The sequence below is a fragment of the Allobosea sp. P1_A7 genome, from assembly GCF_056406775.1.
On sequence record NZ_JBFTZN010000048.1, the window covers coordinates 1 to 50,934 of the forward strand.

General features: G+C 66.0%; 42 protein-coding genes and 2 pseudogenes. 25 read left to right on the plus strand and 19 right to left on the minus strand.

What is annotated here, in order from left to right:
- Window positions 1-56 precede the first annotated feature (56 nt).
- The gene (locus AC1D34_RS10650) at window positions 57-965 is read right to left on the minus strand and encodes a universal stress protein (protein ID WP_476824219.1); all 909 of its coding nucleotides are present in this window, start codon (window positions 963-965) and stop codon (window positions 57-59) included.
- A gap of 294 nt (window positions 966-1,259) precedes the next feature.
- On the opposite strand from AC1D34_RS10650, the gene AC1D34_RS10655 reads away from it, so the two are divergent.
- The gene (locus AC1D34_RS10655; protein ID WP_441507349.1) at window positions 1,260-1,730 is read left to right on the plus strand and encodes an NUDIX hydrolase; all 471 of its coding nucleotides are present in this window, start codon (window positions 1,260-1,262) and stop codon (window positions 1,728-1,730) included.
- 523 nt (window positions 1,731-2,253) lie between these two features.
- Here the strand turns inward: AC1D34_RS10655 and ltaE are convergent.
- The 6 genes and pseudogenes from ltaE to AC1D34_RS10685 form a co-directional block, all read right to left on the minus strand.
- Window positions 2,254-3,300, minus strand: coding sequence for a low-specificity L-threonine aldolase (ltaE, locus tag AC1D34_RS10660; RefSeq protein WP_476824220.1), 1,047 nt, complete (start codon window positions 3,298-3,300; stop codon window positions 2,254-2,256).
- A 159-nt stretch (window positions 3,301-3,459) separates the two neighbouring features.
- Window positions 3,460-3,610: pseudogene (locus AC1D34_RS10665) on the minus strand (L-serine ammonia-lyase); the annotation flags it as partial.
- A 177-nt stretch (window positions 3,611-3,787) separates the two neighbouring features.
- Window positions 3,788-5,440, minus strand: coding sequence for an arylsulfatase (locus AC1D34_RS10670; protein ID WP_476824221.1), 1,653 nt, complete (start codon window positions 5,438-5,440; stop codon window positions 3,788-3,790).
- Window positions 5,441-5,957: 517 nt separating this feature from the next.
- On the minus strand, window positions 5,958-7,190 hold the full coding sequence (locus tag AC1D34_RS10675) for an HlyD family secretion protein (protein WP_441507352.1): 1,233 nt from the start codon (window positions 7,188-7,190) through the stop codon (window positions 5,958-5,960).
- Window positions 7,191-7,671: 481 nt separating this feature from the next.
- Entirely contained in the window at window positions 7,672-8,364 is a 693-nt protein-coding gene (locus AC1D34_RS10680) for an alpha/beta hydrolase (protein ID WP_441507353.1), read from the minus strand.
- Window positions 8,365-8,430: 66 nt separating this feature from the next.
- Window positions 8,431-9,105 carry an NAD(P)H-binding protein gene (locus AC1D34_RS10685; RefSeq protein WP_441507354.1) on the minus strand — a complete coding sequence of 225 codons (675 nt, stop codon included), beginning with the start codon at window positions 9,103-9,105 and terminating at the stop codon, window positions 8,431-8,433.
- Window positions 9,106-9,550: 445 nt separating this feature from the next.
- Here AC1D34_RS10685 and AC1D34_RS10690 point away from each other — a divergent pair, with 445 nt between their 5' ends.
- Window positions 9,551-10,099 carry a GNAT family N-acetyltransferase gene (locus AC1D34_RS10690; RefSeq protein ID WP_476824222.1) on the plus strand — a complete coding sequence of 183 codons (549 nt, stop codon included), beginning with the start codon at window positions 9,551-9,553 and terminating at the stop codon, window positions 10,097-10,099.
- Window positions 10,100-10,714: 615 nt separating this feature from the next.
- On the opposite strand, the gene AC1D34_RS10695 is transcribed toward AC1D34_RS10690, so the two are convergent.
- Genes AC1D34_RS10695 through AC1D34_RS10710 form a run of 4 tightly spaced genes read right to left on the minus strand, consistent with a single transcriptional unit; the run spans window position 10,715 to window position 14,447 of the window.
- Entirely contained in the window at window positions 10,715-11,521 is an 807-nt protein-coding gene (locus AC1D34_RS10695) for a substrate-binding domain-containing protein (protein WP_441507356.1), read from the minus strand.
- The gene (locus AC1D34_RS10700) at window positions 11,511-12,362 is read right to left on the minus strand and encodes an ABC transporter ATP-binding protein (RefSeq protein WP_476824223.1); all 852 of its coding nucleotides are present in this window, start codon (window positions 12,360-12,362) and stop codon (window positions 11,511-11,513) included. The genes AC1D34_RS10695 and AC1D34_RS10700 overlap by 11 nt, the downstream gene beginning before the upstream one ends.
- Window positions 12,355-13,374: a FecCD family ABC transporter permease gene (locus tag AC1D34_RS10705; protein ID WP_441507358.1), complete on the minus strand. Its 1,020-nt coding sequence runs from the start codon at window positions 13,372-13,374 to the stop codon at window positions 12,355-12,357. The genes AC1D34_RS10700 and AC1D34_RS10705 overlap by 8 nt, the downstream gene beginning before the upstream one ends.
- Window positions 13,375-13,394: 20 nt before the next feature.
- Window positions 13,395-14,447, minus strand: a complete 1,053-nt coding sequence (locus AC1D34_RS10710; RefSeq protein WP_441507359.1) for an ABC transporter substrate-binding protein — start codon at window positions 14,445-14,447, stop codon at window positions 13,395-13,397.
- Window positions 14,448-14,688: 241 nt separating this feature from the next.
- Between AC1D34_RS10710 and AC1D34_RS10715 the strand changes: the two genes are divergently transcribed.
- Complete coding sequence (locus tag AC1D34_RS10715) at window positions 14,689-15,390, plus strand: L,D-transpeptidase (RefSeq protein ID WP_441507360.1); 702 nt, start codon at window positions 14,689-14,691, stop codon at window positions 15,388-15,390.
- 72 nt (window positions 15,391-15,462) lie between these two features.
- Here AC1D34_RS10715 and AC1D34_RS10720 read toward each other — a convergent pair whose 3' ends face one another.
- Both AC1D34_RS10720 and AC1D34_RS10725 read right to left on the minus strand, forming a co-directional pair.
- The gene (locus AC1D34_RS10720) at window positions 15,463-15,879 is read right to left on the minus strand and encodes a nuclear transport factor 2 family protein (protein ID WP_441507361.1); all 417 of its coding nucleotides are present in this window, start codon (window positions 15,877-15,879) and stop codon (window positions 15,463-15,465) included.
- A 24-nt stretch (window positions 15,880-15,903) separates the two neighbouring features.
- Window positions 15,904-16,617 carry a GntR family transcriptional regulator gene (locus tag AC1D34_RS10725; RefSeq protein ID WP_476824224.1) on the minus strand — a complete coding sequence of 238 codons (714 nt, stop codon included), beginning with the start codon at window positions 16,615-16,617 and terminating at the stop codon, window positions 15,904-15,906.
- 210 nt (window positions 16,618-16,827) lie between these two features.
- Between AC1D34_RS10725 and AC1D34_RS10730 the strand changes: the two genes are divergently transcribed.
- The 6 genes from AC1D34_RS10730 to AC1D34_RS10755 are packed head-to-tail and all read left to right on the plus strand — an operon-like array spanning window position 16,828 to window position 24,247.
- Window positions 16,828-18,660 (plus strand): gamma-glutamyltransferase family protein, encoded by a 1,833-nt coding sequence (locus AC1D34_RS10730; RefSeq protein ID WP_476824225.1) that lies wholly within the window; start codon window positions 16,828-16,830, stop codon window positions 18,658-18,660.
- A 57-nt stretch (window positions 18,661-18,717) separates the two neighbouring features.
- A complete protein-coding gene (locus AC1D34_RS10735) occupies window positions 18,718-20,238 on the plus strand; it encodes an ABC transporter substrate-binding protein (protein WP_441507364.1) in 1,521 nt (506 codons plus the stop codon).
- Window positions 20,239-20,282: 44 nt separating this feature from the next.
- Window positions 20,283-21,299: an ABC transporter ATP-binding protein gene (locus AC1D34_RS10740; RefSeq protein ID WP_476824226.1), complete on the plus strand. Its 1,017-nt coding sequence runs from the start codon at window positions 20,283-20,285 to the stop codon at window positions 21,297-21,299.
- Window positions 21,296-22,417 carry an ABC transporter ATP-binding protein gene (locus tag AC1D34_RS10745; protein ID WP_476824227.1) on the plus strand — a complete coding sequence of 374 codons (1,122 nt, stop codon included), beginning with the start codon at window positions 21,296-21,298 and terminating at the stop codon, window positions 22,415-22,417. Before AC1D34_RS10740 ends, AC1D34_RS10745 begins: the two co-directional genes overlap by 4 nt.
- 3 nt (window positions 22,418-22,420) lie before the next feature.
- Entirely contained in the window at window positions 22,421-23,362 is a 942-nt protein-coding gene (locus tag AC1D34_RS10750) for an ABC transporter permease (protein ID WP_441479972.1), read from the plus strand.
- A 3-nt stretch (window positions 23,363-23,365) separates the two neighbouring features.
- The gene (locus AC1D34_RS10755; protein ID WP_113511875.1) at window positions 23,366-24,247 is read left to right on the plus strand and encodes an ABC transporter permease; all 882 of its coding nucleotides are present in this window, start codon (window positions 23,366-23,368) and stop codon (window positions 24,245-24,247) included.
- A gap of 111 nt (window positions 24,248-24,358) precedes the next feature.
- On the opposite strand, the gene AC1D34_RS10760 is transcribed toward AC1D34_RS10755, so the two are convergent.
- Complete coding sequence (locus AC1D34_RS10760; protein ID WP_441507367.1) at window positions 24,359-24,772, minus strand: GNAT family N-acetyltransferase; 414 nt, start codon at window positions 24,770-24,772, stop codon at window positions 24,359-24,361.
- A gap of 59 nt (window positions 24,773-24,831) precedes the next feature.
- On the opposite strand from AC1D34_RS10760, the gene AC1D34_RS10765 reads away from it, so the two are divergent.
- From AC1D34_RS10765 to AC1D34_RS10785, 5 genes and pseudogenes are all read left to right on the plus strand, one after another.
- Entirely contained in the window at window positions 24,832-26,355 is a 1,524-nt protein-coding gene (locus tag AC1D34_RS10765) for an ABC transporter substrate-binding protein (protein ID WP_476824228.1), read from the plus strand.
- Window positions 26,356-26,388: 33 nt separating this feature from the next.
- Window positions 26,389-27,231: pseudogene (locus AC1D34_RS10770) on the plus strand (ABC transporter permease); the annotation flags it as partial.
- Window positions 27,231-28,103, plus strand: a complete 873-nt coding sequence (locus AC1D34_RS10775) for an ABC transporter permease (protein ID WP_441507369.1) — start codon at window positions 27,231-27,233, stop codon at window positions 28,101-28,103. The pseudogene AC1D34_RS10770 and the gene AC1D34_RS10775, both read left to right, overlap by 1 nt.
- 1 nt (window position 28,104) lies before the next feature.
- Entirely contained in the window at window positions 28,105-29,310 is a 1,206-nt protein-coding gene (locus tag AC1D34_RS10780; protein WP_441507370.1) for an amidohydrolase/deacetylase family metallohydrolase, read from the plus strand.
- A 100-nt stretch (window positions 29,311-29,410) separates the two neighbouring features.
- The gene (locus tag AC1D34_RS10785; protein ID WP_441507371.1) at window positions 29,411-30,253 is read left to right on the plus strand and encodes an IclR family transcriptional regulator; all 843 of its coding nucleotides are present in this window, start codon (window positions 29,411-29,413) and stop codon (window positions 30,251-30,253) included.
- A 191-nt stretch (window positions 30,254-30,444) separates the two neighbouring features.
- Here the strand turns inward: AC1D34_RS10785 and AC1D34_RS10790 are convergent, their stop codons facing one another.
- The 3 genes from AC1D34_RS10790 to AC1D34_RS10800 are packed head-to-tail and all read right to left on the minus strand — an operon-like array spanning window position 30,445 to window position 35,623.
- A complete protein-coding gene (locus AC1D34_RS10790) occupies window positions 30,445-31,203 on the minus strand; it encodes a 4'-phosphopantetheinyl transferase family protein (protein WP_476824229.1) in 759 nt (252 codons plus the stop codon).
- On the minus strand, window positions 31,188-34,361 hold the full coding sequence (locus AC1D34_RS10795) for an amino acid adenylation domain-containing protein (protein ID WP_476824230.1): 3,174 nt from the start codon (window positions 34,359-34,361) through the stop codon (window positions 31,188-31,190). The genes AC1D34_RS10790 and AC1D34_RS10795 overlap by 16 nt, the downstream gene beginning before the upstream one ends.
- Window positions 34,362-34,372: 11 nt before the next feature.
- Window positions 34,373-35,623, minus strand: a complete 1,251-nt coding sequence (locus tag AC1D34_RS10800) for an MFS transporter (protein ID WP_441507374.1) — start codon at window positions 35,621-35,623, stop codon at window positions 34,373-34,375.
- Between the two features lie 448 nt (window positions 35,624-36,071).
- On the opposite strand from AC1D34_RS10800, the gene AC1D34_RS10805 reads away from it, so the two are divergent.
- The 11 genes from AC1D34_RS10805 (at window position 36,072) to AC1D34_RS10855 (ending at window position 49,333) form a co-directional block, all read left to right on the plus strand.
- Complete coding sequence (locus AC1D34_RS10805; protein WP_476824231.1) at window positions 36,072-37,640, plus strand: ABC transporter substrate-binding protein; 1,569 nt, start codon at window positions 36,072-36,074, stop codon at window positions 37,638-37,640.
- An 11-nt stretch (window positions 37,641-37,651) separates the two neighbouring features.
- Window positions 37,652-38,587, plus strand: coding sequence for an ABC transporter permease (locus AC1D34_RS10810; RefSeq protein ID WP_441507376.1), 936 nt, complete (start codon window positions 37,652-37,654; stop codon window positions 38,585-38,587).
- Window positions 38,580-39,545 carry an ABC transporter permease gene (locus AC1D34_RS10815; protein WP_441507377.1) on the plus strand — a complete coding sequence of 322 codons (966 nt, stop codon included), beginning with the start codon at window positions 38,580-38,582 and terminating at the stop codon, window positions 39,543-39,545. Before AC1D34_RS10810 ends, AC1D34_RS10815 begins: the two co-directional genes overlap by 8 nt.
- An 8-nt stretch (window positions 39,546-39,553) precedes the next feature.
- Window positions 39,554-40,492 carry an ABC transporter ATP-binding protein gene (locus AC1D34_RS10820; RefSeq protein WP_476770520.1) on the plus strand — a complete coding sequence of 313 codons (939 nt, stop codon included), beginning with the start codon at window positions 39,554-39,556 and terminating at the stop codon, window positions 40,490-40,492.
- A 1-nt stretch (window position 40,493) separates the two neighbouring features.
- Complete coding sequence (locus AC1D34_RS10825; protein ID WP_441507379.1) at window positions 40,494-41,486, plus strand: ABC transporter ATP-binding protein; 993 nt, start codon at window positions 40,494-40,496, stop codon at window positions 41,484-41,486.
- Window positions 41,483-43,591: a hydantoinase/oxoprolinase family protein gene (locus AC1D34_RS10830; protein ID WP_441491333.1), complete on the plus strand. Its 2,109-nt coding sequence runs from the start codon at window positions 41,483-41,485 to the stop codon at window positions 43,589-43,591. The genes AC1D34_RS10825 and AC1D34_RS10830 overlap by 4 nt, the downstream gene beginning before the upstream one ends.
- 4 nt (window positions 43,592-43,595) lie before the next feature.
- A complete protein-coding gene (locus AC1D34_RS10835) occupies window positions 43,596-45,455 on the plus strand; it encodes a hydantoinase B/oxoprolinase family protein (protein ID WP_476824232.1) in 1,860 nt (619 codons plus the stop codon).
- Window positions 45,452-46,663 (plus strand): alanine racemase, encoded by a 1,212-nt coding sequence (gene alr, locus AC1D34_RS10840; protein ID WP_441491335.1) that lies wholly within the window; start codon window positions 45,452-45,454, stop codon window positions 46,661-46,663. Before AC1D34_RS10835 ends, alr begins: the two co-directional genes overlap by 4 nt.
- 1 nt (window position 46,664) lies before the next feature.
- The gene (locus tag AC1D34_RS10845) at window positions 46,665-47,714 is read left to right on the plus strand and encodes a LacI family DNA-binding transcriptional regulator (protein WP_441507403.1); all 1,050 of its coding nucleotides are present in this window, start codon (window positions 46,665-46,667) and stop codon (window positions 47,712-47,714) included.
- 69 nt (window positions 47,715-47,783) lie between these two features.
- Window positions 47,784-48,716 carry a pyridoxal-phosphate dependent enzyme gene (locus tag AC1D34_RS10850; RefSeq protein WP_476824236.1) on the plus strand — a complete coding sequence of 311 codons (933 nt, stop codon included), beginning with the start codon at window positions 47,784-47,786 and terminating at the stop codon, window positions 48,714-48,716.
- Between the two features lie 65 nt (window positions 48,717-48,781).
- Window positions 48,782-49,333: a cysteine hydrolase family protein gene (locus AC1D34_RS10855; RefSeq protein ID WP_476824233.1), complete on the plus strand. Its 552-nt coding sequence runs from the start codon at window positions 48,782-48,784 to the stop codon at window positions 49,331-49,333.
- Between the two features lie 209 nt (window positions 49,334-49,542).
- Here AC1D34_RS10855 and AC1D34_RS10860 read toward each other — a convergent pair whose 3' ends face one another.
- The gene (locus AC1D34_RS10860; protein WP_476824234.1) at window positions 49,543-50,079 is read right to left on the minus strand and encodes a hypothetical protein; all 537 of its coding nucleotides are present in this window, start codon (window positions 50,077-50,079) and stop codon (window positions 49,543-49,545) included.
- 114 nt (window positions 50,080-50,193) lie between these two features.
- The coding region (locus tag AC1D34_RS10865) for a LysR substrate-binding domain-containing protein (protein WP_476824235.1) at window positions 50,194-50,934 on the minus strand (741 nt) is incomplete at its 5' end.

Here is a 50,934-nt window from a genome sequence, read left to right on the forward strand (position 1 = left end):
CCGATCGCCGGTTCGGCCCGCCCGTCGGGTCGGCGGCGTCCCGGGCAACTTCCGGGCTAATGCGCGAGAAGCAGCGGCACGGGGGAGGCGGCGAGCAGGTCCTGTGTGACGCCGCCCAGAATCCACTCCCTGAAGCGCGAGTGGCCATAGGCGCCGGCAACGATGAGGTCGGCCGAAATCCTGCCCGCCTCGGCCAGTAGGCTTTCGGCTGGCGATATGTCATTGCGCAGGACGCTTGCCGTGGCACCGACGCCGTGTCGGGCGAGATGGGCGGTGACATCGGCAAGCGCCTCCGCCCCGCCCATCCGCCCGTGGGCTTCTTCGCTGACCGTGACGATATGGACCTGCGTCGCCTCGCCGAGCAAAGGCATGGCTTCGGCGATGGCGCGGGCGCTCTGCCGGCTGTCAACCCAACCGATCAGGATCGTGTGGATCGCCTGTCTCGGCATCGTTCCAGGGGGCAGCAGGTAGAGACCGCGCCCGCCATCGAACATCACGCTTTCGATCAGCGCGTTCCAGCGCGTCAGCCCGTCTTCGCGGGGGCAGGTGGCGACGAAGAGGTCGTTCCATCGCGCCTCCGTCGCGACGGCCWGTGCCAGCATCCCGGGGAAGGCGTCGATGCGCCTCAGCTCATGCGTCGGCCCGAGACGAGCCAGGCGCTCCCTGAGGCGCCGCTCGACGCTGTTGCCGTCCTCGATCATCGCCTCGGTCAATTGTCCGATCGCCGTGATCCCGAACTCACCGGCATAGAGTGCCGGGTCGGGGAGAAGGTTGGTGTAGAGGCCGGTCAGTCGCGCGTCACAGCGCGTCGCGAGCGCTTCGGCATGGGCCAGGCGCAGCTCGTCTTCCGGCATGCCGTCGAGATGAACGGCGATATCCCTGAAGACGTTGCCCGGGGCGGGCCGCAACGCTGCAGCGGGCTGGAAGGAGGCAGCGGGCTTGGAAGATAAGGCGCTGTCGCTCATCTCGACCTCCTGATGCGTCGCGTTGGCCGCGCAGCGATGATGAAGCGGCAGTTGCGGTATTCGCGCATTGATTCTGGTCAAGTCCGGCGGCGCTGCGCACGTCCGATCCGGTTTCGGCGACACAAGCGCAGGGGTGAGGCCCGGGGCTGTCCTTGACCGGGCCAAGGATGGCTGGCGCCGCCCCGGCCTCTGCGCCGGCGCCTTCTGTGGATCGGAATGTCGACGGGGTGCGTCGCCCGTCCTTGACAGAACACGAATGTGGCCGCCGACTGACCTTCTTTGGTGTCGCGGCTCATGTCCTCCCAAAGCGCCGGCATTCTGATGTATCGCCTCACGGGCGCGGAGGTCGAAGTCCTTCTCGTCCATCCCGGCGGGCCGTTCTGGCGGCACAAGGATAATGGGGCGTGGTCGATACCGAAAGGCGAGCTGGGGCAGGGCGAGAGCCCGGCCGAAACGGCGCAGCGCGAATTCGAGGAGGAACTCGGAATCCCGCCGACAGGCGCCCTCGTGCCGCTTGGGCGCATTCGGCAAAGGGCGGGGAAGGTGGTCGAGGCCTTCGCGCTGCGGGGCGACCTGACACCGGGGGATGTTCGTTGCAGCAGCCTTGTCGAGATCGAGTGGCCGCGCGGCAGTGGCCTGATCCAGCGCTTCCCCGAAATCGACCGGGCGGCCTGGTTTCCCCTTCCCGAGGCGCGGTTGCGCATCCTGGCCGCTCAGGGCGAGTTGCTCGACCGCCTMGAGGACAGGCTGGCCAACAAGAGCTAGGCCGGCTGTCCCTTTCGCACCGGCCTTGCCTGGATCGCGAGCATGCACCCACTATCTCGCCGGGGTCTCGTCCGCGGTGGCTCTGACCTTGGCCGTCGCTTCCAATCCAGCTTGAAGTCCGTTCTCGCAGGGCCAGAACGTAAAGCGCAGCCGCTTCGCGAAAGTACACGCAAGAGCAGATCAGAGCCCCAACCCAAACACCCAGCGGCGCGTCATAAGGGATGATGCGCAGCATCTGCTTCACCGGCATGGCAAGGAAGTGCAACCCGTCCGCATCAGCATCGAGCAGGTCAAGCAACCCGGCAATCGCCGGCTCTGTGACTTCGGTCACAGACGGACCGGCAGGCGCTCACGGTAAGGTCGCACACCCTCCCAATCTGGACCCGCCGCCATGGCGGGTCTCTTTTTGGGCGAATGGTCCTGGAATGCGGCTCGTCTCGTTCGCTGACGACAGCGTCGATCGCGACCCTGCGTGGCAGGTCAGCTTGACGCCGCCCGCAATCCTGCGACCGGCGCCTGACCCTCAGGCCTGAGCTCTCAAGCCGGCAGGCGCGCTTTGCCTGTCGAAGAAGACCTCGCAGGCCTCGGYAACCCGCGCGACGGACGCGTCATCCACATCGAGATGGGTCACCCAACGCAGCGTTCCGTAGCGCCCGCCGACGGCGATGCCGCGACCGCGCAGAAAGGCGACGAAAGCGCTGGTGTCGAGTCCCTTGGGGGTCATGAACACCATGTTCGTGCGTGACGGTCCCGCGCCAAGCTCGGGAAAACGCGCCAGCACGGTCGCAAGAGCTGCGGCGCGCCGATGATCGTCAGTAAGCCGCGTGACATTGTGCTCCAGGGCGTAGATCGCGGCCGCGGCGAGCACGCCGGTCTGACGCATGCCGCCGCCCAGCATTTTCCTGATCCGGCGGGACTTTTCGATGAAGTCTCTGGGGCCGACGAGGACGGAGCCGACCGGCGCGCCCAGCCCTTTGGAGAGACACAGGGACAGGGTGTCGAACTGCGCTGCGATCCAGGCCGCGTCCCGACCGCTCGCCGCCGCGGCATTCATCAGTCGGGCGCCGTCCAGATGCGTCGCAAGCCCGCGCGAGCGGGCGAGGTGCGTTGCGGCCTGCAGGTAGGCGTCGGGCAGGACCAGGCCGTTGAAGGTGTTTTCCAGCGCCAGCAGCCGCGTGACCGCGAAGTGAAAGTCGTCCGGCTTGATCGCGTTCGCAATGGCGTCCAGCGCGATCGTCCCATCAGCCTCGTTGGGCAAGGGCTGCGGCTGGATCGAGCCGAGGACTGCGGCGCCGCCGCCCTCGAGCCGATAGGTGTGAGCCATCTGGCCAACGAGATATTCATCGCCGCGGCCGCAATGGGCCATCAGCCCGGCGAGGTTCGCTTGCGTGCCGGTGGGGAAGAAAAGGGCGGCTTCCTTTCCCAATCGCTCGGCGACCATCGCTTCCAGGCGACTGGTGGTCGGGCAGTCGTCATAGACGGCGTCGCCAACCTCGGCCGTAGCCATGGCAGCCCGCATCCGCTCATCGGGGCGTGTGACCGTATCCGAACGGAAGTCATCCACTAGCATCGATCAGATCCTGGTTGAGCGTGAACGTGCCCCGCGAGGGCGCACCGGCTACTGCATGGAAAATGACGCAAGCCCTTCGTTGGAGCCAGCCCTGCCTTGGACCTCCGGCACCTCACGATAAGCACTTGACGCGGCATCAGGCTCGGCCCTTCGGCCGGTTCACTCCAGGCCGCCGAGGCTGGTCTGCTTGAAGCGCGATCATGGCTTCGCCCGTCTGCCGCATGGCTTCGATGCAAATCTCCAGGCCGAGATGATGTTCGAGGGCAATCTCCACGGCATCCCCGATCTGCGCGGGCGATCCGCCCAGCACCGGTGGCTACCGGCCGCGACCGCAAAAAAGACGGGCGGCTCGCTCGGAGCTGCCCGCCACTTGCTTCGCGTTTCCTTGGATCATCGGACCGGATATCGTATCGGGTCCGATGATCTAACCCTTTGTCTTTGCGTCGGCTTTGCCCCGAAAACCGCAATCCACTTTCGGGCCGATGCTTTAGTTCCMGGGCTTGTTCTTGATCGCCTGATCGATTTGCCGTTTTACGGCTTCCAGATTGAACGAGGCCGGGTCCTGCATCGGTGGGTAGTCAATCGCAGTACGAGCCAGTTTGGCGACTTCGTCCTGAACGGAGACGAACCGCCAGAACTCCCGGGCGTAGAAGTCGTTCATATAGCCGCCACCCAGGTCATTGAGGCTCTGCCCGCCGATCGACGGGGTTCGTTCGAACGGGTCCTGGCGGATATTGACCATGGTCGGCATGTCGGTGGTGACCTTCGCGCCGGGCCAACCCTGCGGCTGCTGGAAGAACTGGTACTTGAAGTTGTCGATCCGAACGGCGCCGAGTTGCGGACCGCCGAAATAGAAGAACTCATGCCGTGCGGACGGACCGTTGCCTTGGAGCAGATCGATCTGGTTGTAGCCGTCGAGATGGTTCTTGTAGGTCCTCTCGCCCAACGCCACGCCCTTCAGGAGCTGGCCGGTGATGTCGCTATTGCCGGCCGCAGCCAGGAGCGTCGGGAACCAGTCCAGCGCCGAAAAGATCCCGTTTTCGACCGTGCCAGACTTGACCTTGCCCGGCCAGCGAATGATCGCGGGCGCCCGGAAGCCGCCTTCCATGACCGTTCCCTTGGTCCCCTTGAACGGGGTCATCCCGCCATCGGGCCAAGTGAAGACTTCGGCACCGTTGTCGGTGGTGAAGATGACGATCGTGTTGTCCGCCTGGCCTGAATCCTCCACGCATTTCAAAAGGGCGCCGACGCCGTCATCGAGCTGCGCCATGCCCGCCTCTTCAAGGCCGTAATTGGTATTGCTGTTCATCAGCGACTGATATTTCGGCGACAGGAAGGTCCAGACATGCATGCGCGTCGTGTTGTGCCAGACAAAGTACGGCTTCTTGTCAGCCTTGGCCTTGTCCATGAAGTCACATGACGACTTGACCAGTATTTCGTCGAAGGTCGTCATGTCGTATTTAGCCTTCGGCGTGATGTCGTGCATGTTTGGCACGTTGGCCATGTTGGGGTAGGGCGCCAGAGGTCCCTCGTCCACGATCCTCTGCTTGCCGACCTTGCCCCAGCGCGGCATCTCGGTCGCGTCGTCCACGGTTGTGGCAAAGGTATGCACCAAGTTGCGGGGGCCGACCTTGTCGCGATAGGACTGCTCGTCCGGGAACGAATACCAGAACGGATCGGACATCGCGTCGAGGTGGTAGAGGTAGCCGAAGAACTCGTCGAAGCCGTGCAATGTCGGCAGGAACTTGTTCAGGTCGCCCAGATGGTTCTTTCCGAACTGGCCGGTGGCATATCCCTGAGTTTTCAGAGCGCTGGCGATCGTCGCTGCCTGGGCCGGCATGCCGACATCCGCACCCGCTTGTCCAACGGTGGTCAAACCCGTGCGCAAGGGGATTTCGCCGGTGATGAAACTTGCCCTGCCGGCGGTACAACTGGCTTCGGCATAGTAATCCGTGAACATCATTCCCTGCGCCGCCAGCCTGTCGAGGTTGGGCGTCTTCCCGGACATGATACCCCGGTGGTAGGCCCCGACATTGAACCAGCCTACGTCGTCGCCCATGATCACGAGTATGTTAGGCCGCTGTTGCTGCTGGGGCTGAGGTTGCTGCGCTATCGCAGGGAGACTCGCCCCGGTCAGCATGGCGATACTCGCAGAGAGACCAAGCCATTCGCGTCGACCAATCTTCATGTCCGACCCTCCAGGATGATGCTTGTGGCCGCACCTCGTGCCMATGGGCCTCCGCGGGCACCTTAAGAATTTATTCAAAATGGCGGCCGCGCCGATTTACCGGGATAGCAGGGCTGCGTGCTACTGTACCTTGGGGCAGTAGCGAACGGATCCATTGGCGCTTCGATGCCCCAGGAAGGGACATTCTGAGGGTCGGGCCTAGCCAAACTTCGTCCGTCACCGGCCTCGCCGCAAACGTCTCTGTTGGGTCGGGAGCAGCAGTCACCCCCACGATCAGGAATGTCAGCTTTCGGGTAGAGCTCCAATGCGCGCCCAACAGGTACAGGCGCGAGTATCACTCAGCGGCCCTCACGCGCGGAAACCGGATCCATGCAGCGCCGCGGCGTTTCCACCTGTCGGGCGCGGAGAGTTTCTGATGTCCGCTCGACGGAAACCGTAAGGGCGCCGATCGGCGGTTTGCGCTGCCGGATCAGTGTCCGGAGAAAACCAGTGTCTGAATCGGTAGCAGCAGCGCCTGGATCCTCAGGATCATGGCATGAACGAGCCCGACCGCGTCGACCGCATGCAGAGCGACCCTTTTGACTGAGCCGGTGTCCTTCGCCTCGATGCGATCATGGTTGCTCGAATAGGCATTGACGATACAGCTGCTGCCCGGCGTCACGCCGTCGAGCCCATCGGGATAGAGCGGCTCGAGAAATGTCAGGATCGTGCCGGGCTTGGCAATTTGCTGAACATCGATCAGCTGCTCGCCGCCGCGAAACTGCCCAGCTGCGATAAAATCCTGCAGCCCGGTCACCACCATCGGAATGATGACCCAGGGCTTTGAGACGCAGGTGGCCTCGGCAACCATGCCGACCTTCATGATCTGCGCCTCGATCTGGGAGAAGCCGGCCTGCAGGGAGGAGCGCCCGGCCTCCTCGGGGATCAGGACGCCGCCCGCGCGCATGTTCGGGTTGACGAGATCGCCGGCACGAAGCGCAAATTGTTCGACACGGCCGGTGAAGCCGGCCCGGATCACCGTCTTGTCGATATCGATCTGGGCCAAAGCCAGGTCCGCCTGGGCACTATCCCTCTCTGCCGGAAGCTGCGTCGAGATCCGGATCTGCGCGGTATCGCGCGCCGCGGCTGCCGAGTTCACAGCGGCTTCTCGCCCGGCGACGCGGACCTCCAGCCTCTCGATCTCACGCTGCGCGACGACATTCGCGTTCCGTCGCATCAATTCCTGCTTGGTCCGCAGTTCGTCCTGTGCCTGCTGGAGGTCGCTCCTCGCCTCCTGGATCTTGGATTCACTCGAGGCGAGGTCGGACCGGGCGACAACAAGCGCTGCCTCGGTCTCGGCAATCCTGCGGCGGGCGGTCTCGGCTGCCGCTTCCTGCGCGCTGCTGTCGAGACGGAAGATCGGCGCGCCCTTTTCGACCCTGCCACTGAGCCCGACAAAGACCTCGGCGACCTTTCCCCTGTTCTCCGGCATGATCGGCACGGCCCTGAAGAACAGGGTCGCGTTCGTGGTCGAGGGATGATTGTAGAAGACCACCGTGATCAACCCGACGGTCAGCATCGCGCAAGCCGTGATGCCCCAGCGCAGTTCGAACCAGACCGAGAAGAGCGTGATCTCCTTGCCGATCCGACGGCCCTGACCGTAGCGGCGAAACAGGTAGTCGGGCAGGATCGTCAGAAGCGAGCAGAACAAGAGCTCAAGCATGGGAGGGCTCCTTCTGCTCGGCGTCGCGCTTCGACGCGCGATCGGCGTGCGTCTACGAGGGATTCAACCGACGAAGTGGCTCAACCGGTGGGCCATCGCCGCGGTGATGGTGACTGCTGGCACTTCATTTCCACGAACGCTGGACGACGTCGCAAGAGGCTAGTGCTTCTCGACAGCGTCAGCAATCACTCACTCCAGACGTTTCGCGCTTGCAAGCAGCCGGCCAGCACTGCCGCGTCGATCTCCGAGCGGCGCCCGTCCTCGTCGGAACGGATCTTCTCTCCGGCGCGAACGAGCGTGCGCCAGTTCTTGGTAATCAGGTCGGCTGGGGAGGGCGCTAGCGGGCAGCCAGTGCCGGCGGTTTCTGCGCTCGAACCGGACAGGGTCTTGGCCAGGACCTCAAGGGGGCAGTGTCTGGAGCCGATCGGCCGGCGTCTCCGGCCACGGAGGCCAACGGGGACTTTCGGCCCCTTAGCGGACGTCAAACGACCTTCGCCAACCAGCCGCGCAGCAGTGCGAGATCATCACCGGTCAGGGCGTGGCTGGAATTCAGGCTCTGGTGATCGACAATCGCCCCTGCGCGACGCAGTTGCGCCGCCATCTCGATACCGTCTTCCGCCCGCCTGCGAGCATCATGGGTCGCATCGACGACGAGCACCGGCGTGGCCGGCAATCGTGTTTCCCCTGGCGTCGCGAACGGCGAAAGCGGGCGCAGCAGCGCGGCTCCCCTGACCAGATCGGGAAAGAGCATCACCAGGGCGGCAGTCATGATCGCGCCGTTAGAGAACCCGACCAGGATCGGTTTGCTCCGGCCAGGATGCCTTGCGACGATCTCTGCCATGAAGGCTCCGAGAGCCGGCGCTTCGGCCCGGATGCTGTCTTCGTCGATGCTTCGATCGGGCAGGCGCCTGAAGAATGCATGGCCGCCCTCCCATGCGACCGCCCCGCGCAGCGAGAATGCAGCCGCGCTCGGAGCTGCAGCTGCCGCGACGGGAAGCATGTCCGTTTCGTTGCCCCCGGAGCCGTGGAGCAGGATCAGTGGCGGCGCCGATGGATCGCTGGGCTCAACGAAACTGAATTGCATGGGGTCAGCGGGCTTCGACCTGTGGAGTGGATCGGCAGAGATCCCACAGGCATGACGATGGCGTGTCAGCCTGGCAGCCATCTCCGACATTGCGGCAGATGCTGACACTGCCGCGGGGCGACCCGGATGGCGTTCACGGGGCGGCGTGGCCCGCCTCTATCCGCTGACTCGCGTCGCCTGGGAAAGCCGACGCATCTCGGCGTTCTCGTGCAGGTGCCGGCCGGGCGCGGCATTGCCGATGAGCGTGACGATCGCGTCCGCCACCGTTTCCGCAGGGATGGCCCCGTAGCGGGACAGCGGGCCGAGCATGATCGGGGTGAGCGCCGCGAAGATGCGCTGGCCGATCGCCTCCCAGACGCGCCGCTCCGCGCGCCCGCCGAGAAGGAAACCGGGCCGGATCAGGTCGACCCGCGCAAAGCCGAGATCGGTGACCGCCCGCTCGATGGCGCCCTTGGTCTGCAGGTAGAAGCCGGGGCCGCCGGCGCCCACGGCGGTCACCAGGATGAACTGCCGGGCCCCAAGCGCTCGCGCAGCCCGGGCGACGGCGAGCACATAATCATGGTCGACGCGGAACATGGCCGGCTGCGACCCCGCCGTGCGGATGGTCGTGCCGAGACAGGATATCGCGACGTCGATGCCGTCGGGCGCAAGTGGCTTCAGGAACGCCTCGGGCGTTTCGTAGAGCTGCTCGAAATCGACCTCATGCCCGGACGCGGACGCTCCACGGCGCACGAGGCTGACGAGATCGATGTCGGGACGTGCGGCGAGCCGGGCCCGGACAAGGCTGCCGACCAGTCCGGTGCTGCCGGCGAGGAGGACGTGCTGGGTCATGGCGGGGAAGGCCTGGTCACGGAAGACTTGGGCAGGCAAGGCTTGGGCAGGCAAGGCTTGGGCAGGGAAGACATGGGCAGGGGCTCCTAGCTCACGGCGACCATGGCCATTATTCCGAGCGCCGGTCAAAGAGGGGGGCGGCGGGCGGGGTTTCGAGCCTGGGGGGCGTTCGACCCTGGCAGAGGCGGACCACGCTACGCCACCTCGGTCGCTCCTGTCTGCCGAGATCGGCGACACCGGCATCATCGCCACCATCAATCCCTCGGCCGGCCGGATGCGCGATTCTCGGGGCCCCGTTTTCGGGAGGCCAGCAATAGCTGTGGGGCAGGATGAGTTGAGCGATGCGGCCGACAAACACGCGCCATTATCGACTGGCCCTGTACGATTTCGCCGTCCACGGGTGTCAGTGCGCGGCGAGGCCTGTCTTCACGGTTGAGGTTTGCTCATGTCCAGGATCCGTCACGCCCAATTGAACCCGAACGCACCGGGCGCCAGGTTGCGCCTGCGCCCGTGGCGGATGGAGGACCGTGAACTCGGGCTGGCGCTGTTCGAGAGCAATGTGCCCCGCTACTTCGCAGCGGCCGAGAGGCCCGATTTCCTCACCTTTCTCGACGACATGCCGGGGCCCTATTTCATGCTGGAGTCGATGGACGGCGAGGCGCTGGGCTGCGGCGGCTATGCCGGCGGGGGCGAAGACCCCTCGGTCGCCTTCCYATGCTGGGGCATGGTGCGGGGCGACCTGCACGGTCGACGGCTGGGCGAGCGCCTGCTGAGCGAACGCTTGGCGCAGATCGCCGCGGAACCGGTGTTCGAGACGGTGATCATCGAGACCACCCAGTATAGTTGCGGGTTCTTCGCGCATTATAGCTTCGTCGAAACCACCCGCGTACCGGACGGCTTTGCGCCGGGCATGGACCGCGTGGACATGACGCTGCAACTGGACACATACCGACACGCCATGAGCACGGTTGAGATCGCTGCGCCATCAACGTGAACAAGGCTCTTATGGTTTGACCGCATCGTCTTCGTGAGCCTCAGTGCCGAACAAATCGGGCGGCCACGTGTTCCCCACGCGTTCCCGAGGAGGCGGCAGATCAGGCMGCCTCGAGCTCAATGGCACTGTGTGAGGCCACTGGCTCGCATCAGGAGGCGGAACGCCGGGCATTCCTCACCGGATTTCTGGGCATGAGTCTTGGCCTGGCCCTCGCTTTGCGGCCCCAGGGCGCGCAGGCCGCCCCACGGCTCCAGGCGCCCGAGGCGCCAAACGCAGATCTGTCTGATCTGACGCTTCCGGACGGAACGCCATTGGATTGGGCCCAACAGCGTGGTTCGGATTGGGATCGCCGGCATCACCGCCCGCCGCAGCATCGCAGACATCACCGCCGCCATCGGCGCCAGCTCTGCCGTGTGCATCGCGACAGCTTTGGCAGGCGCATCCGCCGCTGCCATTGGGTCTGATAGGGGCCGGCTTTCAGCGCGTGAAAAAACGCTTTCCGCTCGTGCGAGGCTGGCCCTTGCCCGACCCTGACCGCGACCTGTCGCGGGCGCCGCGGCGTATCAATGGCGACAGGGCAGGGTGGTGCCGTGAGACATGCTCCGGCTCATCCTTTCACTCGCGAGCCGGTGCCTTCGCACCGGTATGGATGGTCTGGCTCTGCGAAACGTGGTTGGGGGCGATGAAGCCATTGCGATAGAGCAGCGCCCCGGCCTCACCGCCTGTCAGGAAGGCAGCAAGCCCATACCCGCGCTGCCCGGTCCCGCGCGCGACGGCCAGACCATAGGACGCCGTCACCGCGCAGCCCTGGGGCAGATCGACGGGCGCGCAGGGGCCGGAGGGATCAAGCCCCCATGTGCCGGATTGGTAGCCGAGGACGATATCGGCCTGTCCCGTCTCGATCAGCCATGCGGCCGGCGCGCGCCCCGCCGGAACCTCTGACGCAAAGCCGCCGCCGAGCAGCCGGCGAGCCTTGGCGGCAAGCAGCGCGCCGGCGCCCGGCCGCAGCCGGTCGATCCGCGCGAAGACCATCTCGGCATAATCGCCCGATGGGTCGGCGCCCGGCGTCGAGGTCGCGAGCATGAGCGCCGGATTGAGCATGGCGTCGATCAGCCCGGCGGATTGGATGCCGAAATTACGGCGGACGACCGCACAGAACGGATTGCGGGCAAAGCAGATCGGCTCGTCGAACAGGCCAGCTTCGAACAATCGGCGGGGATGGTCCAGATTGGCGGACGCGAAGACATCGGGCGCCGCGCCGGCTTCGATGCGCTGGCGCAGCAGTCCGGCCGGGCCGAAGAGCGCCTCCACACGGATCGCGTGGGCCTGCTCGAACAGCGGCAGAATCTCCCCGAAAGCGCGGCGCAGGCTGCCCGCGGCATAGAGCCTGACGGGATCGGCGGCGGCGACCTCACTTGGCATGGCGGTCTCCCGGAACCGGCTTGCCGCCGTGYAAGACTTGGTCGCGCAAGACCTGGTCGCACAAGACCCGGCTGCGCAAGACCTGACTGCGGAAAACCGGGGCGAAGGCAGTCAGTTCCTGGCCCTCGGCTGTAAAGCGCAGAAGGCGCACCGGCACCTTGTAGAGTTCCGCGAGATGGGCCTCCGTCATCGTCTCGGCCGTGGGGCCGATCAGATGCCGTTCGTCGTCGCCCATCAGCAGCACCCGGTCGGCGATGGCGAGGGCGTGGTCGGGATGATGCGTCGTGAACAGCACTGCGAGCTGCCGGTCGTCGCAGATGGTGCGGATCAGCGCCATGACCTCGTCCTGATGGTGCAGGTCGAGCGCGGCGGCGGGCTCGTCGAGCAGCAGGATCGGTGTTTCGCCGGCGAGCGCCTGGGCGATCAGGACGAGCTGCCGCTCACCGCCGGAGAGCGACGTGAAGGCGCGTTCCGCCAGCGCCGCGATGCCGAGTTCGGCGAGGCAGGCGGCCGCGATCTCGCGGTCGCGTCGGCCGGGTGCCCGCAGCAGCGGGGCATGCCGCGTTCGCCCCATCAGCACGATCTCGAACGCGCTGTAGGAAAAGGCCGGCATGAAGGCCTGCGGCACGAAGCCGACGGCGTCCCCGACCGCGATGCGGCCGGCATTGGGCGCGATTAGCCCGGCGATGGCGCGCAGCAGCGTGGATTTTCCGCGCCCGTTGGGGCCGAGCACCGCGACGATCTCGCCCGCAGAAACCGTCAGGTCGAGCGCGCGGAACTGCCAGCGCCGGCCGTCATAGGAATGGCCGGCCTGCTCGGCCCGGATGCGGGGTTCAGCCATGGCCGCGCTCCGAGCCGGTGGCGCGCAGGAAGACGAGGGCGAAGACAGGCGCGCCGATCAGCGCCGTCAGGATGCCGAGCGGGATCTCGCTCTGGCTCAAGCTGCGCGCGACATCGTCGACCAGCACCATGAACAGACCGCCGGCAAGCATCGCCGCCGGCATGAGGGCGCGATGGTCGGGGCCGACCAGCATCCGCGCCAGATGCGGGATGACGAGGCCGATCCAGCCGATCACGCCGCTGACCGCGACCTGGGCCGAGACGATCAGCCCGATCAGCGTCAGCACGAGCCAGCGCGTCGGCTCGGTCCGGACGCCGAGCGCCCGTGCCTCCTCCTCGCCCAGCGACAGGATGTTGATGCGCCAGCGCAGCAGCAGGAGCAGGACGGCGCCCGGCGCAAGCAGCCCCAGCATCAGCGCGAGCTTGTCGTAATCGGCGGTGGCGAAGGAGCCGAGCAGCCAGAACACGATGCGCGGCAGCTTCTCCTCGGCGTCGGCGAGATATTGCACCAGGCTCACCAGGGCGCCGAAGAAGCCGCTGACGACGACGCCCGCCAGCACCAGGACCAGCATGTTGCGCCGCGCCACCAGCGCGTTCAGCGCGTAGACCATCAGCAGGGCCAGCATGCCGAAGAGAAAGGCGAGCAGCAGCAGGAGCCCGCGCGGCCCGCTCAGCAGGATCGCGAGCGTGCCGCCGAAGGCCGCCCCGGTCGAGACGCCGATGATATGCGGGCCGACCAGCGGGTTGCGGAACACCCCTTGCAGCGCCGCCCCGCACAGGGCCAGCCCCGCCCCGGCCGCAAGCGCGGTCAGGACGCGCGGCAGCCTGACCGTCAGCACGACATGGCGCTCGATCGCATCCGTGCCGTCGAATGCGAGCAGGATCTGCCCGACACGGGCCGGTGAAATGCCGTAGCGGCCGATGCCGAGCGAGACCAGCAGGACGAGCACGAGCGCGCCTGCAAGAAGCGCCAGAACAAGGCCGGGGGCGGCGCGACGTCTTGTGCGCGCCACGCGGCGGTCGGCCCCCGCCGTCAATGGAAAGAATCGTAGCCGGTGCGGTAGAAGCGCCTGTAATAGGCGTCCGCCTCGGCCTGCATGTCGATATCGGCGAAGCGGTCGGGATAGAGCTTCTTGGCCATCCAGAGCTCGCCCAGCGCCATCGCCTCGGGCATGGGATAGCCCCAGGCCTTGGCATATTCCGGCATCAGGTAGATGCGGCCCGCCTTGACCGCCTCGATCGGCTGCCAGGCCGGGGCGCGCCGGATCTCCTCGACCACCTCAGGATAGCGCTCCTGCACGAAGATGACGGCGGGATTCCATTTCAGGACATCCTCCATCGTCACCTGCTTGAAGCCCTGCAAGGCGGCGGCGACATTGGCCGCGCCGGCACGGTTCATCATGATGCCGGTATATTTGCCCGAGCCATAGGTGTTGAGGTCGGGATTGGCCATATAGGCGCTGACGCGCTGCCCCGGCGCGACCGAAGCGAGCCGCTGTGCGACCAGCTTGCGCTTGGCCTGGGCATAGGCGACCAGCGCCTCGGCCTCGTCCTTGCGGTCGAGCACGGTACCGACCAGCCTGACGCCCTCGGCGAAACCGCTCTCATAGGCCGCCTGCTCATCGGCGACGACGGGGCTGACCTTGGTCGCCTCGCCCGGCGGTGCGCTCAGCAGCGAGATCGCGATGACGGGAATGCCGGCCTTCTCGATCTGGCCGATCATCTCCGCCGGCGCGTAGTTGGTGACGAAGACCGCGTCGGGCTTCAGCTGCAGCAGGGCCTCGATATTGAGCTTGGTCAGGCCGCCCGGCATCGGCAATTTTGCGAGCTCGGGAGCAAGGCGGACATAGTTCGCGCCGAGCTGCTGCTTCCACTGGTCGAGGATGCCGGCGAGCTTGCCGGTCGCGTTCATCTGGACGACGAGATTGAGCGTCTGGTGCTGGAGCACGACGGCCCGCGAGACAGTGTCGGGCAGCGTCACCGTCCGCCCTAGCTGGTCCGTGACGATCCGCTCGGCATGGCCGGACGTCGCCATCAGCGGCGCAAGCAACAAGGCGAGGAGAAGAGCCGGGACGCGCGATCTCATGACTATCCTCCCGCAAGCCGATGAAGCGTCGGACGTGCAATGCCGGGATGCCGGATCGGCATCGAGGCGCTGTATTCAACCGGGAATAGCGTGCGATGCCTTGGGCGGCAAGCTGGCTGGAGGCTTGGTTCTTCAGCTTCCGCCTCCTCGCTCCACAGCGGCTTCGCCCTCCTGAGTCGGCTTAACGTCGCCCTAACGATCTAAGTCCATGTTTCTCCAAAGCCTTGCCTGAGAGACATCCATGCCGACCCGCCGTTGCTTTACCATGTCTGCCTTGACCTTTGCCGCTGCCGGGCTCGCGGGATGCGGCACGAGAAGCAGCGTCGGCCTGCCGGCTGTTTCCCCAGCCAGAGCGAGCCCGACGCGTACATTGGCGCGGCCGAACTACGCCGAAGTCTATACGGATTATCCAGGTGAGCGGTTTGCGGTCCGGACGGTGGATTATCGAAAGGTTGATCCGGCCTATCTGCGCCAGACCGTCGAGCTTACGCGAGAGGAGGCCCCGGGCTCGATCATCGCCGATCCGGCCTCTTACCATCTCTATTTCGTCGAAACGCCCCGCGTTGCGACCCGCTACGGCGTCGGTGTTGGACGTGAGGGCTTCGCCTGGTCCGGCTTGGCGCGGGTCAACATGAAGCGGGACTGGCCCGATTGGGTTCCGCCCCGCGAAATGATTGAGCGTGAGCCAGCCATCAAGGCCCAGCTCGAGAAGACGCCGAGGGGCCTTGGCGTGCGCGGTGGCCCCAATAGTCCGCTGGGCGCGCGTACCCTGTATCTTTTCGGGGAAGGTCGGGATCTTGGCTACCGAATTCACGGCACTCTGGAGCCCTACAGTGTTGGCACCAACGTCTCGTCGGGCTGCATCCGGATGATCAATCAGGATATCGTGCATCTCTACGCACGCGTCGCCCCCGGAACGCCTGTTACCGTACTGGCTGCGTGACACTCGGCTGGGCGGCGCGGCGCTGTTCACGCCGCGACCCGTGCTCGGCTCCGACGGTCGGCCGCATCCGGGTTAGTTCCCAGGGGCCTTTCCCGCCTGCGTGTTGCTTTCGATCTGCGAGACGTGGTTGAGGGCGATGACCCATCCATTGTCGCGCTTGCGCATCAGGCGGGTGTTGACGCCGGTCTGGTTACCCGCCGCGCGCACCAGCTTGTAGTCGCTGATCAACTGGGCGGCATCGGGCCCCAGCATCTCGATGCGGATGTTCGAAAAGGCGAGCTCGCCCTGCGAACCCGGCCCGCCGCCATAATCGGCGATGTAATGGTCGAGCGTTCCCTGCCAGTCCTTCTGGATGCGGCCGCGCGAGACGAAGATCACATCGGGATTGGCGAAGCCAGCCATATAGCCCGCGAAATCGCCGCGGTTCCAGGCCGCCTGCATCGTGGCGATCACCGCACAGATCGCCTCTTTCTCAATGCTATCAGTCATTTGGAACGTACCTTTCAGAGCGCGTCAGAGCGCATTCTTGGCGACGGCCTCGTCTTCCTGACGCTGCCGTTTGATCAGGACTTCCTGGGCCGCCGAGACGAGATGGCGGCGCAGCGCGTTTTCCGCAGTCTTGGCGTCCTGATCCAGGATCGCGTCGACGATCTGCTGATGCTCGCGGCAGGAGCGCTTGATGCGTCCCTTGTCCTTGAGCTGGAATTTGCGGAAGGGCGCGAGCTTCAGCCGTAGCGTCTGGGCAACCGCGATCAGGTCGCTGTTATGGCTGCCCTGGAAGAGCAGGCTGTGAAACTGCGTGTTGAGCTCGGTGTAGCCATCGAGGTCGCCATCGTCGGCCAGCGCATTCATCTGGCGGTGCAGGCTTTCGAGTTCGGCCCGCTCCCGCATCGTCATCCGGTGTGAGGAGAGCCGGCCGCAGGTCGCCTCGAGCTCGGCCATCGCCTCGAACATCTCGTCGATGCGCTCCGTGGAAATCTGCGTCACGACCWCGCCCTTATAGGGCTCGCGCTCGGCCAGCCCGCGGCCGCACAGGATATGCAGTGCTTCCCGGACGGGCGTGCGGGAGACGCCGAACTGCAGGGCGATGGAGGCTTCATCGAGCCGGGAGCCCGCCGGAAATTCGCCGTTGATCACAGCCTCTTCGAGCTGTTCGGCGATGAAATCACTGCGACTTTTCTTGGTGGCGGCCGGCACGTCCAGCATCGCGCGATCTTCAATTCCCAAGCTCGCCATCCCCTGAGTTGACCATCTCGGCCGATCCCGATGAGTACACAATCCTATTGCAATGTAGACAAAAAATATACAAAACGAGCCGCTCCCGCATGAGCAGCGGCACAAAATCCTGAGGCTTGTCTAACATCCCCGCGTGGATCTCCGGCCTTGTCGACAGCCTTCCTCAAGGCGGTCGCGGATGGCTGGAAATGAGGAATTGCCATGACTTTTACGACGCGACCGGAACTCAGGGGCACATTCGGAGCCGTTTCCTCGACGCATTGGCTTGCCTCGACCGTCGGCATGTCCATCCTGGAAAGGGGCCACACCGCCTTTGACGCCGCGGTCGCCACCGGTTTCGTCCTGCAGATCGTCGAGCCCCATCTCAACGGCCCCGCCGGCGAGGTGCCGATCATCGTGACCCCGGCCGGAGCCGATCAGCCGATCGTCATCTGCGGGCAGGGGCCGTCCCCTGCGAAGGCGACCATCAAGCATTTCAAGGATCTCGGCCTCGATATCATTCCGGGCACCGGCCTGCTCGCCGCCTGCATTCCCGGCGCATTCGGCGCCTGGCTGACGCTGCTGCGCGACTACGGCACGGCCGAGCTCGAAGACGTGCTGGCGCCCGCGATCTATTACGCCAGGACCGGCCACCCGCTGGTGCCACGCATCGCCCGGACGATCGCCTCGATGCGCGAGCTCTTCGAGACCCATTGGCCGAGCTCCGCGGAGATTTACCTGCCGGGCGGCGTGGCCCCTCAGTCCGGCAAGCTCTTCCGCAATCCGCAGATCGCGGCGCTCTACCAGCAGATCCTCGACCACGCGAAATCGGCCGGGAATCGCGAGGCACGCATCAATGCGGCGCTCGACTTCTGGTATCGCGGCCCGGTCGCCGAGCGGATCGAGGAATTCTGCGCCACGCAAGAGGTCTGGGACGTCTCGGGCCGCCGCCACAAGGGCCTGATCACCGCCCAGGACATGGCTGACTATCAGCCGAAGATCGAAAAGCCGGTCTCCGTGACCTATGGCGACTGCGAGGTCTTCAAATGTGGGCCGTGGTCGCAGGGACCGGTCCTGCTGCAGATGCTGCAGATCCTCAAGGGCACGGATATCGCCGATCTCGATCCGACAAGCGCCGATTTCGTGCATCTCGTCGTCGAGACGGCCAAGCTCGCGATGGCCGACCGCGATTCCTGGTACGGCGACAGCTCCGATGTACCGATCAAGGCGCTGCTCTCCTCCGGCTATGCCGATATCCGCCGCGCGCTGATCACGGGTAAGGCGTCGATGGACGTCCTCCCCGGCACCCCTGAGGGGCGCAATCCCAATCTGCCGCCGCTGCGCACGGTTGGCACCATTGCACAGCCCGGCCTTGGCGGCGGCGAGCCGACGGTCGCCCGCGAAGCCAAATTGCCGAATGACAGGCAGGGCGAACCGGCACTGACCCGCGAAGGCGCCCAGCGCGGCGACACCGTGCAGGTCAGCGCCGTCGACCGCTGGGGCAATATGGTGTCGGCGACGCCGTCCGGCGGCTGGTTCCAGTCGAGCCCGGTCATTCCCGGTCTCGGCTTCAGCCTGACGACCCGCGCGCAGATGTTCTGGCTCGAAGAGGGCCTGAACTCCACGCTCGCGCCGTCGAAGCGGCCGCGCACGACGCTGACGCCGTCGACCGTCTATCGTGACGGCCAGCCCTACATGGCCTTCGGCACGCCGGGCGGCGACCAGCAGGATCAATGGCAGCTGATCATGCTGCTGCGCCATCTCCACAAGGGCATGAACCTGCAGGAAGCGATCGACGCCCCGTCCTTCCATACCGACCATCTAGCGAGCTCCTTCTGGCCGCGCGAGATCAGCTTCGGCGCGGTCACGCTCGAAGACCGCTTCCCGCAGGCGGTCCGCGACGATCTGGCGGCGCGGGGCCACAAGATCACCGTCGGCGACGCCTGGTCCGAAGGACGCCTCTCGGCGGTCGCCCGCGAGATGGATGGCGATGTGCAGCTGGTGAAGGCCGGCGCCAACCCGCGCGGCGTCCAGGGTTATGCGGTCGCCCGCTGATCCCGACCCGCTGACCCCAATGAGACAAGCATTCCGGAACAGGAGAGGGGACTATCGATGAAACCGACTTATCTTGCACTCGCAGCCAGCCTGACGCTCGGCGCCATGGCCGTGACGGTGGCGCCCGCCGCCGCCCAGACCGTTCTCAAGATCGGCCTGCAGGACGATCCTGATACGCTCGACCCCGTGTCCAACTGGAGCTTCGTCGGCCGCCACGTGCTGCAGTCGCTCTGCGACAAGATCGTCGACATCGACCAGAACGGCAAAATCATCCCGATGCTGGCGGCCAGCTGGGAATGGAGCGCAGACAGCACCGTGCTGACCCTGACGCTGCGCAGCGATGCCGTCTTCCACGACGGGACCAAGGTCGACGCCGCGGCGATCAAGTACAATCTGGAGCGCGCGCTCACCTCGGGGATCTCRCGGCGCAAGGCTGAGATCAGCGCGATCAAGAGCGTCGAAGCCGTCGATCCGACCACCGTCAAGATCAGCCTCAAGGAGCCTTCGGTTCCGCTGCTCGCCGCGCTCAGCGACCGCGCCGGCATGATCATCAGCCCGGCGGCTGGTGCAAAGCTCGGCGACAAGTTCACCGATGCGCCGGTCTGCTCCGGTCCCTACAAATTCCTCGAGCGCGTGGTCCAGGACCGCATCGTCCTCGAGAAATTCCCGCAATATTACGATGCGGCGAAGTACAAGTTCGATCGCCTGATCTATCGCGGCATGCCGGATTCCAACGTCCGCCTGCTGAACCTGCGCTCGGGCCAGCTCGACCTGATCGAGCGTCTGGCAGCGACCGACGTGGACGCCGTCAAGGCCGACAAGGCGCTCGCCGTCGATCCCGTCGTCGGCCTTGGCTATTACGGCATCACCTTCAGCATCGGTGGCGATGGCGCCAATCTCGATGCCGGCAAGAAGGCCGCGATCCGCGAAGCCTTCAGCCTCGCGATCGATCGTCAGGCCATCAGCAATGTCGTCTTCGACGGCCAGGCCAGCATCGGCAACCAGCCGTTCCCGCCGTCGAGCCCGTTCTACGACAAGAGCTTCCCGGTTCCGGCCCGTGACCTCGACGCCGCCAAGAAGAAGATGGCCGAGGCCGGTGTGAAGTCGGTCAATCTGGAACTGCTCGTTCCCACCGATGCCGAGCGCCAGCAGGTCGCCCAGCTCATCCAGGCGATGGTCCAGGACATCGGCATCAAGGTCTCGATCAAGCCGACCGAACTGATGACGCTGCTCGACGTCGCCCGTCAGGGCAAGTTCCAGTCGCATCTCGTCGGCTGGAGCGGCCGCGTCGATCCCGACCTGAACGTCACCCCGATGCTCTCCTGCGGCGCCGCGACGAACGACGCCAAGTATTGCAACGAGGCGCTCGACGCGATCCTCGCCAAGGCCCGCTCGCTCGGGGACCCCGCCGCGCGCCAGGCCGAATACGCCAAGGCGGTCGCGATCCTGCTCAAGGACCTGCCGATCGTCTATCTCTACCACTCGCAGTGGATCTTCGCGCACAGCTCCAAGATCACCGGCCTCAAGCCCGCTCCGGATGGCATCATCCGCCTGGCTGACGTCAGCCGCAAGAACTGAGCCGGCACCCAGGAACCAAGAACTGAACCGGTACCAAGGACGCGATGAGCACCCCACTCCGATCCGTTCGGGCTGATGACGCATCCGCGTCCGTCCTCGACGTCAACAACCTGCGTGTCGCCTTCGAAGGCGACACGCGCACCGTGACTGCGGTCGACGGCGTCAGCTTCTCGGTCCGGAAGGGGCGCACGCTGGCGATCGTCGGCGAATCCGGCAGCGGCAAGAGCGTGACCTCGCTCGCCGTGATGCGGCTTCTGCCCGAGCACAGCGCGCGCATTTCCGGCCGCGTCAATTTCGATGGCCGCGAGCTGCTCGACGAGAGCAAATCAGGCATGCGCAGCCTGCGCGGCAACCGGCTGGCGATGATCTTCCAGGAGCCGATGACCTCGCTCAACCCGTCCTATACGGTCGGCGAGCAGATCAACGAAGTCATCCTGCGCCACCGCCCGATCTCGAAGAAGGAGGCGACAGAACGCGCCATCGCCATGCTGAAGCTGGTGCGCATTCCGTCGCCCGAGACCCGCTACCATCAATATCCGCACAATCTCTCGGGCGKCATGCGTCAGCGCGTGATGATCGCCATGGCGCTCGCCTGCGATCCCGAGCTGCTGATCGCCGACGAGCCGACGACTGCGCTCGACGTCACGATCCAGGCGCAGGTGCTCGAGCTGATGCGCGAGCTGCAGCAGAAGACCGGCACCGCCATCATCCTCATCACCCATGATCTCGGCGTGGTCGCGGAATCCTGCGACGACGTCATCGTCATGTATGCCGGCCAGGTCGTCGAGCAGTGCTCGGTCGAGGATCTCTTCACCTTCCCGCAGCACCCCTACACGGTCGGCCTGCTCGGCTCGCTACCGCGTCTCGACGAAAAGCGCGAGCAGCTGGTCGCCATCACCGGCACCGTGCCCGATATGGCCAATCCGCCCTCGGGCTGCCGCTTCCAGGCGCGCTGCCCCTTCCGCGTCGCGCGCTGCGCCGAGATGCCGGACCTCATCGAGGTCACGGCCGGCCATTTCAGCCGCTGCTGGCGTGCGCCCATGCAGGACCTCGTCCCATGATCCAGAGCGCCTCCAGCTCCCCCGCGGCCAAGCCGATCCTCGAAGCCCGCGGCCTCGGCAAGAGCTTCGTCGTCAAGCGCTCGCTGTTTGGCCGCCCGCTCGCGTCCGTCGGCGCGGTCGATGACGTGACCCTGTCGCTGATGCCCGGCGAAACGCTCGCCATCGTCGGCGAATCCGGTTGCGGCAAGTCGACGCTCGGCCGCCTGCTGATGCGCCTGATCGAGCCCAGCTCCGGCGAGGTCTTCATCGACGGGCAGGACGTCACCCACGCCAGCCACGCGGCCGTGCGCGCACAGCGCCGGCATGTGCAGCTGATCTTCCAGGACCCCTATGCCTCGCTCAACCCGCGCATGAYGATCGCCCAGACGATCGCCGAGCCGCTGATGCTGCACGACATCGTGCCGGCCGGGCAGCGCGCCAGGCGCGTCGCGGAGCTTCTCGACATGGTCGGCCTGCGCCCGGAACAGGCGGACCGCTATCCGCATGAATTCTCCGGCGGCCAGCGCCAGCGCGTGGTCATCGCCCGGGCGCTCGCCTCCGAGCCGAAGGCGATCATCTGCGACGAGGCGGTGTCGGCCCTCGACGTCTCGATCCAGGCGCAGGTCCTCAACCTGTTGAAGAACCTACAGAAGCGGCTCGGTATTGCCTTCGTCTTCATCTCGCACGACCTCGGTGTCGTGAAGCACATCGCCGATCGCGTCGCCGTGATGTATCTCGGCAAGGTCGTCGAGATGGGCACCTCCGACGAGATCTTCGCCGCGCCGCGCCACCCCTATACGCGGGCGCTGCTCTCGGCCATTCCGGTCGCGGCGCCGCCGAGCCACCAGCGCTCGCGCGCGGCGAGACTCCATGGCGATCTGCCGAGCCCGCTGTCCCCGCCCGAAGGATGCCGGCTGCATACACGCTGCCCGCATGCGCGACCGGCCTGCAAGAGCGTGAGCATGGTGCTCGAGGTCGAAGCGGGCGGCCATGCCAATGCCTGCGCCTTCTGGCGCGAACTGCCGGCACAGGATGCAGCCGAGATTGCGCGTGAACCACGCAACCCGAAGCTCGAAAAGCTGTTCGCGGCCTTTGAAGCCATGGCTGCGCGGCCGGCCCAGACCGTGACGGAGGGCTGACCCATGTCTTCGCTTCTTGGACGCCGCCTTCTGCAACTCGTCCCGACGGTCATCCTTCTGTCGATGATCATCTTCTCGCTGCAGCATCTCCTGCCGGGCGACCCGGCGCTCGTGCTCGCCGGCGAAAATCCCGATGAGGCTACGCTGGCCGCGATCCGCGCCCAGTATCACCTCGATCAGCCCCTGATCGTCCAGTATCTCTACTGGCTGAAGGGCGTGGTGACCGGCGATCTCGGCGAATCCATGCGCCATAACCGCCCCGTCCTCGAGCTGATCCTGCTCAAGCTGCCGGTGACGCTGCAGCTCGCGGTCATGGGCATCCTGATCGCGCTCGTGGTCGGCATCACGGCGGGCGTCATTTCGGCTCTGCGCCCCAACAGCGCCATCGACTACACCACCAATGTCGCGTCGCTTGCCGGCATCTCGGTGCCGAATTTCTGGCTCGGCATCATGCTGATCATGTTCTTCTCGGTCCATCTCGGCTGGCTGCCGGCCTCGGGCTTCGTCAGCCCCTGGGAGGATCTGAAGATGAACCTCTCGACGACGATCATGCCGGCTTGCGTGCTCGGCACCGCGATCGCCGGCGTCATCATGCGCCATACCCGCAGCGCGATGCTCCAGGCGCTCGAAAGCGATTACGTTCGCACCGCGCGCGCCAAGGGCCTCAGTGAGTGGGTCGTCGTGTTCAAGCATGCGATGCGCAATGCGCTGACGCCGATCATCACGCTTGGTGCGCTTGAGTTCGGCGCGCTGCTTTCCGGCGCGGTCCTGACCGAGCAGATCTTCACGATCCCGGGCTTCGGCAAGCTGATCGTCGATGCCGTCTTCACCCGCGATTATCCCGTGGTGCAGGGYGTCGTGCTCGTGACCTCGCTCTTCTACATCGTCCTCAACCTGCTGGCCGACATCGGATACATCCTCGTCAACCCAAGACTGAGAAGCTGACCTGTGCTGACGATCTCGGAACCCAAGCCTTCGGCCAATCCCGTCGCGAACTTCTTCCGCGGCCGCGTGTGGCGGCGCCTGTCGAAGCGCAAGAGCGCGCTGGTCGGTCTCGCCGTCGTGCTGCTCATGGTCTTCGTCGCCGTCTTCGCGCCGCTTCTGGCGCCCTACGACCCGGCGGCGCAGAGCTGGACCGCGGTGCGCAAGGCACCCTCCGCCGCGCACTGGTTCGGCACTGATGAGGCCGGCCGCGACATGCTTTCGCGCATCATCTGGGGCGCCAGGGCCTCGCTGCTGGCAGGCCTGACCTCGGTCGGCATCGCCATGGCGATCGGCGTGCCGCTCGGGCTCGCAGCCGGCTTTCTCGGCGGCCTGGTCGACGGCCTGATCAGCCGCTTCACCGATGCGATGCTGGCCTGCCCGTTCCTCATCCTCGCGATCGCGCTCGCGGCCTTCCTCGGGCCCAGCCTGACCAATGCGATGCTGGCGATCGGCATCACCGCCATGCCGCTCTTCATCCGCCTGACGCGCGGCCAGGTGCTCTCGATCAAGGCTGAGGACTATGTCGAAGCGGCAAGCGCGGTCGGCAATCCGCAATGGCGCATCGCGGTGCGCCACATCCTGCCGAACATCCTGCCGCAGCTCATGGTCCAGGCGACACTGACGATCGCAGCCGCGATCATTGCGGAAGCGAGCATGTCCTTCCTCGGCCTCGGCCTGCAGCCGCCGGCGCCCTCCTGGGGCTCGATGCTGAATTCGGCGCAGCGCTTCCTGAGCAATGCGCCCTGGATGGCGCTCTGGCCCGGCATCGCCATCTTCGCAACCGTGCTGTCGTTCAACCTGCTCGGCGATGGCCTGCGCGACGCCCTCGACCCGCGGGCGCGCTGAGCAACGCGCTGCACCGCTCTCGCGGCATGCAGGAGCGGAGGCGTCCGGGGGGCAAGCTTCGCTATCCKGGAGGAGGGGGCCGGGCGCCCGGCCGCCGGTTCGGGTCTGTCCTCAGTCGGCTGCGCGATAGAAGGCGTGCAGCAGGCCCCCGATGACACGCTCGCCTTCGAAGGTCATGCCGATCCGCTCCAGAACATGTCTGGATGCCGCGTTGTTCTCCAGTGCGAACCCCACCAACTGCCGTGGGAGCCGATGCCGACGAGCCTCAGACAAGAGCGCTGACGCCACTTCGACGGCATAGCCGCAGCCCTGATGCTCCGGCGAGATGGCGTACCCGAGCTCCAGTTCGTCTTCCCCCCAGGCCGACCAGCCGGCCGTCTTCCGTGCCGGTGCCGCATCGTCGCCGAACGCGAAGCGGTGCGGCGCAGCAACGCGATCCGCTGGCGGAACGCCGAAACCGGCACGCCGCCGCCTCGGTGAAATGGCCCGGCTGAGCATCGACGCACGCCATGCGTTGACATTCATCGCGGGTCGATATTCTGTTATAAGACATAGTATTACATAATAAAAGAATGTGAGGGACCATGAAACGCCTGCTCGGATGCCTCCTCGCCTGCAGCCTGCTCACCGGACCGTCGCTCGCCCTCGCACAAGAGACCGGGGGCATCGCCACGGTGGCGACCGTCGGCGAGCCGCCGACCCTGGACCCGATGGTCTCGACCGCCGATCTGGTCGGCACGATCACCCAGCATGTCTTCGAGACCCTCTACACATTCGACAAGAGCTGGAAGGTGACGCCGCTACTCGCGGATGCGCTGCCCGCGATCAGCGACGACGGCAAGCGCTACACCATCGCGCTGCGGCCGGGCGTCAAATTCCATGACGGCTCCGAGCTGACCCCCGATGATGCCGTCGCCTCGCTGAAGCGCTGGATGAAGCTGGCCTCGCGCGGAAAGCAGGCGGCGGGCTTCATCGAGAGCGTCGAGGCCGCCGGCCCGGCCTCGCTCGTGATCACGCTGAAGCAGCCTTATGCACCGTTGACCTCGCTGCTCGCCTTCAACAACTCAGCCGCGATCATCATCCCGGCGAATAAGCAGAGCGAACCGATGAAGGAGTTCATCGGAACGGGCCCCTACATGCTGAAGGAGCGCAAGGCCGATCAGTACATCCAGCTCGTCCGCTTCGCCGGCTACAAGCCGCGCGACGGCCAGGGCGACGGCTACGGCGGCGCGCGGCGCGCCCTGCTGGACGAGGTCCGCTTCGTGCCGGTTCCGGATGCGAATACCCGCGTCGAGTCGGCCGTTTCCGGCCAATACTCCTATGTCGATTCAATTCCCGTGGAATCCATCGACCGGTTGAAGGGGGCGGCCTCGCAGCCCGTCCTGCTGAAGCCCTTCGGCTATCCCGTCTTCATCTTCAACACCGCCGAGGGCGCGGCGAAGAACGTCGCGGTCCGCAAGGCGATCCGCATGGCGCTGAACATGGAGGACATGCTGGCCGCGGCGTTCGGCAGCACGGAGTTCTACGCGCTCGACGGCGACATCTATCCGTCGGATTATGTCTGGCACACCGATGCGGGCGTCGCCGGGAACTACAATGTCGGCGATGCCGACAAGGCGAGGGCCGCCGCCAAGGCGGCCGGGTACAAGGGCGAGCCGATCCGCATCCTGACCAGCCGCCAGTACGAGTTCCACTACAAGATGKCGCAGGTCGCGACCGAGTATCTGAAGCTCGCCGGCTTCACCGTCGACATGCAGGTCGTCGACTGGGCGACCCTGACCCAGCGGCGGACCGACAAGGCCTTGTGGGAGATCTACATCACCCACAGCCCCTTCCTGCCGGAACCGGCGCTGATCGGCTCGCTGTCGACCAGCTCGCCCGGCTGGTGGGACACGCCTGCCCGCAAGGCCGCCGTCGACGCCTTCACCTCCGAAGCCGACCCCGCCAAGCGGGCCGTGCTGTGGGCGAATGTGCAGAAGACGATCTATGACGAGGTGCCCTTCATCAAGATCGGCGACTTCAACGCGCTTTCCGCGAAATCCGCGAAGCTCGACGGCGTCGTGCCGGCGCCCTGGCCCTATTTCTGGAACGTCACCCTGAAAAAGTGATCCCCCTTCGTCGACCGGCCGTGTGATCACGGCCCCGCCGCGGTGATGCTCGGCCCCGATGCGACGGCGCAGGACGTCGCAGATCTACGCACCAGGCTCGGGCTCGATCGCTCGATCCTCTCGCAATACGTGCTCTATGTCGGGCAGTTGTTGCGCGGCGATCTCGGCCAGTCGATCTTCCTGAACATGCCGGTGACCTCCGCGCTGCTGGAGCGGGCCGAGCCGACCTTCTTCCTGACATTGCTGTCGCTGGCCATCGCGAGCGTCATCGCGCTGCCCGTCGGCATCTACGCCGCCTATCGGCGCGGCTCCTTCCTCGACCAGGCGGCGACGACGCTCGCCATGCTCGGCGCGAGCATCCCCGGCTTCTGGCTCGGGCTGATCCTGATGCAGATCTTCGCCGTGCGCCTGCAGATCCTTCCGGTTTCCGGCTATGGCGGGCCCGATACGAGCCTTATCGAACGGATCCGGCACCTGATCCTGCCGGCGGTTGCGCTCGGGCTCGTCTCCTCGGCGCTGATCATGCGCTTCACCCGCGCCTCGATGCTCGACGTGCTCGGTGACGACTATATCSGCACGGCGCGGGCCAAGGGGCTGGGCGAGCAGGCCGTCATCCTTACCCATGCGCTCAAGAACGCGCTGATCCCGATCCTCACCGTGCTCGGGCTGACAGCCGCCGTGCTGATCTCGGGCGCGGTCGTGACCGAGACGGTGTTCGGCCTGCCGGGCGTCGGCAACCTCGTGGTCTCGGCCGTGCTGCGACGCGACTATCCGGTGATCCAGGGCGCGCTGCTCGTGATCGCCGGCCTGTATGTCCTGATCAATTTCGCGATCGACATGCTCTATCTGCTGGTCGATCCAAGGGTGCGCTACTGATGGTCGACCTCACACCCGATGCGCTGGCGCCGCGCCGCGGCCGGACCTTCCTGCGACAGCTGATGAAACGCCGCACAGTGGCGATCGGCCTCGCGATCCTCCTCGTCTTCGTGCTGCTCGCGGCGCTGGCGCCGCTGATCGCGCCCTATGCGCCCGGCCGGCTCTCGATCGTCAACCGTCTGAAGCCACCGTCCGCGACCTACTGGTTCGGTACGGACGAATTCGGCCGGGACCTCTTCTCGCGGATGCTCTATGCCGGCCGCCTGTCGCTCTCGGTCGGCGCCGCCGTCGTCGTCCTGTCGTCGCTGATCGGCGTGACGCTCGGGCTGCTGGCCGGGTTCTTCAAGCGGCTCGACACGCCGACCGCCCGCTTGATCGACGCGATGATGGCGTTCCCCGACATCCTCCTGGCGATCGCGCTGGTCGCGGCGCTCGGTCCATCGCTTGTGACGGTGATCGTGGCGCTCGCGATCGTCTATGCGCCACGGCTGGCGCGCATCGTCCGCGCTGCGACCCTGGTGATCCGCGAGTTGCCCTATGTCGAGGCGGCCCGAGCCTGCGGCAACACGACCTTCCGGATCATGACGCGGCATGTCCTGCCGAACATCGTCTCGCCGATCACGGTGCAGGCCACCTTCATCTTCGCCAGCGCCATGCTGGCCGAGGCCGGACTTTCCTTCCTCGGGCTCGGCGTCAGCCCCGATGTCCCGACCTGGGGCACGATGATCGCTTCCGGCCGGCAATATATCGGCCAGGCGGATTGGATGACCTATTTCCCCGGCCTCGCCATCGTGCTCGCCGTGCTGTCCCTGCAGATGGTCGGCGACGGCCTGCGCGACCTGCTCGATCCGCGGCTGCGGAAGGATCTCTGAGATGACGTTCGTGACGCAACAACCTCTCCTCATCGCGAATGTGAGGCCGGTCGCCTTTGGCCCGGCGATCCCCGCTGCGGCGATCGACATCCTCGTCGGCGGCGACGGCAACATCACCGCGATTGGCCCGGCGTTGCCAGCACCGCCCGACGCGCTGCGCGTCGACGGCAAGGGCGCCTTCGTCTCGCCGGGCTGGGTCGACCTGCACGTCCATGTCTGGCACGGCGGCACCGACATCTCGCTCAGGCCTAGCGACTGCGGGGCCGCGCGCGGCGTTACGACCATGGTCGATGCGGGCTCGGCCGGCGAGGCGAATTTCCACGGTTTCCGCGAATACGTCATCGAGCCGGCGCGCGAGCGGATCAAGGCCTTCCTCAATCTCGGCTCGATCGGGCTCGTCGCCTGCAACCGCGTGTCGGAACTGCGCGACATCAAGGACATCGACCTCGACCGCATCCTCGAATGCTATGCGGAGAATAGCGAGCATATCGTCGGCATCAAGGTCCGGGCGAGCCATGTCATCACCGGCTCCTGGGGCGTGACGCCGGTCAAGCTCGGCAAGAAGATCGCCAAGATCCTGAAACTGCCGATGATGGTCCATGTCGGCGAGCCGCCAGCCCTCTACGAGGAGGTGCTGGAGGCGCTGGGGCCGGGCGACGTCGTCACGCACTGCTTCAACGGCAAGGCGGGATCGAGCCTGATGGAGGACGAGGACCTCTTCACCCTCGCCGAGCGCTGCGCCGCGCGGGGTGTCCGCCTCGACATCGGTCATGGCGGCGCCTCCTTCTCCTTCAAGGTGGCCGAGGCCGCGATCAAGCGCGGGCTGATGCCGTTCTCGATCTCGACGGACCTGCACAACCGCTGCATGAACTTCCCGGTCTGGGACCTCGCGACGACGATGTCGAAGCTGCTCTCGGTCGGCATGCCCTTCGACGCCATCGTCGAGGCGGTGACCCACGCCCCGGCCTCGGTGATCAAGCTGGCGATGACGGACCGGCTCACGATCGGCGAGAGGGCCGATTTCACGATCTTTGAGTTGGTCGATGGCGATCTCGAGGCGACCGATTCGAACGGCGACGTCTCGCAGCTGACGCGGCTGTTCGAGCCGCGCTACGCGGTGATCGGCGCGGAAGCGATCGCGGCCAGCCGCTACGTGCCGCGCCCGCGCCGGCTGGTCCGGCACAGCCACGGCCTGTCCTGGCGTTGACGAAGGTGCCGGTAAGGTCGCGCGGTTTGCAAGGCCCACCCGAAACTGCAGTGGGGCACCGCCGTGGAAACAGCGCGCGGCAGGTATCGAAAGCCCGGACATGACGAAAGCCACGACGACGCAGTCGAGCGAAGACGAGCCAGGGCGCACCGGGCCGCGGCGTTCGCGCGTCAGCGGCATCGACCGCGCCGTGCAGATCCTCGACCATCTCCAGCAGGAGGGGCGAGCCCAGACCGCCTATGAGGTCGCCCGTGCGATCGGCGCGCCGCTATCGACCATCTATGCCATCGTCGAGGACCTGCTCGACAAGAGCCTGCTGACGCGCACCGGCGAAGGCGGCGTCTGGCTGGGTCCCCGGCTCTACCACTATGGCCTCGCCTATGCGCGCGATCTCCAGGTCATCACCGTGGCGACGCACGAGATGCATGTGCTGGCGCGCGAAGTCGGCGAGACCGTCCAGATCTGCGGCCGCGACGGCGGCATGATGGTGGTCGAGGCGATGGCCGAGGGCCCGGGGCACTTCGTCATCACCTCGCGCGTCGGCACGCGCGTGCCGCTGAACTGGACCGCCTCTGGCCGCCTGCTGGTCGCCGGCCTGGACGAGGCGGAGCGGGCAGCCCTTTTCCGCAAGAGCGCCAAGGCATCGCCGACCGGGCGCGCCGTCACCGACCCCACCGTCCTGCTCGCCCAATCGCGCGACGCGCTCGCCGCAGGCCTGTCGATCCAGGCGGGCGAGTCCGACTATGCGGTCGCCTGTATCGCCGCGCCGGTGCTGGACGAGGCCGGCGCCTGCCCAATCACTGTTTCGATCGTCTTGCCCGAGTTCCGCGTCAACGAGGAGCAATTGACTTTCGTCGAGGCGGTGAAGACGGCGGCACGGCGTATCGAGGACAAGCTCGGCTGGCGCGTCGGACACTTCGCCGCTGGTCGGAAAAGCGGCTGAAGGCCACTCGCGCCGCGGTTGCGCTTGCGGGATGCGCCCCGAGGCGCGGCCGTTTCTTGTCCCTTCCGAAGGATCAACCGAGGGCATGAGGCCCCGGGGCGCACGCCTATTCGGCCGCCATCCGGATCGTCTCGCCCTGTTCCCCGTTGCGGAAAGCCCCACGCATCCGGGCATCGCTGATCGGCCTCAGATTAGCGGACGGCGGATCGCACTGCGATCGCGATATGGATGCCGTCATCTGTCAGGTGCGATGTGACGCTGATGTCCTGGGCGGGAAAACCGCTTCCCGCTGGAAGCGCGATGGCTTGCCCCGGAATGGCGGAAAACCTGCTCATGCTCATCGGCTCGCGCGACCCGAGCGACTTCAGCAGCGCCTCCTTGCGGCACCAGAGCTTGGTGAACTCGGCTGCGGCAGACCGGGGCGGCCTTGTGCGCAGCCACGCGATCTCTTGGGGCGAGAGCGGGCCTTCACCCTGGGCGGGCGGATCGCGCGTCGGTTCGATATCGATGCCGACGCTGATCCCCTCGGCAACGATGCAGCCAACGCAGCTGCGTGTGTGCGWCAGCGAGAAATCGATCGCCGGAACGGCAGCATCGGACCGATCTTCTGAGATCAGGGCGGGTTTCTTACCTGGCTGGTGGCTGAGGCGCAGCTCTGCAGGGTTGGCTCCCAGCCGGGACGCGATGGCGAGCCGCAGCAGGCCATGGGCCGCGATATAGGCATCCCGGTCGCCCTCGAACCGGAAACGTGCCGCGCGCTGCCTTTCCGCCGCGTCCAGCAATCCCATCAGCAAGGCCCAATCGCGACGAGCGATCTGCGCCAGTCTGAGCAGGTGCACGCTGCCCTGCGCGCCCTTTGGCAGCGCATCCATCAATTCGGGCAGCTGTGTCCGGGCGAGCAGGAGGTGCCCGTCCGCGGTGTCGCTCGCCAGCGTCAGTTGGCGCGCCATCCCGGCACCAGCATGGCTTTTATCGACCCGGTAAAGATCTCCGCCATCGCAAGGATGGTCTCGCTCCGGTAATTCGGGCGCGTATAGAAGAACTTCATGCGGAAGCAGTCATCCATCACATAGGCATAGACGTGCAGATGGTAGTCCGCGAGGTTGCCTGCCGCGACCGTATCGGGAACGTCCATCAGCGACGGGTCGGGTGGGAGGAAGCGCACGCCGTCGTAATTATCCTCCCAGACATTGCCGATATACTGGAACAACGTGCGCACCTTGTCCTCGCGCGCCAGGATCTTGGCCCGCGGATCGCTTGAATAGTAGCGCAGCGCGCTGTGTCCGATGCCATTGTCGGGGATGGCGCGGTACTGCGCCGCGACCGCCTCGAGCGCTGCAGCGAGCGCCGGCTCGCTGTCGAGCTCGCCATCGGGCAGGCGGGCGGTGATCGGCGTGTGGGTGATGAACCAGCCGACCGTGCGCGAGGGATCGGCAGCGCGGATGCAGCTCTCCCGGCCATGGGCGACCTTGTGAAAGATCAGGTTGCGCTGGCCCGACAACCGGTTGGCCGTGACGGCGAGACTGGCGACGATGGCGTGGATCATGGTCGATTGAGCCGCGCCGCCCAGCCGCTCGCGCAGGCCTGCCATCGCGGCTGCATCGAGAACCTCGAAGCCATGGCTGTCGATGTCGCGCTGCAATGCTCCCTCGACCTGCGCATCCTCCGGGAAGGGCAGGGCGCCGCTCGCCTCGCCGATCCAGTAATCGAGCTGCGCCTCGGCCTGCGGGCTTCGCGCATAGGCAATCACCTGCTCCACCCATTGGTGATAGGGCGTGGTCTTGGCCGGGAGCACGACGGGCTTGCCGGCTTCGAGGGCATCATAGGCGGTGCGCAGATCCTCGAGCGTGACCTGCAGGGACAGGGCGTCCGTGACGAGCTCATGCATCGTCAGGAAGAGATGGTGGTTGCTGCCGGCTGGATCGGCGAACAGGGCGACCGTCATCACGGGGCCGTTTGCAATGTCGAGCGTCGCGTGCAGCCGCTCGATCTCGCTGCCGATGAAGCCGAGCTGCGTCTCAAGGGGCGCTGCGGGCAATGCAAGCACGTGCACCGGGACGCGCTGGGCCTCCGGAAGCGCGATATAGTGCTGCGCATAGTGGCCCTCCGTGCCCTTCGTGAAGCGCAGGCGCAGCGCATCGTGATGGGCGACGACGTCATGCAGTGCGCCCTGCAGCAGGGGCGGGTCGAGCATGGCGCCAAGACGGGTGATGAAGCCGACATTGAACATGTCGGGGTTCGGCCTGGCCCAGGTGAAATAATAGCTCTGCATCGGACTGAGCGGCGAGACCGCGCCGGGCGTCGTCCATGCGCTGGCAACGCTCGTCCTGCCCTCGAGCAGGGCGGCGAGAGCGCGGATCGTCGGATAGTCGTGGATATCGGCCGGCGTCAGAACGACGGAATCGGCTCTCGCACGCGCCGCAACGCGAAAAGCCTGGATGGAATCGCCGCCGATCTCGAAGAAATTGTCGTCCATGCCGACGCGGGACTGCCCGAGCACCGCCCTCCAGATCGCCAGAAGGCGGCGCTCCATCTCGGTCGAGGCTGCGTCGGCTTCCGCCACGGCGGGGACCTCGTCGGTCACCGTCAGGGCGTTGCGATCGAGCTTGCCGTTGGGAAGCCGCGGCAGCGCCCCGATCTGGATGAAGCGCGAAGGCACCATGTAGTCGGGCAGGCGCGTCAGCAGAAATCGGCGCAACTCGCTGGACAGGGTGCTGTCGAAGCTGTCGGCGGCCGGCAAGACGCAGAAGGCGACGAGTTGCCGTCCTCCCGCCGTTTCCGCGGCGCTGACGGCGCAGGCACGGATCTTCGGATGGGCTGCGAGCGTCGTCTCGATCTCGCCGGGCTCGATGCGGAAGCCCCTGATCTTGATCTGGAAATCCTTGCGGCCGATATAGTCGAGTTCGCCATCGGGCCGGGTCGAGACCATGTCTCCGGACCGGAACAGCCGCGCATGCTCGCGCTCGCCGGGCTCTGCGAATGGATTGGGAATGAAGGCCTGGCCGGTCAGGTCCGGGCGTCCGAGATAGCCTTTCGCAAGCCCTGGGCCTGAGACGCAGAGTTCGCCCGCGACGCCGGGACCGACGGGCTGGAGATGGTCGTCGACGACATGGACGCGCATCCGCCCGATCGGCTTGCCGATCGAGACGATCTTGCCCGTCAATGCAGCGGGGGTGACGGTGCAGCAGGTGGCGTCGGCCGCCACCTCCGAGGAGCCGTAGAGATTGATCAGCGTGACGCTCTCGCCGAGTTCCGTGACCTGGCGGGCAAGGTCGCTCGGAAGCAGTTCGCCTGACGATGTCAGATAGCGCAGATGGGGCAGGCGAGTGCCGGTGGCGCGGGCAGCCTCGATCAGGGCCGCCAGCAGGGATGGCACCAGGATGAGGCGCGTGATGCGCTCATCGGCGAGAAGCTGCAGCAGCTGGAACGGATCGCGCGCTGTCGCATCATCGGCGACGACGCTGGRAATGCCCTTCAGCAGGCCGCCGAGCATTTCCCAGATCGAGTCGACGAAATTGAGCGCGGTCTTGCTGCAGCAGATTTCGCCGCTCTCGAACGGGAATTCCTGCCACATCCATTCAAAGCGGCTGAGCATCGCGGCATGCGAGCCGAGAATGCCCTTGGGTCGGCCGGTCGAACCAGAGGTGTAGACGACGTAGGCCGTGCGCTCGGGATCATCGGGCGGTGCCGCCGGCACGCTGCCCGCTGCCGGCAGGGGCCTGTCGAGATTCAGGAGCGCGCAGCCGGATTCGCGGAGGAAGGCCGCATCATGTGTCGCGTCCAGCGTCAGCACCACGGGCGCGGCTGCGTCCTCCAGCATGAAGCGCAGGCGGTCCTCGGGATAGGACGGATCAAGCGGCACCCAGGCGCATCCCGCCTTGAGAATGCCGAGGATGCCCGCGACAGCCGCGATGCCGCGTGGCATGCACAGGCCGATCAGCCTTGCCTCGGATGTGCTCTCGCCGGCGGGCAGGAGCTGACGGTTGGCTGTGGCGATCTCGTGGGCCCAGGCGTCGAGCTCGGCATAGCTCAGCCGCCGTTCACCGGCCTTGATCGCCAGTGCCGTGGGCAGGCGCCGCGCCGTATCCTCGAAAATGCGGTGGAACATGGAAATCCCCGTCAAATCTGGCGCGTAGCGGCAGGCGATGCCTTTGGCGATGACATCAGGAACGCGCTGGCAGCCAGCGTGGCGAGGCACAGCCCGAACGGCGCGAGATAGCTGATCGCGCTCAGGGCGCCGTTGAGAATCGAAGACAGGCCCCAGACGAGCGCATTGATCGCGATCGCGATCCCGAGGACCCAGCCCTGGCGATCATCGCTGACGGACCGGGAAAACAGGGTGATGATCGCACCATAGGCGACCGATACGGTGATTGCCGTGGGAAAGGCGATGATCCAGAGCAGGTCGAGGCGGGGGACGGCGAGCGAGGCCGCGATCAGCCCGGCGGTGCTCCATAAGGACCATGTCGCGATGGCGCGCGGGTCGAACCGCTTCTCGAGCACGGGCAGACAGAGGCCGTAGGCGATGCAAAAGCCGATGCCGAGCGTGGCCATGAGCAATGAGATGGTGCCCGCATCCTCGCCGAACCGGTTCAGCACCAGGCTGGGCAGGAACAGGAAATAGGTTCCCCAGGCGGTCTGCATCAGGCCGAACACCAGCATCAGATGGCGGATGGCAGGATCGCGCAGCGCCGCGCGAAACCCCGCCACTCCCATCAGCAGATTGATCGGCGTCGGGTCGGCCTGCGCGGGAGGTTCGCGTGCCTCCTGGAATGTCGTCGCGATCAGGACGAGGCCGATCAGGGCGCCACCGGCGGTCAGGGCCATCGGAAGGATGAAATCGCTCAGGACAGCAGCGGCATCATGCGAGAACGCGCCGCCGATCAGCGGGCCGACGATGAAGCCGAGCGACGACGCGAACAGGCAGAGGCTGAGCGTGAGCGCGCGCGTCTGGCTGCTGCTCGCATCCACGGCAGCGGCCTGTGCGACGGCCTGGCTGCCTGCCGTGGTCCCTCCGATGAAGCGGCCGATCAGCAGCAAGGCGACGAGATTATAGGCGATGGCGCCGCCGATCAGCGCAAAGCTCAAGGCCATGCCGAGCATGCAAAGGATCAGGATCCGCTTTCGCCCGATGCGGTCTGAGATCTCTCCGAGCACCGGCGCGGCATAGAGCATGACGAGTTCGTAGAGGCCGAGCGCGACGCCATAGACGAGATAGCGCAGGCCGGCAGGCGCTGCCGCCATCATCAGGGGCTGATCGCCGATGAGCGCCGCGGCAAGGACCGGCACGACGATCGTGTAGCCGATGCTGTCGATCAGGATGATGGCAAGGAGGGGGCCGACGCGCAGGATCATGGAGAGCGTCGTCATGCCGGCACTCGCGACGGCTGCGCCCCGTGCCGGGATCGTGCAGGGGAGGGCTCGTCCCGGCCAAGGATCATGACGTCAAATCTGCCTATCCATCCGGAACCGGCAACGCCTGAACTACCGAATGTTCGAAACGTTACGTCATGAAAACATTCACACGCCCATCTGTTGTGATCTGTCGCAAAGGTCAAGGCGCAAACTCCAGCCGAGCCGCACTCTCAAGGGTGGCTCTCTTGAAAGGGCTGGCTCGGTTCGCCTGAACCGTTCCGGAGCTGTCGCTCCGTCGATTTTTGCTCTGGTCGTGCCGCGATCGGGATTGGCTGCTCCCGCCCGTGGCGGGCATGGGCCGTTCGAGCACATGTGCGGACCCGCGAGGCAGGCCACTTGACAAGGAGGATTCTTGGTGAAACGTTTCCACCAAAGATGGAAACGTTTCCACGAGGGAATTGCCATGATTTATGACTCTCTCGATCGCCGTGCTTTCCTCCGGGGCGGGGCGGCAGCCGTTGGCGGGCTGGGGCTGCCATTCCCGGCGCAGGCGGCGGATGAGCGATCCCTGGTCGTGGCTATCCCTTCGAACCCGTCGACCTTCGATCCGATCAACCAGGGCAACCACGATGCCATGGTGGTCAATCAGCTCATCTTCGAGAACCTGATCGAGATCGACGGGGAGGGGCGGCGGCGGCCACTGCTTGCAAAGTCGCTGCCCGCGATCTCTGAAGACCGGACCGAATACATCTTCGAGCTGCGGGACGACGTCGCGTTTCAGAACGGACAGCCCTTCACGGCCGAGGACGTGAAGTACAGCTACGACTATATTCTCGACCCGGCTAACAAGGCGCTGCGGCGCTCGGTCTGGACGAATATCGAATCCGTCGAGATCCTGGCGCGCCACAAGGTGCGCTTCAAGATGAAGGCGCCGTTCCGGCCCTTCCTCGACTACATGACCAAATACATGGGTATCTTTCCGGCCGGGAGCCGCGAGAAATACGGCAACGAGATCTTCCAGCAGAGGCCTGAGGGCCTGGGAACCGGGCCCGGCATCTTCGTCTCCGCGCGGTCCAACGATGTCGTCGAGTTCCGCCGCAACCCGAATTACTGGCGCAAGGATCTCCCGGGCTGGGACCGGTTGCGCGTGCGGATCGTCTCCGAGGAGGCGGCCCGCATCGCGTCGCTGATGTCGAAATCGGTCCACATCATCGGGGCGCCGCCGGTCCGCGACTATCTGCGACTGCGGCAGGCCAAGGCGCAGGGCATCACCGGGGCGAGCCGTCCGGCGCTCGGCAGCATGATGCTGATGATCCACAACACCCGAAAGCCACCGTTCGACGACCCCGATTTCCGCAAGGCGGTTTCGCTGGCGACCGATCGCAAGACCATCGCCGAGAAGATCTTCAACGGTCTGGTCGAGCCCTCGGCAGTGCCCGCTCCCGCCTCGGCCTGGTGGTACAATGCCAAGGCGGCTGAAGACCTGGCCTTCAACCTGGAAAGAGCGAAGGCTCATCTCGCCAAATCCCGTTATGCGTCCGGGGCCGAATTCGAGTTGCTCTATTCGTCGCAGGGTTATCTGCTGGACGTCGCGGACGCGGCCCTCTTCATCCAGGCATCGCTGGCCCGGCTCGGAATCAAGGTCAAACTCCAGCCGCTCGAGACCGGCCAACTCATCGAGCAGGTTTTTGGCGGCAACCASACCTCCGCGCTCATGGCGGTCATCGGTCCCTCCGATCCCACCTTCATCATTCAGGGCATCTATACACCGAACCAGGTGATGACGCGCAGCTCCGGCTACAGCAACGAGCGGCTCAATACGCTTCTGACCGAGAGCTTCCGTGTCGACGACGAAAAGTCTCTGGGACCGATCCTGGCCGATATGCAGGCGATCCTGGCGGCGGACTCGCCGTCGACCTGGATCGGAGCCGTCCACAGCTTCAACCTCTGGCGCAGCAATGTGCAGGGCTTCGAGCCGAATACCGGGATCACGCTGCGCCTGACCGACGCGGCCGTGGCCGATCTCCGCTGAGGCGAGAAACCATGTGGTTTGCCAGTCGCATTCTCAGCAGTCTTGCCGTGCTCGTCGTGGTCAGCGCGCTCCTCTTCGCGCTCACGCGGCTGACCCCGCTCTCGCCGGCGCGGATCGTGCTCGGCACGGACGCCACCGTCGAGCAGATCCATGAGTTCGAGCGCGATCGCGGTCTCGACCGCGCTTTGCCCGCCCAATACGCAGCATGGGTTGCGCAGCTTCCCCGCTCGGGCTTCGGCACCTCCTACATCACCGGCCGTTCGATCGATCTCGAGCTGCGCGAGAGCCTGCCGGTCACAGTCGAACTGGTGGTCGCGACCTTTCTCCTGACGCTGGCCGGCGCGATTCCGCTCGGCCTGGTCGCCGGGCTGACGGAAGACCGCTGGCCGGACCACCTGATCAGGGTACTATCCCTGATGGCGGTGTCGGTCCCGGGATTCTGGCTCGCCCTGATCCTGATCCGTGTCTTTGCCGTCAGGCTGGGCTGGGTGCCGCCGATCGGGATCACGCCGCTCTCGGAAGGCTGGCACGCCCATCTCGCCTCCCTGGTGCTGCCGGCCTTGTCGATCGCGCTCTACTATATCGGTGCGCTTAGCCGCCTGATGCGCGCTTCCGTCATCGAGATCCTGGGTCAGGACTACGTCCGCACCGCGCATGCTCTCGGCTTGAGACGCAGTCTGGTCGCGCGCTACGTGGTGAAGAACGCGCTTCCACCCTTCGTCAGCGTCGCCGGGATGTCGTTCGGCTACATGTTCGGCTGGGCGATCATCATCGAGCTGGTCTTCAACATACCGGGTCTTTCGCGGGCCCTGCTGACCGCCATCACGCAACGCGACTATCCGATGATCCAGGCTACCGTCCTGGTCGTCACGGTGATGTTCATCCTCTCAAATCTCGCTGCTGATCTTGTCCAGCGGCTGATCAATCCGAGGCTGAGACATGCTTGACGCCGCGCGTTCGACAGCACCTGCGCCAATGGCATCGGCCGCCGGCATCCGCGCCGTGCCCCGGCTGTCCGGGCTCACCGGCACGATGTGCCGCCTCGCTCAGACGCGCATCGGCCTGGCCGGGTTGGTCATCGTCGGCTTCGTCGTCCTGGCTGCGCTTCTCGCTCCCTGGCTCCCTCTGCACGATCCCCTCGATCTGATGATGGAGCATCGGCTGGAGCCTCCGGGGCCGTCATTCCTGCTGGGCACCGACGAGGTCGGCCGCGACATCCTCGCCCGGCTCGTCTGGGGTGCGCGCGGATCCCTGATGATCGGCGTGCTGACCGTCGCGATCGGCCTCTCCGGCGGGCTCTTGGTCGGTATCCTCTCCGGCTACTACAGCGGCACGCTCGTCGAGACCGTCCTGCTCGGCCTGATGGATATCTTCGCGGCGATCCCGCTGCTCGTCTGGGCGATCGCGATCGTCGGAATCTTCGGCACCGAGTCGGTGCAGCTGGGGCCGCTCGTGCTCCCCAACGAAGCCAAGATCATTCTCCTCGTCGGCTTGCTGTTCATCCCCGGGCTGGCGCGCGTCGCCCACGGCCTGGCCCTGGCCGAGGCCAGGGCGGATTACGTAGCAGCGCGGCGCCTGCAAGGCGCGGGGTCCTGGTCCATCATGGCCAGCGATATCCTGCCCAACATCCTCTCGCCGATCTTCGTCCAGGCGAGCGTCCTGATCGGCATCGGCATCATCATCGAAGCCTCGCTCAGCTTCATCGGGCTTGGCGTGCAGCCACCGACCCCGAGCTGGGGTGGAATGCTGGCCGATGCGCGCTCGCTCGCCTTCTCCGACGAATGGTGGGTCGCGACCTGGCCGGGCCTGGCGATCTTCCTGACCGTGATCGGCTTCAACCTCGTCGGCGACGCCCTCCGGACGGTGCTCGATCCCCGGCGGCGTGATGGGGGACCGGCACTATGAGCGCGCCCGTGCTGTCCCTGAATGACCTGTCCATCGCTTTTGGTCAGGGCGCCGCGGCCCGGACGGTGGTTCACGGCGTCACCCTCCAGGTGCGGGCCGGCGAAAAACTCGCGATCGTCGGCGAGTCGGGCTCGGGCAAGAGCGTCACCGCGCTGGCGATCATGCACCTGCTTGGGCGCTCGGGCCGGGTCGTGGGGGGCGCGATGAGCCTCGAAGGGCAGGACATCACGGCTATTCCCGAGAGCGCGTGTCGCGACCTGCGTGGCCGCAAGGTGGCCATGATCTTCCAGGATCCGATGACCGCCCTCAATCCCGCCTTCACGATCGGCCGGCAGCTCGTCGACGCCATTCGCAGCCATGACGATCCGGGCCCCGGGGCGGCCCGGTCGGAGGCCGAACAGCTCCTCGGCAAGGTCGGTATCGACGATCCGCACCGCCGGAGCGGCCAATATCCCCATGAGCTCAGCGGCGGCATGCGCCAGCGTGTGCTGATCGCGATGGCGATCGCCTGCCGGCCGCGCCTGCTGATCGCAGACGAGCCGACGACGGCGCTCGACGTCACCGTTCAGGCCCAGGTGGTTGCGCTGCTGCGCGACATCAGCGCGACATTCGGGATCACCCTGCTGTTCATCTCGCATAATCTCGATCTCGTCGCGGAGTTCTGCGACCAGATCGCGGTGATGTATCGCGGCCGGATCGTCGAAACCGGCAGCACGGAGGCGATCTTCACGTCGCCACGTCACCCCTACACGCGTCTCCTGCTGGACTCCGTGCCAAGGCCAGGCCGCCCGCTGCGCGCCGCTGAGCCCGGCCGCCTGACCGGGAACCCCGGCGAAGGCGCCTGCGATTTCCTGCCGCGCTGCCCTCTGGCTGACACGGACTGCAGCTTGCGGCCGAGCCTGCGGGGTGAGGGCGGCCATGTCAGCGCCTGCTGGCGGAGCGTCTGAGATGAGCCAAGCCGAAACAGTCCCGCCGCCGCTCCTTGCCGCCGCAGGCGCAAGCCGGCGCTACCCCCTGGCGCGTTCGGCGCTGGCGCGCCTGCTCGACCGGAGGACGACGTCGGCTCTGCTCGGGGCGAGCTTCGAGGTCCAGGCCGGCGACGTGCTCGGCATCGTCGGCGAAAGCGGCAGCGGCAAGTCGACGCTCGCGCGGCTTCTCGTCGGGCTCGACCGTCCGAGCAGCGGTCAGGTCTCGTTCGAAGGACGCGATCTTGCGAGCTTTGCGGCCGCGGACTGGCAGCGTTTCCGAAACCGCGTGCAGTTCGTCTTCCAGGGCGCACACACGGCCTTGAACCCGCGCAAGACCGTCGCGCGCAGCCTGAGCGAAGCCTTCGGCGGGCCGCTCGCGCCGGGAGCGCTCGATGCCCTGCTGGCGCAGGTCAGCCTCGGGCCGGAGCTGCTCGGTCGGCTGCCGCATCAGCTATCGGGCGGCCAGAAGCAGCGGATCGGGATCGCCCGCGCCCTGGCCAGGAAGCCGGAGGTGCTGATCGCCGACGAGCCGACATCGGCTCTCGACGTCTCCGTGCAGAACGAGATCATTGCGCTGCTTCAGCAGCTGCATCGCGACAAGCACCTGACGCTGGTGATCATCAGCCACGATCTCGGGCTCGTCGGGGCGTTCTGCGACCGCGTGCTGGTGATGCATGCCGGCCGTATCGTCGAAATGGGTCCTGCCGCAGAGATTCTGGCGGCGCCAGCGCATCCCTATACGCAGCGCCTGGTCGCCGCCATCCCGCGCGGGCTCGCCGGGCGCAATCGCCCGGCCGAACCGCCACTGCCCGAAGCGGCCCGCCATGGCGGCTGCCCCTTCGAACCCCGTTGCAGCAACCGGATTCCGATCTGTGCGCAAAGCGAGCCACCCGAGGTTCACCTCGGCGATCGGCTCGTCCGTTGTCACGCAGCGCCCATCTCGGTCCAAAACCTAGCGGAGACCAACCTATGACAGCGCGCTCGTTTCGAGTGGGTGCCGATATCGGCGGCACCTTCACGGATATCACCTTCCTGGAGAACGGTCAGACGGTCCATTCGTTCAAACGACCGTCGACGCCCGACGACTACAGCCGCGGCATCGTCGAGGGCGTGCTTGCGTTGCTGGCTCGCATCGGCGGCAAGCCGACCGAGATCGAGGAGGTCGTGCACGCCACGACCGTGGCAACCAACGCGATCCTGGAGGGCAAGGGCGCCACGACCGCGCTGCTGACGACGCGCGGATTCCGCGACGTCCTCGAGCTTGGCCGGCTGCGCATGCCGGAGCTCTACAATCTGAATTACGAGAAGCCGACGCCGCTGGTGCCGCGCCATCGGCGCTACGAGATTGCCGAGCGCATGGGAGCCCATGGCGACATCGTCCTGCCCCTGGACGAGGACAGCGTCGTCGAGGCGGCGCGCAGCATCGCGGCGAGCGACACACGCGCGGTCGCGGTCAGTTTCCTGCACGCTTATGCCAACCCGCAGCACGAGCGGCGGGCCTGCGAGATTCTCGCCGGGATGCTCGGCCCCGAGGTCTTCGTCAGCTGCTCCAGCGATGTCCTGCCGGAGATCCGCGAATACGAGCGTACGAGCACGGTGGTGGTCAACGCCTATCTCGGGCCCGTCGTGCGCTCCTATCTGCGTGCCCTGTCGACGCGGCTGCGCGACGCCGGCATTCACGCACCGCTGCAGGTCATGCAGTCGAGCGGAGGGGTGATGAGTGCCTTGTCCGCGAGCGAGAAGCCGGCCTGCATCATCGAGTCCGGTCCCGCTGCCGGCGTCATCGCCGCCGCCCGCATCGGCGCGGCGGGAAGTTCGAACGATATCATCACGATCGACATGGGCGGGACGACCGCCAAGGCCGCGATCATCGAGCAGGGCCAGCCCGCGCGCACGACGGAGTACGAGGTCGGGGCCGGGATCAACATATCGAGCAAGCTGATCAAGGGCGGTGGGCACGCGGTGAAGCTGCCCTTCATCGACGTCTCCGAGATCGGCGCCGGCGGCGGCAGCATCATCCGGGTCGATGCCGGCGGCCTGATCCAGGTCGGTCCCGACAGTGCCGGCGCCGTCCCGGGCCCGGCCTGCTACGGCACGGGCGGAACCCGCCCGACGCTGACCGACGCGCTCGTCGTGCTCGGCTACATCAATCCGGAATACATCGCCGGCGGCGCCGTGCGCCTCGATGCGGAGCGCTCGCGGCGTGCGATCAGCGAGCAGGTCTGCGCCCCCACGGGGCTCGACCTCGAGACGGCCGCCCATGGCGTCTACGCCATCGCGGCCTCGACGATGATGCGAGCCGTCAAGGCGGTCTCGACCTATCGCGGCCGCGATCCGCGCGACTTCACCCTCTTCGCCTTCGGCGGCAACGGTCCGGCGGTGGCCGCCGAGATCGCGCGTCTCCTCGACATGAAGCGTGTCGTCGTCCCGTCCCATCCCGGCGTCTTCAGCGCGCTTGGCCTGCTCTACTCGACGACCGAGCACGACCTGATGCAGACCTATTTCTGCGCGCTTGAGGCGATCGATTCCGACAGGCTCGATACGGCCTACCGCAAGCTCGAGACCAGCATGTTCGCCGGCCTCGAGGCCGATGGCTTCACCAGAGCGGACATCGAAATCGACCGCCTTGCCGACCTGCGTTACGCCGGACAGGCCTATGAGCTGACGATCGGGCTGACAGACCGTCCGGGCGACCCCATCGACATCGCCGCCATGGGCGCGGCCTTCCACCGTGAGCACAAGCAGACCTATGGCCATGCATCGACGAGCGATCCGCTCGAGATCGTCAATATCCGCGTGACCGGCCGTCCCCGCAGCGACAGGACCGACGCCTATCGGCCGTCAGCCCCGGACGCGCGAACGGGGGTGGCGGGTTCTCCATCGATGCGGACCTGCTGGTTCGGGCAGGACTGGGGGCACCTGGAGACGCCGATCATCACGCGTCTCGACCTCGCRGCCGGCGACCGGGAAAGCCCGCTGATCGTCGAGGAATACGACGCCACCTGCGTGGTTCCTCCTGGCTGGACGGCGGGTCTCGACGAATTGGGCAATCTCGTACTCACAGCCTCGGAAAGGTGACGTCATGCTCGCCCCTCACAGTGCCCCCCATTCTGCCCCTGAAATCTCGCGCTCCGATCCGGTAACCCTGGAGATCGTCAAGAACGCGCTCGCGTCCATCGCCGACGAGATGGCGCTGGTCATCCTGCGCAGCGCCTATTCGCCGATCGTCCGGGACTCGATGGACTACTCGACGGCGCTCTGCGATCGAAACGGCCTGATCATCGCCCAGGGCCTGACCAATCCGGTGCATCTCGGCTCGTTCCCGAGCGTGATGGTCAACATCCTGAAACGCTTCGGCGGGACGATGCAGCCGGGCGACGGCTACATCACCAACGACCCCTACGGGGCCGGAGGCATGCATTTGCCGGACGTCTATCTGGTCAAGCCGGTGTTCCACGCCGGCCATGTCGAAGGCTTCGTAGCGAGCCTCGTCCACCACACTGATCTCGGCGGCATGGCGCCGGGCAGTATGGCCCTGCATGCCACTGAGATCTTCCAGGAAGGATTGCGGATCCCGCTTATCAAGGTGATGCACGAAGACCGGATGGACGAGAACCTCCTGGCTTTCCTGGAGGTCAATTCCCGCGTTCCGGAACAGGTTCTGGGCGATCTTCGGGCCCAGATCGCCGCCTGCGCCGCCGCCGAACGCGGCTTCGGCAAGGTGCTCGAAAAATACGGCGCGCCGGCCATGCGCGGAATGCTGGCGGAACTGCACGACTACGCGGAAAAGCTCGTCCGCGACGAGATCCGCGCGATGCCTGACGGCGTCTATGAGGCCGAGGATTTCATCGACGGCCTCGGCGAGGGCGGCGGGCCGATCCGCTTCAAGGTCACGATCACGGTTGCAGGCGACGAGCTTGAGATCGACTGGACGGGAACCAGCGGGGAGGTGCCGGGCGCCATCAACGGACCTGTGGCGATCACCTATTCGGTCGCCTATGCCGCCTTGCGCTGCGCCGTCCAGGCGGCGGTTCCAAACTGCGAGGGTTATACGCGGCCGGTTCGGGTCGTGGCTCCGCTCGGCACCATCGTCAACCCGCGTCCGCCGGCGGCCTGCGCAGCCCGCGGCGTCATGGCCTATCGGATGCTCGATGTGCTGTTCAACGCGTTTGCCCAGATCGTGCCGGACCGGATGCCGGCCGCCGGCGAAGGCGGACCATCCGCCGTGTCGCTCAGCGGCATCCACGAGGGGAAGACCTGGCTGATCACCGATGGCATTCTCGGAAGCTGGGGCGGCCGGGCCACGAAGGACGGAGTCGACGGTATCGCCAACCCCGGCGCGAACCTCTCGAACATGCCGATCGAACTGATCGAGGCACGCTATCCCTTGCGGATCGAGAGCTATGGTCTCGTCGCCAATTCAGGCGGTGYCGGCCGCCGCCGTGGCGGCATGGCGATCACGCGCTCGTACCGTATCCTCGGGGATGACGCGCAGCTGACGATCCGTTCCGACCGGCGCGCGCATCTGCCGCCGGGCCTCTTCGGCGGATGTCCGGGCTCTCCATCGCTCAATATCATCGATCGGAACGGCACGACTGAACTGCTCCCGGTGATGCCGATGCGGACGCTCGCTCTCAGCAAGGGCGATCTCTTCACCCATGTCGCCCCGGGTGGGGCAGGCAATGGCGATCCGCTCGAGCGTGACCCGGACCATGTCGCAGCCGATGTCCGCGACGGCCGCTTCACCAGGGAGTTCGCCCGCGACGTCTATGGTGTCGTCACCGGAGCGAACGGTCGCGCAGACCGGGTCGCAACGGACATTCGTCGCGATGGCCTGGCGTCCGATTTGCCGAAACTGGCGGAAGCGCAGCTCCGTCTCTTCATGGAAGGGGATCAAGGCCGGGCGGCGCTGAGCCCGGAATATGAGGGAGAGCTGGCATGACGGCGCAAGTCGCACTCTCGGCAATCGATCCGGGCCACAACCGGACCGATTGCCGCCGGCACGATCTCGCCCGGCTCCTGCGCCCAAGCTGGGCGGAGCTCGATTTCGGTGCATTGAGCCGGAATGTCGCGGCAACGCGCAGTCTGGTCGGACGGGATGTTCGCATCTACTTCGTCTGCAAGGGCGACGGCTTCGGCTTTGGCGCCGCCGCGGTCGCGAAGGCCGCGGAACGGGCCGGCGTCGACGGCTTTTGCGCCGGCAGCCCTGACGAAGTCGTTTCGATCCGCAGCACCGGCACGACGCTTCCCGTCCTGTTGTTCGCGTCGACCACGCCGGGCGATCTGCCGGCCGCCGCCAGGCTCGGCGCCACGGTCACGGTCCAGAGCATGGCCGATATGGACGCGGTGCTGACGGCTGGCGAGCGGATCGAGGTCTTTGTCGAGGTCGATTGCGGGCTCGGCCGCTACGGCCTGCGCCCCGAGCAATGGCCCGGCGTGCTGCAGCGTCTTCGTGCCGCCGATCATGTCAGGGTGCGCGGCCTGTACTCGCATCTCAGCACTCCGGATGATCCGGGCGTCAGCAGGCGCCAGGCAGAGCTCTTCCGGCAGGCGGCAGCCGCTGCTGCGGCAGCCGGCCACGACGATCTCATCCTCATGCTGGCGTCGAGCCGGGTGGTGCTGGCCTATCCCGACATGCTCTTCAATGCGGTCGACCCTGGGCGCCTGATCTATGGCGGCGGGCTTGACGAGCACTGGATGGAGAGCGGCGGCCTCTCGCCTCTGCTCACCGCCGTGAAATCCCGGATCATCCAGGTCCAGGAGCATCCTCCGGGAACGGTGCTGGGGATCGGCTATGGCGCGCCGATCGCCATCGAACGCGGCATGCGGACCGCGGTCGCGCCGATCGGCTTCTGGGATGGGCTGAACCATGTTCCGCCGCTCGGGGAGGTTCTGATCCACGGCCAGCGCTGCCCCGTGCTCGGGCGCCGGACCTTTCAGCATTCGGTCATCGACGTGACGGGGATCTCCAACGTCGCCCCCGGCGATGAGGTCGTGGTCCTGGGGCGGCAGGGCACCGACGAGATCTCGATCCATGATCTCGCGGAGGCGATCGGCATCACGGTCATCGAACTGGTCCCGCGGCTCGCGCGCTCCTTGCCGCACGTGTATGTCGGCCAGGGGCAGGAGAGGGACGGTTGGCGTGGCTAAGATGGGGACGAGGCAGTCGGCGGACGAGCCCAGGCCGATCACGATCAAGGACGTCGCGAGCCGGGCCGGTGTCGGGCTCGGCACCGCTTCACGRGTTCTCAATGGCAACGAGAATGTCGCGCCTCATTTGCGCGAGCAGGTTTTCAAGGCCGTCCAGGACCTGGGCTATCACCCCAATTCCGTGGCGCGCTCGATGCGGCTCGGCAAGAGCTACGCGGTCGGCTGCCTCGTCACGGATATCCGCCAGCCCATAGCCGCTGAAATGATCGCCGCCGCGGAAAATACCCTGCGTCGCGCCGGCTACACGCTGATCGTTGCCAGCACGCATTTCGACGACAGCCGCGAGGCCGAGATCCTGTCGCTGCTGCAGAACCGCGTCGTCGACGGCATGCTCCTGGCGGTCAATCGCGACAATGATCCGGAGACGGCGCGGCGGCTTACCGCCATCACCATTCCCATGGTGCTCTGGGAGCGCAGCCCCGATGGCGGTTTCGATACTGTCCTGACGGAGCATCGTGTCGGCGCTCGCAGGGCAACCGAGCATCTGCTGGCGCTGGGGCACCGCGAGATCGCGCTCGTCGCCGGTCATCTCGACACCTGGGTCGGGCGGGAGCAGCGGGCCGGTTTCGATGCGGCGTTCGCAGACCGGGGGCTGGAACCGCCGGCAGGTCGTATCTTCGAGGTGGGCGCATTCGGAGCCCGCAAGCTTGAGGCCCTATGCCGTGGCGAGCGGCCGATCACGGCGATCATCGCCAATATCGACGAGATCCCCGGTATCCTGCATTTCTGCGCGAAACGCGGCCTCGTGCTGCCGCGCGACATGTCGATCGTGTCGATCGGTGACGCCAGTATCCTGGAAGTCATGACGCCATCGATCACGGCCGTGCGCGGCAACGGCACGAAAGTAGCCCAGCTCGCAGCCACGCTTCTGCTGAAGAAAATGTCCGACAAGCAGCCGGAAACGGCATCGGAGCGCTTATCCGTCGGCATGCAACTCAAGGTCCGGCATTCCACGGCGCCTTTGAACGATGGCGGCGGCGAGCATGTTTAGCGTCCGCAAAATCGTTGCTGATCACTGATCGATCGTCTCGGCTCCACGGTGGTGGAGAGGAAAGTCATGATGTCCCTCCATGTCAGAACACCGACACACCACTCGTCTGCTCTCTCCCGGGCGAGCGGGCGAAGGGTGTGGCTGAAGCTTGAATCCCTTCAGCCCTCGGGGTCCTTCAAGCTCCGCGGAATTGGCCTTGCGTGTCAGGACCATGCCAGGCGCGGCGTGAAACGCTTCGTCAGCTCGTCTGGCGGCAATGCCGGGATCGCCGTCGCCTATGCCGGGCGTGAGCTCGACATCCCCGTCACGGTTGTCGTCCCCGAGACGACATCGCCAAGAGCCTGTCGCCTGATCTCGGACATGAAGGCCGATGTCCTGATCCACGGTGCGTCCTGGCAGGAGGCAAACGAGCGCGCGCTTGCGATGCTGGGTGAGAGCGATGCGTTCATCCACCCCTTCGACGACCCGGTGGTGTGGCGGGGGCACTCGACGATCATCGATGAGGTGGTCGAGGATGGAGTGCAGCCCGACCTCGTCGTTCTCTCCGTCGGCGGCGGCGGATTGCTCAGTGGCGTCATCGAAGGCTTGCAGCGCCACACGCTGAACTGTCCCGTTCTTGCGGTGGAGACGACGGGCGCGTCCTCCTTTGCCCAGTCGGTTGCCCGGGGCGAGCGCATCGTTCTGCCAGCGATCGAGAGCATCGCCACCTCGCTCGGTGCGCACCAGGTCTCGGAGCATGCCTTTGCTCTTCTTGCACAGCATCGCATCGACTGCGCCGTGGTCTCGGATCTTGAGGCGGTGGAGGCGTGCCTGCGGTTCCTGGACGACCATCGCATCCTCGTCGAACCGGCATGCGGGGCGAGCATCGCCACGCTCTACCAGAATGTCGCGGAACTCGCCGATTACCAGAACATCCTGGTCATCGTCTGCGGCGGGGYGACATCGACGGTGGAGCAAATGACTGCATGGCGCCACAGTCTCTCATCAGAAAGTGAAATCTAGGACGAGGCCTGTGTTTCCGCAGCGCGTGTCAAACAACGCTTGAAATTCAACTTGGGGTGATTGTGATGTCGGTCGATATTCGGGGCGAATACATCGAGAGAGCGGCCCTCGTCGTCATGCATTATCAGGTCGACGTGTTCGAGATCCTGTTCGGAGAGAAGCCATCGCCCTTGCTGGATCGGTGCAACGCACTGATCCGGCGCTGGCGCGCCACGGGCCGGCCGGTGCTGTTCCCGAATTTTTCGCTGGGCGCAGACTATGAACATGCCCCGCCGGGAACCAACCGCCAGATCACGCCCTATCTCCCGAGCGGACGATTTCGTACCGGTCTGCCCGTCGCGGGCCTCGCGATCGAGCCGGGTGACCTCGTCTATGCCTGTCCGCGCGCCAGCGTCTTCCACGGCACGTCACTCGACGCGGACCTTCGCACGCGCGGTGTCAGCACGCTTGTCATGGCCGGGATCAGCACCACCGGCGTGGTCCTGTCCAGCGTCGCCTGGGCCTGTGATGCGGATTACGATCTGCGTCTGGTCCAGGACTGCTGCTTTGATCCGGATCAGGAGGCCCATGACGCCCTGTTCCGCTCCAGTTTCGGCGGACGTGTCCTGGTCCTGTGAGGCGAATGCGGCTGGACCTGCCGCCCCGTACGCGAGCCGTTCGAACGATTCGGAGGGAGGGACTGGCGCGCAGGACCGTGGGTTGCGTCGTCATGCCGACAATCCCAACAGGCGCGCCCTGGGCCCGGATTTCGCCGGGGACGGGACCGCGAGCGGACACCGCAGACGCCGGCCTGGTGGTGGGCGTTGCCTCCCGTGGGAGGAATGTGTCAGCGGGGCGGCTTGTCGGACTCCGAGGATGCCGATGGCGCTAGCTGCGGACTGGCCGCCTCGGCGGTCGTGCCGGGGTCCGGAACGGCCTCGGCCATCGCGATGGCGTCGCTCTCGATCGAGGCGGCGAGGCGGCGGTAATCGTCGAAGTTGAACATCGCGCAACGTCCGTCCTGGGACCACTGGGTGATCACCTCCCAGACGAGATCGTACTCCTCGCAGACGCTGCGAAACCGTAGATCCCGCATTCGTGCGAAGCGATTGCGGAACGCAGGAATCTTAAGCATGAGACGGGCAAGCCCGCGTTCTTGAGCCGACATGGTACGCCCCTCGTGAACCCACCAGAAGACATAGGCAAGGAACGCATAGGCAAGGGCGGAAGGCGGCAGCGATATCGAGTGTCGCAATTTCTGCTGGGAATACTGACACGAAGCGACATCCGCTTCAAATATACTTTCAAGTGACGTCGACCATTTGTGTATGGGATGCGGGATCGTAGTTAAGGCAGGTTTGCCGGATTCGCAGAGAGTCGCCACCGGGTTTCCAATGCTGCGTTCAAAGCAACGATTTGGACCGGCTGCGTTGCTGTCAGCTCTTGGTGCGCGCTGGCGCGGTGCGAGACGGAACGGGGCGGGTTTAGTCCAGCCTGATCAAGAAAGATCCCGCGCGACGTCCAGAAAGGCCTTGATCGCCTTGTTGTCCCGGCGTTCGCTCAAGCAGATCAGGGATTCCTCCATCAGGATCGGCGGCCCGTCGAGGGCGATGCGCACCAGGCCGCGATCGCCGCGCAGCTCGGCCTCCGAGACGAAACCGATGCCGCCACTCGCCGCCACGATGTCGAGCGCAGCCTCGCGCCCTTCGACCTCGATGGCGTAGGTCAGCCTGACGCCGGTCTCGGACGCGCGCTGTTCGAGCAGCCGGCGCGTCCGCGAGCCGCTTTCCCGGATCACGAGCGCCATGCCGGCAAGCTCCGCCAGCGCCAGCGACCGGCGCGAGGCAAGCGGATGATCGGCTGCGACGACGGCGATGATCCGCGCCGCATTCAGCGCAATGAYCTCGAAATCACGGTGCGGGGCCATATCGCCGAGGACGCCGATATCGGCCTCGTAGCTTCGCAGCTGCGCCACGATGGTCTCGGTGTTGCCGGCGCTCACCGTGATCCGCACGCCCGGATAGATCTCGCGGAACGCTGTCAGCACATGCAGGACATGATGGACGGAATCGGCCGCGAGCCGCAGGGTCCCGAGCCGCAGGGCGCGCGACTCTAAGAGCAGCCCGCGCGCCTGGTCCTCGGCATCGAACAGGCGGTGCGTGATCGCGAGCAGCCTTTCGCCCATCGCGGTCAGGGCGATCTGCCTGTGCTGCCGGCTGAACAGCAGCACGTCATACTC

Bases quoted from the DNA above. Each gene is read 5' to 3' on its own strand.
- AC1D34_RS10710 (WP_441507359.1), bottom strand. From the start codon at position 14,447: ATGAGATCGCGCGTCCCGGCTCTTCTCCTCGCCTTGTTGCTTGCGCCG.
- AC1D34_RS10855 (WP_476824233.1), top strand. From the start codon at position 48,782: ATGTCGGTCGATATTCGGGGCGAATACATCGAGAGAGCGGCCCTCGTC.
- AC1D34_RS10800 (WP_441507374.1), bottom strand. From the start codon at position 35,623: ATGACGACGCTCTCCATGATCCTGCGCGTCGGCCCCCTCCTTGCCATC.
- AC1D34_RS10720 (WP_441507361.1), bottom strand. From the start codon at position 15,879: ATGACTGATAGCATTGAGAAAGAGGCGATCTGTGCGGTGATCGCCACG.
- AC1D34_RS10785 (WP_441507371.1), top strand. From the start codon at position 29,411: ATGACGAAAGCCACGACGACGCAGTCGAGCGAAGACGAGCCAGGGCGC.
- AC1D34_RS10715 (WP_441507360.1), top strand. From the start codon at position 14,689: ATGCCGACCCGCCGTTGCTTTACCATGTCTGCCTTGACCTTTGCCGCT.
- AC1D34_RS10815 (WP_441507377.1), top strand. From the start codon at position 38,580: ATGCTTGACGCCGCGCGTTCGACAGCACCTGCGCCAATGGCATCGGCC.
- AC1D34_RS10695 (WP_441507356.1), bottom strand. From the start codon at position 11,521: ATGCCAAGTGAGGTCGCCGCCGCCGATCCCGTCAGGCTCTATGCCGCG.
- AC1D34_RS10775 (WP_441507369.1), top strand. From the start codon at position 27,231: ATGGTCGACCTCACACCCGATGCGCTGGCGCCGCGCCGCGGCCGGACC.
- AC1D34_RS10685 (WP_441507354.1), bottom strand. From the start codon at position 9,105: ATGACCCAGCACGTCCTCCTCGCCGGCAGCACCGGACTGGTCGGCAGC.
- AC1D34_RS10780 (WP_441507370.1), top strand. From the start codon at position 28,105: ATGACGTTCGTGACGCAACAACCTCTCCTCATCGCGAATGTGAGGCCG.
- alr (WP_441491335.1), top strand. From the start codon at position 45,452: ATGACGGCGCAAGTCGCACTCTCGGCAATCGATCCGGGCCACAACCGG.
- AC1D34_RS10730 (WP_476824225.1), top strand. From the start codon at position 16,828: ATGACTTTTACGACGCGACCGGAACTCAGGGGCACATTCGGAGCCGTT.
- AC1D34_RS10825 (WP_441507379.1), top strand. From the start codon at position 40,494: ATGAGCCAAGCCGAAACAGTCCCGCCGCCGCTCCTTGCCGCCGCAGGC.
- AC1D34_RS10760 (WP_441507367.1), bottom strand. From the start codon at position 24,772: ATGAATGTCAACGCATGGCGTGCGTCGATGCTCAGCCGGGCCATTTCA.
- AC1D34_RS10675 (WP_441507352.1), bottom strand. From the start codon at position 7,190: ATGCTTGAGCTCTTGTTCTGCTCGCTTCTGACGATCCTGCCCGACTAC.
- AC1D34_RS10810 (WP_441507376.1), top strand. From the start codon at position 37,652: ATGTGGTTTGCCAGTCGCATTCTCAGCAGTCTTGCCGTGCTCGTCGTG.
- AC1D34_RS10680 (WP_441507353.1), bottom strand. From the start codon at position 8,364: ATGTCGGAGATGGCTGCCAGGCTGACACGCCATCGTCATGCCTGTGGG.